Here is a 55613-nt window from a genome sequence, read left to right as displayed (position 1 = left end):
TCGCCGGCGGCATGGCGGGCGTGGCCCCCGGCGCGTACGCCGACAGCTTCCCCGGGGCCGCACGGCCGGCCTGGTGGATCATCGCGGGCTGCGGCCTGAGCGTGCTGTGCGTGGGCCTCGCCACCAGCGGGCGCCGGGCGCGCGAGTCGGCGCGGCGTACCGCTGAACGCCTGGAGGCACCCGCCGCTCAGACCCCGGCGGACGCCAACGCCTGATCGGACTCCACGAGCGCCCGCAACCGCTCAAGGCGCTCGCGGGTCTCCTCGTCCGCCGGCACGTACATGACCAGGCGCGGCCCCGCCGAGGGGCCGAGCCACAGGTTGGTGTGCTCGACGCGCAGCAGGCCGACCCGGGCGTTGCTCAGGTACTTCGTCTTGCCGCCCTGGTTGACCACCTCGTGCCGGGCCCACACCTCGCGGAACTCCTGCGAGGCGCCCTCCAGGCGGGCGAGCAGCGCTTTCCAGGCCGGCTCGGCCAGATGCTCGGCCATCGAGGCGCGGAACTTGGCGGCCATCACCCGGTTCATCTCGGCGACGTCCACCACCGAGGCCCGCCACTGGGGGTTGGTGAAGGCCAGCCACAGGCAGTTGCGGTCCTCCGGCGCGAGGGCGTCGAGGTCGCAGAGCAGCTGCCCGTACGTGGGGTTGTAGGCGAGGATGTCGTACCGGCTGTTCTGGATGCAGGCCGGGATCGGCCCGAGCTGGTCCAGCATCGCGCGCAGCGCCGGGGTCACGCTGGGGCAGGCCGCGTTCGGCGCCGGGTCGAGGGCGCCGGCCAGCGCGAAGAGGTGGCTGCGCTCGCTGGGGTCGAGCAGCAGGGCGCGCGCCAGGGCGTCCAGGACCTGCGGGGAGACCTGGATGTCGCGGGCCTGCTCCAGCCACGTGTACCAGGTGACGCCGACGGCGGAGAGCTGCGCCACCTCCTCGCGGCGCAGCCCCGGGGTGCGCCGGCGCCGGCCCGGGGGCAGCCCGACCTGTTCGGGGGTGATGCGTTCGCGGCGGCTGCGCAGGAATTCGGCCAGCTCATGACGGCGGACGTCGCTCGCCGGTGCCACAGTGCTCATGGCTTCAGGGTGCCGTACCGGCCGACGGTTGTCAGCCGGTTGCCGGGTAGTGCTTGTACCAGGATAAGAAGACTCTGGTACCAGGCTAAAAAGGGGAGGATCGTCGTCTCCGTGAGCGAAACAACGGTACGGACGACCTCCAACCCCTCCACCACTTCCCCCACTGTCCCGGTGACCCACCACGGGGCGGTGATCGGGCCGCTCGGGCTGTTCACGGTACTGCTCGGCGCGGCACTCCCCCTGATCGACTTCTTCATCGTCAACGTCGCCCTGCCGTCCATGGACAGCGACCTCGCGGCGGGCCCGGCCCTGCTCGAACTCGTGGTCGCCGGATACGGCGTCGCCTACGCCGTGCTGCTCGTGCTCGGCGGACGCCTCGGCGACATGGCCGGGCGGCGCAGGCTCTTCCTGATCGGCATGGCGGCCTTCGGCCTGACCTCGCTCGCCTGCGGCCTCGCCCCCACCGCGTGGACCCTGGTCGGCGCGCGGGTGGCACAGGGTGCCGCGGCCGCGCTGATGATGCCTCAGGTCCTGGCCACCATCCAGGCCACCACCCAGGGCCCGCGCCGCGCCAAGGCGATGAGCCTGTACGGGGCGACCGCCGGCCTGTCCATGGTCGCCGGGCAGATCCTCGGCGGCGTTCTGGTCGCGGCCGACGTGGCCGGGTCCGGCTGGCGCTCGGTGTTCCTGGTGAACGTGCCGGTCGCCGTCGTCGGTCTGCTCCTCGCGGTCCGTACGGTGCCGGAGACCCGCTCGGACCGGCCGGCCACCATCGACGTGGCGGGCACTCTCCTCCTGGCGCTCTCCCTGATCTCGCTGCTGCTTCCGCTGACCGAGGGACGGGCGGCCGGCTGGCCGCTGTGGACCTGGGTCTCGCTCGGTGTCTTCCCGTTCGCCGCCGTCGCGTTCTTCCTCGTGGAGCGGCGCGAGGACCGGCTCGGCCGGACCCCGCTGGTGCCGCCGAGCCTGCTCGACACGGACTCGCTGCGGCGCGGCCTGGTGATGGTGGTGCCGTTCTCGATCGGCTTCAGCGGCTTCATGTTCGTGGTCGCCGTGGTGCTTCAGCAGGGGCTGCGGATGGGTCCGGTCGCGGCCGGCCTCGCCCTGGTGCCGATGGCGCTCGCCTTCTTCGCCGCATCGCTCGCCGGGCCCCGGCTCATCGGCCGGTTCGGCACCCGTGTGGTGACGGCGGGCGGAGTGATCCAGGCGGTGGGCATCACCCTGCTCACCCTGACCGTGTGGCACGGCTGGTCCGGGCTCACCGTCGCCGAACTCGCCCCGGGCGTGGCCGTCGCCGGTCTCGGCCAGGGCCTCCAACTCCCGGTCCTCATCCGCCTGATGCTCTCCGACATACCGGCCGACCGGGCCGGGGTGGGCGGCGGCGTGGTGGTCACCACCCAGCAGTCGGCGCTCGCCCTCGGCGTCGCGACCCTGGGCACGCTCTTCCTGGCACTGGCCCCGTCGGCGGGCATGCGCGACGCGCTCGTCGTCACGCTGCTCGTCCAGCTCGGCCTGATCGTGGTGACGGCGCTGCTGAGTCTGCGGCTGCCGCGTGTCATGCGGTGAGCCGGCGAGCCCGCCGAACGGCGAGGGGCCCGGAACGTGTCTCACGTTCCGGGCCCCTCGCCGTTCGCCCCTTCCGGGACGCTCCGGATCAGCTCTCGCTCGACTCCGTCACCACGGGGTTGGCGCGCTCACGCATCTTGCGCAGCAGCTCCTCCTTCTTGTCCACGGCCGCCTTCCGGTCGACCGCACTCCCCTGGACCGAGCCCTGGGCTCCGTTGCCGGACACCTTCTTGCGCTGTCCACCGACACCGAGCAGGTTGTTACGACTCTTAGCCATGAGGGCGAACTTACCCGGCCGGAGGGGGTGGGTCGTACCAGTTTCCGGGCGGGGGGAGGCGAGGCTGGGCTGGGCTGGGCTGGGCTGGGCTGGGCTGGGCGAGGTGAGGGGGCGGGGCTGCTGGCGAGGTGGGCCGGGCGGGGCGGGGGCGTGACGGGTGACGACCAGTGGGTGACAGCTGACAGATATTGAAATCTGTCAGCTGTCATGCCATGGTGGAGAGGCACCCGATCGCACCCGATCGCACCCATTCCCACCCCCACCCCCACCCCCAAGCACCAACGGAGCCCCCTCATGCGAACCCTCACCCTCGGCACCAACGGCCCCCGGACCGCCGCGCTCGGCCTCGGCTGCATGGGCATGTCGGCGCTGTACGGCGAAGCCGACCGGGACGAGTCGATCGCCACCATCCACGCCGCGCTCGACGCCGGCGTCACCCTGCTCGACACGGGCGACTTCTACGCGATGGGCCACAACGAGATGCTGATCGGCGAGGCGCTGCGTTCCGCGCCCGCCGCGGCCCGCGAGCGGGCGCTGACCAGCGTCAAGTTCGGCGCGCTGCGCGACCCGGACGGCGGCTGGTCCGGGTACGACGGGCGGCCCGGCGCGGTCAAGAACTTCGCGGCGTACTCGCTCCAGCGCCTCGGCGTCGACCACATCGACATCTACCGGATCGCGCGGATCGACCCGGACGTGCCCGTCGAGGAGACCGTCGGCGCCATCGCCGAGCTGGTCCAGGCCGGACACGTACGGCACATCGGATTGTCCGAGGTGGGTGCGGCCACGCTGCGCCGGGCGGCCGCGGTGGCCCCGATCTCGGACCTCCAGATCGAGTACTCGTTGATCTCGCGCGGCATCGAGGACGAGATCCTGCCGACGGCGAGCGAGCTGGGCATCGGCATCACCGCGTACGGGGTGCTCTCGCGCGGTCTGATCAGCGGGCACTTCACTCGGGACCGGCAGCTGGCCGCGGGCGACTTCCGGGGGATGAGCCCGCGCTTCCAGGGCGAGAACCTCCAGCACAACCTGGACCTGGTCGACGCGCTGCGGAAGATCGCCGAGCAGAAGGGCGTCTCGGTCGCGCAGACCGCGATCGCCTGGGTGCTGGCGCAGGGTCCCCGGCACGGCGCGGACATCGTGCCGCTGGTCGGCGCGCGGCGCCGGGACCGGCTGACCGAGGCGCTGGGCGCGCTCGACGTGGAGCTGACGGCGGCCGACCTCGCCGCGATCGAGGCGGCGGTGCCGGCCGGCGCGGCGGCGGGCGACCGCTACCCGCAGGCGCAGATGGCCCACCTGGACAGCGAGCACTGAGCCACGGCGGACCGGACCCTTCACCCGGTGCGTGGCCTGTGGACAAGTCCGTCACCGGGGTTGTCCACAGGCCTGCCGGGCCGTTTCGAGCGGCAGGTAACGTCATGGCCATGAGTACGGAACCCCTGACCGCCGAGCGCATCCTCGTGGCGACCGAGGAGGTGCTGCGCCGCCACGGCCCGGCGAAGGCCACGGTCGTCGACGTGGCGCGTCAGCTCGGGGTGAGCCATGGCAGCGTCTATCGCCACTTCCGTACGAAGGCCGCGCTGCGCGAGGCGGTGACGGAGCGGTGGCTGAACCGGTCGACGGATCTGTTGCGGGACATCGCGGGCCGCCGGGATCTTGAGTCGGGCGTGGTGTTGCGGCTGTGGCTGAGCGAGCTGTTCCTGGCCAAGATGGCGAAGGCGGGCGACGATCCGGAGCTGTTCCAGACGTATGAGGTGCTGCTGCGGGAGAACAGCCGGGTGGTGGAGGAGCACATCGGTGAGCTGGTGGGCCAGCTGACGGCGATCATTCAACTGGGCGTGGAGCGGGGCGAGTTCGGGATTCCGGACACGCCGGGGTCCGCGGCGCGTGCGGTGTTCGACGCGACGGGCCGGTTCCACGATCCGGTGTACGCGGCGGAGTGGTCGCGGCCGTCGATCCGGGACGATTTCAACGCGGTGGCGGATCTGCTCCTGAACGGGTTGCGGCGCTAGGGCCCGCAGGGTGAGCCCGGCCCCCCGGCCTCCCAGCCTCGGTCTCCGGCCCCCCGACCTCCCAGTCCCGGGCCCTCGATCCCCCGACCCCCGGTCGCGCCCGGCGTTCGGCCGCCGGGGGGCCAAAAGCCCAAGCCGGAAGCCCGGGTCAGAATCCCGAGCCCGAAGCCCGGGTCAGAATCCCGAGGCGGAATCCCGGGTCAGAACCCGGGGTGGCCGACGGTCACCGAGCCGGAGCCGCTGGACACGTCGATCACGCGGTCGGACGTGTTGTCGAGCAGGTCGCTCTGGATGGTGCGGCCGCCCGATCCGGAGGATCCGGTCACGCGGTAGTGGGCGCCCTGGGGCACGGTGACGTCGACGCTGCCGGAGCCGGCGCGTGCCTTGACGTGCTGGGGCGGGGCGGCGAAGTCGGCGCTCACGGCGCCGGAGCCGGTGTCCAACGAGACGTCCGGGGAGGCGAGTTGGGCGGCCTGGAGTTCGCCGGAGCCGACGCTCGCCTTGACCGGGCCTTTGAGTGCGTACAGCTTGATGCCGCCGGAGCCGCCCCGCAGGTCGACCGGGCCGGTCAGGTCGCGGACCTTGATGTCGCCGGATCCGCTGTGCACCTTGAGGCTGATCCCGGCGGGTACGGCGAGGGCGAGGTCGACCTGGCAGTTCTGGAGGTACTGGTCCACGAAGCCGGCGCAGCGGGTCTTGACCTTGAGGGTGTCGCCGTCCCAGGTCTGTTCGACCTTGGGCCGTTTCATCGACCAGGTGAGCGTGCCGTTCGTGGTGACGTGGTCGGCGGGGCCGCTCGTGATGGTGATCTGGGCGACTCCGGCGTCCACTTCGACGGCTTTGACGGTGTGGGCGCGGCCGTTGTCGGGGCCGGTGTAGGAGGCCGTCTGACTGATGGCGTCGGACACGGACCAGAAGGCGCAGGGCACGACGATGAACAGGGCGCCGATGAGCGCGGCGGCGATCCACGCGGTGCGGTGCCGCGGCCGCTCCCCCATGTCGTGCCGGGCGGTGGCGTTCTGCCCGGTGTCGTTCTGCCCGGTGGTGTTCTGCTCGGTGGCGTTCACGCGGGGCCGCCGTCGAGGAAGCGCAGGACGGCGAGGACCCTGCGGTGGTCGCCGTCGGCGACGGGCAGGTCGAGTTTGGCGAAGATGTTGTTGATGTGTTTGGCCACCGCGCTTTCGCTGACGACGAGTTCGGCGGCGATCCCGGCGTTGGAACGGCCTTCCGCCATGAGGGCGAGGACTTCGCGTTCGCGCGGGGTGAGGCGTTCCAGCGGGTCGGGTCCGCCGCCCCGGCGCAGCAGCAGCTGGGCGACGACCTGGGGGTCGAGGGCGGTGCCGCCGGCCGCGACGCGTCTGAGGGCGTCGACGAACTCCTCGACGTCGGCGACCCGTTGTTTGAGGAGGTAGCCGATGCCGCCGGTCTGGGTGGCGAGCAGGTCGGCGGCGTAGCGCTCCTCGACGTACTGGGAGAGGAGCAACACGGAGGTGTCCGGCCATTGCTGACGGATCATCAGGGCGGCGCGCACGCCTTCGTCGGTGAATCCGGGGGGCATCCGGACGTCGACGAGGGCGAGTTGTGGCCGGTGTTCCTCCACGGCCCGCAGCAGGCCTTCGGCGTCCTCGGTCTCGGCGGCGACGTCGAAGCCGGCCATTTCGAGGACTTTGACGAGTCCTATCCGCAGCAGTACCGAATCCTCGGCGATCACAGCCCGCACGGCAGCTCCACAGTGATGACGGTTGGGCCCCCGTGGGGGCTGTTGATCCTGATGGTTCCGTCGACCGACCCTACGCGCTTGCGCAGGCCCAGCAGTCCGGTGCCGCCGGCCGGGTCGGCGCCGCCCACGCCGTTGTCGCTGACGGTGATCGTCAGGAGTTGGGCGCGGCGGCGGACCTGGACGGAACAGCGGGTGGCGCGGGCGTGTTTGGCGACGTTGGCGAGGGCTTCGGAGACGACGAAGTAGGCGACGGCCTCAACGGTAGGCGCGGGGCGTTGGGCCAGGTCCACGGTGAGTTCGACGGGGAAGGGGGCGCGGGCGGCGATGCCGGAGATCGCGGCGTCGAGGCCGCGGTCCTCCAGGACGGCGGGGTGCAGTCCGCGTACGAGGCTGCTGAGTTCCTCGATGGCTTCCTTGGCCTCGCGGTGGGCCTCGTCGATGACGGCCCGGGCTTCGGGGGGCAGGTCGGTGAGCGTGGCGCGGGCGATGCCGAGGTTCATGGCGAGGGAGACGAGGCGTTGTTGGGCGCCGTCGTGGAGGTCGCGTTCGATGCGGCGGCGTTCGAGGTCGGCGGCGTCGAGGATGTCGGCGCGGCTCTCGGCGAGGTCTTCGACGCGGCGTTCGAGTTCCTTGGCCCGGTTGGGGCCGAGCAGGACGGTGGCGGCCCGGTTGTCGAAGTGGGCGATGAGGGCGGCGAGCCAGGGGGTGGCGATCAGGAGGAGGACGCCGAGGACGGTGAGGCCGACGTATCTCTCGGTCCAGCCCGGGTGCCGGTAGCCGAGGGGCAGCGCCCATACCCAGGAGAAGACGAAGGCGCAGCCGGCGCCGGCGGCCCAGGCGAGGACGACGAGGGCTGCGCCGAGGGCGGTGAGCGGGGAGACGACCAGGTGGTAGCCGTACTGGCGCCAGGTCGATTCGGCGCGCAGCCTGGGGAGGAGTCCCTGGGGGTGGTACCAGCGGTGGGCCCATTGGATCTTCGGGATGTCGAGTCCGGTGAGTGACCACAGGCGGCTGCGCTGGAGGGTGGTGAGCAGGGGGCGCAGCAGGAGGACGAATCCGAGGGTCTTGAGGAGGTGCCCGGGGTTGGAGAACGTGTAGGCGAGGGCGAGCGTCGCGGGGACCGCGACGGGTATGGACGCCACGACGAGGGTGGTGTTGCGCCAGGCCCACGCCGACCACGGCGCGTGCGCGGCGGTCCAGTGGTACGCGCGCCGCAGCGGGCCGGGAGTTGCCATGGGCACAGGGTAGTTGGGCTGGTCAGGGCGTTGCCATCATGGTGGTGCCCGGTCGGGGGTGGAGCTGGCACCACCCCCGGTTCGGACAGCCGCGTTACTGACCCGGGCGGGTCGGCGGGCGAGTGTTGTCCCTGTGCTCGGCGGGAGGTCCGCCGGGCCGGAAGGAGCCCGTCGCCATGACTCTCGTCGCCCCTCAGGCCCGTGCGAGCCGTTCGCCCCGTGCTGTCGTGGGCGCCGTGGGAGGGTTGCGGCGTCCGCGTCTGGCGACGGTGCTGACGGGGGCCGGGCTGGCGCTGGTGCCGTGGATGGTGGTGCTGGCCAGGACGCTGCCGCGCACGACGGAGGTGTCGAACTGGTCGACGGCGTGGGTGGGTCTGGACGCGTTGTTGGCGGTGGGTCTGACGGGTACGGGTGTGCTGCTGCGGCGGAATGATCCGCGGGCCGCGCAGGTCGCCGCGGCGACGGCGGCGGTGCTGTTGGTCGACGCGTGGTTCGATGTGACAACTGCCGCGCCGGGTGCGGAACTTGCCACCGCCTTGACGCTGGCGCTGACGGCGGAGCTGCCGATGGCGGTGACGTGCGCGGTGGTCGCGCTGCGGCGGCCTTGAACGCGAGAGCGCCGGACGGGCCGGGAGTTGCCGCTGGGCGGCGCCTCCCGGCCCGTCCGGCGCTTGGTGACGAGCGCGGACGGGGTCCGGGGGCGGCGCCCCCGGACCCCGACTCGCTTCAGCAGCCGAACAGTCGGCTGCCGAGGTACTGCTGGATCTGGTCCAGGGAGACTCGCTCCTGGGCCATGGTGTCCCGCTCGCGGACGGTCACCGCGTTGTCGTCGAGGGTGTCGAAGTCGACGGTGACGCAGAACGGCGTGCCGATCTCGTCCTGGCGGCGGTAGCGGCGTCCGATGGCACCGGCGTCGTCGAACTCGATGTTCCAGTTCTGCCGCAGGTCGGCCGCGAGGCCCTTGGCCTTCGGGGAGAGCTGGGGGTTGCGGGAGAGCGGCAGGACGGCGACCTTGACGGGCGCGAGGCGCGGGTCGAGGCGCATCACGGCGCGCTTCTCCATGACGCCCTTGGCGTTGGGTGCCTCGTCCTCGCTGTAGGCGTCGAGGAGGAACGCCAGCATCGCGCGGCCGACACCGGCTGCGGGCTCGATGACGTAGGGCGTCCAGCGCTCGCCGGCCTCCTGGTCGAAGTAGACCAGGTCGTGGCCGGAGGCCTTGGAGTGTGCGGTGAGGTCGTAGTCGGTGCGGTTGGCGACGCCTTCGAGCTCGCCCCATTCGCTGCCGCCGAAGCTGAAGCGGTACTCGATGTCGGCGGTGCGCTTGGAGTAGTGGGAGAGCTTCTCCGCCGGGTGCTCGAACCAGCGCATGTTCTCTTCACGCATGCCGAGGCCGGTGTACCAGTTCCAGCGCTGCTCCATCCAGTATTCCTGCCACTGCTCGTCCTCGCCGGGCTTGACGAAGAACTCCATCTCCATCTGCTCGAACTCGCGGGTGCGGAAGATGAAGTTGCCGGGCGTGATCTCGTTGCGGAAGGACTTGCCCATCTGCGCGATGCCGAACGGCGGCTTCTTGCGGGAAGTCTGCAGGACCTGGCCGAAGTTGGTGAAGATGCCCTGGGCGGTCTCGGGGCGCAGGTAGGCGACGGAGCCGGTGTCCTGGGTGGGGCCGAGGTGGGTGGAGAGCAGGCCGGAGAAGCTCTTGGGCTCGGTGAAGGTGCCCTTGTTGCCGCAGTTGGGGCAGTTGAGGTCGGCGAGGCCGTTCGCGGGGGCCTTGCCGTGCTTCTCCTCGTAGGCCTCTTCGAGGTGGTCCGCGCGGAAGCGCTTGTGGCAGGAGGTGCACTCGGTGAGCGGGTCGGTGAAGGTCGCGACGTGGCCGGAGGCCTCCCAGACCTCGGAGGCCAGGATCACCGACGAGTCGATGCCGACGACGTCCTCGCGCGAGGTGACCATGTAGCGCCACCACTGGCGCTTCAGGTTCTCCTTCAGCTCGACACCCAGCGGCCCGTAGTCCCAGGCGGCCTTCTGGCCTCCGTAGATCTCGCTGCACGGGTAGACGAAGCCACGGCGCTTGCTCAGGTTGACGATGGTGTCGATCTTGTCGGCGGCCACGGTGCTCTCTTCATTAACGACGACGTGAACGGGGGAACGGCGAAGCCTTCAGATTACCGGCGGCCGCACCCCCTGTATCAAATCGGTTCCCGCCCGGGGTCGTGCGCACGGGTCCACCCGTACTGATTATTGACAATCGTTTCCATCTTTGTTGAAAATGGATGTCATGAACGTACGACGCCTCATACCCGCGGCCGCCCTGTCCTGCGCCGCCCTGCTCGGCCTCACGGCCCTCACCGCCTGCGGTTCGGGCTCGGCCGCGGAGCGGAAGGACGGGAAACTGGACGTGGTGGCGTCGTTCTATCCCCTGCAGTTCCTGACCGAGCAGATCGGCGGCGACCACGTCGCGGTCACCGGCCTCACCAAGCCGGGCGTCGAGCCGCACGACCTGGAGATCAGCGCCCGCCAGACGGCGAAGCTCAACGACGCGGACGCGGTCGTCTACCTCAAGGGCCTCCAGCCCGCCGTCGACGCGGCCGTCCAGCAGGCCGACGTCAGGACGAAGGTCGACGCCTCGACGCTCACCACGATGGAGAAGCACGGCAACGAGGTGGGCGGGCACGCGGCCGCCCACGACGACACGGCCGGCGAGGAGGACCACGCCGACCACGGCCACAGCCACTCCGAGGGCGGCGACGACCCGCACATCTGGCTGGACCCGGTGAAGTACGCCGAGGTCGCCAAGGGCGTCGGCGCGGCCCTCGCGAAGGCCGACCCGGCCCACGCGGCGGACTACGCCAAGAACACCGACACCCTGGTGGGCAGGCTCGGCGGCCTCGACAAGGAGTACGCGGCCGCCCTCAAGAACACCAAGGCCAAGGTCTTCATCACCACCCACGCCGCCTTCGGCTACCTCGCCGAGCGCTACGGGCTGACCGAGGAGGCCATCAACGGCCTCGACCCCGACTCCGAGCCGAGCCCGGCGCGGATCAAGGACCTCCAGAAGATGGCGAAGGCCGACGGCGTCACGACCGTCTTCTACGAGACGCTGGTCAGCGACAAGACCGCCAAGACCCTGGCGTCGGACGCCTCGCTCAAGACCGATGTACTCGACCCCCTCGAAGGGATCACCGACCGGTCGAAGGGCACCGACTACTTCTCGGTGATGCGGTCCAACCTGACCGCCCTGACCACCGCGCTCGGCACCAAGTGACCACCGGGGCAACCGACTTGGGCGCTCAGCGCCGGGCGACCCCCCGTCCACCCGCTTTGGAGGCACCCGCCATGGAGCCCGTCATAACGCTCACCAAGGTGACGGCCGAGCTCGGCTCGCGCCCCGTCCTGCGCGGCATCGACCTGGCCGTGGGGCGCGGCGAGGTCGTCGCGCTGCTCGGCGCGAACGGCTCGGGCAAGTCCACCGCGATCCGCACGATCATCGGGCAGGTGCCGCTCAGCGGCGGCACGGTCGAGATCTTCGGCACCCCCCGGCGCCGCTTCCGCGCCTGGGGCCGGGTCGGCTACGTGCCGCAGCGCACCACCGCCGCCGGCGGTGTGCCCGCCACGATCCGCGAGGTGGTCTCCTCCGGGCGCCTGTCGCGCACCCGCTTCGGGATCCTGCGCAAGGCCGACCGCGAGGCCGTCGACCGGGCGATCGCCGCGGTGGGCCTGGCCGACCGGGCCAAGGACTCCGTGGACGCGCTCTCGGGCGGCCAGCACCAACGCGTCCTGATCGCACGGGCGTTGGCGGCCGAACCCGAACTCCTGATCATGGACGAGCCCATGGCGGGCGTCGACATCGAGAGCCAGGAGATCCTCGCGGAGACCCTGCGCGAGCAGGTCGCGGCCGGCGCCTCGGTGCTGCTCGTCCTGCACGAGCTCGGCCCCCTGGAGCCGTTGATCGACCGGGCGGTGGTGCTGCGCGACGGCTGCGTCGTGCACGACGGGCCGCCGCCCAGGGCCGTCGGCCAGCACGCGCTGCCCGGCCACGACCACGTACATCCGCACACGGCCGCCGAGCCGGTACGCACGGGACTGCTGACCTGATCATGATGGAAATCCTGAACTCCCCCTTCATGCAACGGGCGTTGATCGCCGCGGTGCTCGTCGGGATCACCGCGCCCGCCGTCGGCATCTACCTCGTCCAGCGCCGCCAGGCCCTGATGGGCGACGGCATCGGCCATGTGGCGATGACCGGCGTCGGCCTCGGCTTCCTGCTCTCGACCTCGCCGGTGTGGATGGCGACGCTCGTCTCCGTGCTCGGCGCGGTCACGATGGAACTCATCCGCTGGTACGGCAAGACGCGCGGCGACATCGCGCTGGCCATGCTCTTCTACGGCGGCATGGCGGGCGGCGTGCTCTTCATCAACCTCGCGCCGGGCGGCTCCACCGCCAACCTCAACTCCTACCTCTTCGGCTCCCTCTCCACGGTCTCGCAGTCCGACGTCTGGGCCATCGGCTTCCTCGCGGCGTTCGTCCTCCTCGTGACCGTCGGCCTGCGCCGCCAGCTGTTCGCGGTGAGCCAGGACGAGGAATTCGCACGGGTGACGGGCCTGCCGGTGCGCGCCCTGAACCTCCTGACGGCGGTCACGGCCGCGGTCACCGTCACGGTCGCCATGCGCGTGGTCGGCCTGCTCCTGGTCTCCGCGCTGATGGTGGTGCCGGTCGCGGCCGCCCAGCAGCTGTCCCGCAGCTTCGCCCTCACCTTCGCGATCGCGGTGGCGATCGGCGTGACGGTGACGCTGAGCGGAACGGTCGTCACGTACTACGAGGACGTGCCGCCCGGCGCCGTCATCGTGCTGTTCACGATCGCGATCTTCATCGTCCTGACCGCGCTCGCGACGCCGCTGGCCAAACGACGGGCCCGGGCGAGGGCGGCCGCGCCGGCCGAGGGCGAGTGCGGGCTCGACGTGCCCGCCGGCGTCCCCGCGCCGGCAAAGCCTCAGGCCGGCGAGGTCACGGCCTGAGCGGGAGCTGGCACAATGGCCCGAGGAAGGTTTGTACGGGTCAAGGCTTGGAGGCACCTGTGACGACAGCGCCACTCGGCGGGTCGAATACCGCCCCCGTACGAGGCCGGTCGACCCGGCAGCGTGCCGCGGTGGCGGCTGCCCTTGACGAGGTGGACGAGTTCCGCAGCGCGCAGGAGTTGCACGACATGCTCAAGCACCGGGGCGACTCGGTGGGCCTGACCACCGTCTACCGCACGCTGCAGTCCCTCGCGGACGCGGGCGAGGTGGATGTGCTGCGCACCAGCGACGGGGAGTCGGTGTACCGGCGCTGCTCCTCGGGCGACCACCACCATCATCTGGTGTGCCGGGTGTGTGGCAAGGCGGTCGAGGTGGAGGGGCCGGCGGTCGAGAAGTGGGCGGAGTCGATCGCGTCGCAGCACGGGTATGTGAACGTGGCGCACACGGTGGAGATCTTCGGCACGTGCGAGTCCTGCGCTGCCTCTCCAGCGTCCTAGCCCCCAACGCGGGCCCCTCGTTCCCTGGGCTCCGCCCCACACTCCCCCGGGGCAAGCCCACCCCCCTTGAGGCCCGGCGCTGCGCGCACGGGCCTCTTCCCTTCGGCAGCGACACGGCCTCGCACCGTGCGTGGCTGGTCGCGCAGTTCCCCGCGCCCCCAAAACCCGTTCTCGTCCGCGGACCGTGGCCGCTTCTCGCGCAGTTCCCCGCGCCCCTGAAGGCCTTGGTGCCGGCCAGTACGGGCGACCTCAGCCCGTCCGGCGATTGAGGACGAGCGCCGTTCAGGCGCGAACGGGGGGCTGGGGGCGGAGCCCCCGGAAGGGCTCACGGGCGAGGGAGGTCGCCGCTCTTGTCCAGCGCGGCCAGCGCCTCGTTCGGGATGGCGCCGCCGAACCGCCGGTCGCGGGAGGCGAATTCGAGGCAGGCCCGCCACAGGTCGCGGCGGTCGAAGTCGGGCCACAGGACGTCCTGGAAGACCATCTCGGCGTAACTGGACTGCCAGATCAGGTAGTTGGAGGTGCGCTGCTCACCGCTGGGGCGCAGGAACAGGTCGACGTCCGGCATGTCCGGGTAGTACAGGTACTTCGCGAAGGTCTTCTCGTTGACCTTCGACGGGTCGAGCTTGCCGGCGGCGACATCGCGCGCGATGCCCTGCGCCGCGTCGGCGAGTTCGGCGCGGCCGCCGTAGTTGACGCAGAAGTACAGCGTCATCGCGTCGTTGTCGACGGTCTGCTCCTGGGCGACCTGGAGCTCCTGGACGACCGACTTCCACATCTTGGGCATGCGGCCCACCCAGCGGATGCGGATGCCCAGTTCGTTCATCTCGTCGCGGCGGCGGCGGATGACGTCACGGTTGAAGTTCATCAGGAAGCGGACCTCTTCGGGCGAGCGCTTCCAGTTCTCGGTGGAGAAGGCGTACAGGGAGAGATTCTTGACGCCCATCTCCAGGCAGCCCTTGAGCACGTCGAGGACGACGCCCTCGCCGACCTTGTGGCCCTCGGTGCGGGGCAGCCCGCGCTCCTTGGCCCAGCGGCCGTTGCCGTCCATGACGCAGGCGACATGGTTCGGCACCAGCTCGGCCGGGATCTTCGGCGGCACCGCGCCCGAGGGGTGCGGCTCGGGGGTCTTGTAGTCGCGCCTCGACCGCCCGCCCAGGATTCCGCGTACTGCCATGTGGAGCTCTCTCCCTAGATGCTCTGGTGCTCAGTTCTTCTCTACGTAGCGCAGGGAGCGCAGGCCGCGCTCCAAGTGCCAGTGCAGATAGGCCGATACGAGCCCGCTGCCCTCCCGCACGTGCCTCGGCTCGCTCGCGTCCGCGGTCTCCCAGTCCCCCGTGAGCAGCGCGCTGAGCAGGCCGATGGCCTCCGCAGAGGGTACGACGCTGCCGGGTACGCGGCAGTCACCGCATATGACTCCGCCGCCCGCGACGGAGAAGAACCGGTTGGGGCCGTGAATGCCGCATTTCGCGCAATCCTCGAAACTCGGGGCGTATCCGTTCACGGCGAGCGAGCGGAGCAGGAAGGCGTCGAGGATGAGGTGGGGGGCGTGCTCGGCGCGGGCGAGGGTGCGCAGGCCGCCGACCAGGAGGAGGTACTGCTGGACGGCCGGTTCGCCCTCGTTGTCGGTGAACCGTTCGGCCGTCTCCAGCATGGCGGTGCCGGCGGTGTAGCGGGCGTAGTCGCTGACGATGCCGCCACCGTACGGAGCGATGGTTTCACTCTGGGTGCACAACGGGAGCCCGCGGCCGACCAGTTCGCTGCCGCGCGCGAAGAACTGCACGTCGACGTGGCTGAACGGTTCGAGCCGGGCCCCGAACTTGGACTTGGTGCGTCGTACGCCTCGGGCCACGGCCCGTACGCGGCCGTGGTTGCGGGTGAGCAGCGTGATGATGCGGTCCGCCTCACCCAGCTTCTGGGTGCGCAGCACGATGCCGTCGTCACGGAACAGGCTCATGCGCCCATTGTCCTGCACGCCGGGCGGGGCCCGGCCCCACCCCACAGAGTGGCAGGGATCACGTCCGCCCGGCCCGGCCTTGTGGGGCGGGCGGGTTGGGGTGGGGGGCGGCGCGGGCGGGGTGGATTCCCAGGGAGTGCATAGGGGGATAGGGCACCATTGCGGCAGCAGGACCCTCTTGTTCTGTGGCAGGACTCCGCTTGCCGATGACTTCACCCCCTGGACGGACCGGAATGCCGCTGCCCACGCCCGGCCGCCGCGCTCGCGGCGCGGCAGGCTGCGTGCTTGCCGTGCTGGCGCTGGCGGGGTGCTCGGCGGGCGAGGGGGTCCGGGACGACGGGCCCGCGCCCTCGCCCTCCGCTTCGGCGACCGCGTCGCCGCTGTGGCCCGACCACACCGCCACCGTCACGCCCGCCAAGCCCGGCCAGGGTTTCCGCGCGCGCGGCCCGGTGCCGGGGGTGACCGTGCCGGACGGGGATCTGACGCGGGTCGAGGGGGTGCGGCTGCTGGCCGCGGACCCGGCCACCGACCGTGCGGTGCAGAGCGGTCTGAAGGGGTGCCCGGACGGCTCGTCGTGCCGGCTGCGGCCGCCCGCGTACGCCGATCTCACCGGTGACGGAAGGCGTGAACTGGTGCTCGCCTACGACGACTTGGGCCGCACCATCCTGTGGGTGTACACCGCCGTGGGCGAGCGGGCGCACGCCGTTCTCGAGTATGCGGGGCGGCCCGGGACGAGCGCCGCGACGCTCGGCACCGATCTCGTGATCACCGAGCCCGCGGGCGGCCGCAACCGCGAGTCCGCGACCACCCTGCGCTGGAACGGCACCGAGCTGGCCCCGCTGCCCGCCGCCTCGGACCCGGCCAGGGGTGCCGCCAAGACGCGGCCCTCGGACGACTCCCTGATCCAGCCCGCCGGCACGGACGCCCCGGGCCGCGACTGATCCCCGGACGCCCGGCACGGCGGGCCCGGACCGGCCCTCAGGCGCCCGCGCCCGGCACCACGAGCCCCGATTCGTACGCCAGGATCACCAGCTGGGCCCGGTCGCGCACCCCGGACTTGCCCATGATCCGGCTGACGTGGGTCTTCGCGGTGAGCGGGCTCAGGGCGAGCGCGTCGGCGATCTCGGTGTTGTTGAGGCCCCGGGCGACCAGGGTGAGGACTTCGCGTTCCCGGGAGGAGAGGGCGGCGAGTGCGGGCCGGGCGTCGGGGGCGTCGCCCGGTGTCGGCCAGGAGGCGCGCAGCACGCGCGCGATCAGGCTCGCCGTCGGGCCCGGCGACAGGAGTGCCTCGCCGCCCGCCACCGTGCGGATGGCGTCGAGGAGTTCGGCGGGGCGGGTGTCCTTGACCAGGAATCCGGAGGCTCCGGCGCGCAGTGCCGCGAGCACGTTCTCGTCGGTGTCGTACGTTGTCAGGACGAGCACCCTGACCCCGGCGAGGTCCTCGTCGGCGGCGATCAGGCGGGTCGCCTCGATGCCGTCGGTGCCCGGCATCCGCAGGTCCATGACAACGACGTCGGCGCGTGCCGCGTGGGCGAGCTCGACGGCCTCGGCGCCGGTGCCCGCCTCGCCGACGACGGCCATGTCGGGGGCCGACTCGACGAGCATCGCGAAGGCGGACCGCACCAGGGTCTGGTCGTCGGCGAGCAGCACCCGGATGGCCCGGCCGGCCGGGGCGGAGGCCTCCGCCGGCCGGGCTGTCACGCGGCCGTCGGGTTCGGCGGTCTCCCGGTCGGCCGGCGCGGCACCGGCCCGTTCGTCCGGCTCGGCGGTCATGGGGTCCTCTCCTCAAAATGGTTCTCCCCCGCGTGATCCTCCACGGGGCGGTCCGGATCCTCCACGGGGTGGTCCTGATCCTTCACAGGGCGGTCCTGGGGCGCGCCCGGTACGAGCGGCAGGTCGGCCGTGACCCGGAAGCCGCCGCCGGGGTGCGGTCCCGCCGCCAGGGTGCCGCCGACGCTGCGGGCCCGCTCGCGCATCCCGAGGATGCCGAAGCCGGTGCCCCCGGTGGCCGGGCCGGCGCCCCGGCCGTCGTCGGTGACGGTGACCCGCAGTGCCGGGCCGGCCGTCTCCACGCGTACCCGGACGGTGGCGTCGGGGCCCGCGTGGCGGACCGCGTTGGTCAGCGACTCCTGGACGATGCGGTAGGCGGCGGCCCCGACGGCGGGCGGCACGTGCGTGCCCTCGGTGGCCACCGTCAGCTCGGCCTTCGCGCTGCGGGCCAGGTCGGGCAGCGCCCCGAGGTCCGGCAGCGGGCCGTGTTCGTCGGACAGGGGGCCGTGGTCGCCGGCGCGCAGCACGGTCAGGGTCGTCCGCAGTTCGGCGCGGGCCTCGCGGCAGGTGTCGGCGATGGAGTCGAGGGCGGCCGCGAGGCCGGCCCGGTCGAGCCGGTCGGGGGACGCGGTCAGGACGTGGGCGGCGACCGAGGTGCGCACCCCGATGAGGGTGATGCTGTGGGCGAGGAGGTCGTGCAGGTCGCGGGCGATGCGCAGGCGTTCCTCGGTGAGTTCGCGTTCGGTCTCGCGGGCGGCGACGGCCCGCTGTTCGGCGACGTAGGCGCGGGAGTTGCGTACGGCGACGCCGAGGACGAGCGCGGCCACCAGCCAGCCGGAGGTGCGGAACACGCCGAAGGCGCCGTGGACGCCGTTGAGGGACATGCCGGCGATCGCGATGGCCACGACACACGCCCCGACGGTCGCGCTCCTGCGGACCGTGCCGGTCGCGGCGACCGTGTACAGGGCGGTCATGGCGATCGGCATGGTCCCCATGTGGGCGTTGTTGAGCAGCTGGTACGGGGCGACGCAGGCCACGATCACGGCGAGCACGGCCATCGGGTGGCGGCGGCGCGCGACGAGGGCGAGCGCGGACGCGGCGAACAGCGCCCAGCCGAGCGCGTCGGGCCGCAGGGCGGTGTCGGCGTAGGCGATGGCCGCGCCGAGCAGCCCGGCCCCGGCGGCGAGGGCCGCGTCCGCGCGCAGCGGGTGCGGGCTGTCCCCGGGGTCGCGGTGCAGCAGCGCCGCGGCCCGCGCCCCCGGGGAGGGGCCGGTCGGTCGGTTCACGTCTGCCACCTTGCCATCCTCGCCCTCACCGGCCGGTGCCGACCAGTTCCGGCGGCGGTTCGGCGGCCGTCGACGGCCTGCGCGAGAGGCTTCCCGGCCACCACACCAGGCGGCCGAGCAGCAGGTTGGCGCTGGTCACGAGGTAGGTGCGGACGAGGAAGGTGTCCAGGAGCACTCCGACGGCGATGATCGTGCCGAGTTCGACGAACATGACGAGCGGCAGCGAGGCGAGCACCGCGAAGGTCGCGGCGAGCACGATGCCCGCGGAGGCGATCACGCCGCCGGTGGTGCGCAGCGCGGTCAGCGCCGCCTCGCGCGGACCGGCCCCGCGCAGGGTCTCCTCGCGGGTGCGGTGCATCAGGAAGATGCCGTAGTCCACGCCGAGCGCGACGAGGAAGACGAAGGTCAGCAGGGGAAGCCCCGGGTCGAGGCCGGCGAAGCCGAGGACCGGGCCGAAGACGAGGCCGCCGATGCCCATGGCCGCGCCCCACACCAGCACGACGGCGGCCACGAGGAGCAGCGGGGCGACGAGGCTGCGCAGCAGCAGGGCGAGGACCAGCAGGACGCAGCCGAGGACGAGCGGGATGACGACGAGCCGGTCGTGGGTGTTGGTGTCGGCGAGGTCGAGGGCCTGGGCGCTGGCGCCGCCGACGTGGGCGCCGGGCAGCCGGTCGCGCAGCCGGTGGATGGTGGCGCTCTCGGCGGCCGATTCGGGGGCGGCCTTCGCGGTGACGGCGATCTCGGTCCAGCCGCCGCCGCTGCGGCCGCGTTGGGCGCTCGCGACGCCGTCGACGGCGCGGGCGTCGGCGAGCGCCCGGTCGGCGCGGCCGGTCGGGGTCATCACCTCGATGGGCCGGCTGCTGCGGTCGGGGAAGGCGGTGGCGAGGGTGGTCATGGCGACGGTCGAGTCGGGCCTGGTGGTGTAGCTGTCCTCCTGCTTGAGCGCGCCGGGCAGGTTGAACGCGCCGAGCGCGAGGGCGCCGAGCAGCACAACTCCCGTGAGCAGCACGGCCGTTGGGCGTTTGGCGGCCGAGCCGCCCATGGTGGCGAACAGGTCGCGGCGGCGCCGCTTCGGTTCGCTTCCGTACGCCGGGATCAGCGGCCAGAACACGCGTCGGCCGAGCAGGACGAGGATCGCGGGCAGCAGGGTCAGCATGGCGACGAGTGCGCAGAGCACCCCGACCGCGCCGACCGGGCCGAGCCCTCTGATGTTGTTGAGGTCGGCGGCGAGCAGGCACACCAGTCCGGCCACGACGGTGCCGGACGAGGCGAGCAGGGCGGGCGCGCAGCCGCGCAGCGCGGCGCGCATCGCGTCGTACGGGAGCGGGGTGCGGCGCAGTTCGTCGCGGTAGCGGGCGACAAGGAGGAGCGCGTAGTCGGTGCCCGCGCCGAAGACGAGCACGGTCATGATGCCGGCGCTCTGGCTGGTGACGGTGATCCCGGTCCAGGAGGCGAGCCCGTAGACGGCGGCCCGCGCGCAGATGGCGCCCGCGCCGACGGTGAGCAGCGGTACCAGCCACAGCACGGGGCTGCGGTAGGTGAGGATCAGGAGGAGTGCGACGACGAGGCCGGTGGCCAGCATCAGCGTCCCGTCGAGGGAGCCGAACACTCCGCGCGCGTCGACGGCGAGCGCGCCGTCCCCGCCGACCTTCACGCTCATGCCGTCCGTGTCGGCGGCCCGGTCGCGCACGGCCTCGACGAAGGCCTTCTTCGCGTCGTCGTCCTTGCCGGGCGCGGCCGTGGAGACCGCGTACATGAGGGTGGCGCCGTCCTGGGAGGTGACGGCGGGCCCGTTGCGTACGGCGGCGAAGGCCTTGGGGTCCGTGGCCGCGCCGAGGCCGGCCACCGGCTCGGCGGCCGGGGTGCCGGGCGGGACGGTGACCGCGTCCACCTGCCGGGCGGCGGTGGCCCGGTCGGCGGCGCTCAGGCCGCCGTCGCGGTGGTAGACGAGGACGAGCCCGGTGATCTCGCCGCCGGGCAGCTTGTCCTGGAGCTTGGCCACTTGGGTGGAGTCGGCTCCGGCCGGCAGATAGTCGGCGGTCTGGTCGCGCTGTACGTCACCGAGCCTGCCCGCGAACGACCCGGCGACGGCGAGCACGATGATCCAGAGCGCGAGCACGCCCCACGGAACTGCCCTGCGGCGCACGGCAGTTGGCGTACGGGTCGCTCCTGGTGTCCCTGACCCCATGGCGGGCCCCCTCCGGCCGGACGTCTCGGAAGGGCCCCTGCGGCCTGCCCGGCTGCGTCCAGCGTCCCGCCGGGCGGGGCGGGATCCGTCCCGCCCACGACCGAGATCGCCCGTACGCCCCCGGGTGTCCCGGCCACCCCCGCTACTCCCCCGGGAGTAACGCGCCCCCGGCCCGGGAGACGCGGCTCACAGCACCTCGCCCCGGCTGCGCGCGTTCGCGTACGCCGTCGCCGCCGTCAGCCACTCCACGGTGGTGGCCGCCCGCACCGCCTCCGGCAGACACTCCCACTCCCGGCCCCCGCCGTACGGCCGCAGCAACAGGTACGGGCCCGCGCGGCCCATCACCCGGCCCACCTTGCCGCTGCCCGTGTCGACGGCGTACGCACCCACGGGCAGGGAAAGGCTCACGGCCTTTCCCCCGCAGGGCCGGGCAGAACGGAAGCGAGCAGACGGGCGGTGTCGGGGGTGCAGCGGCCCAGGTCGACCAATGGCCCGAGTTTCTCGTTGGCACAGGTAAGGGGATCCAGGCCGAGCGAAGGCAAAGTAATTCCGGACCGCCCGAGCGCGGCTCGCAATTCCCTCACGGCCGACTCCGCTTCCGCGATTCTCCCGGGTACACCCATGGCCAAAGCCTCCCATTCCCTTTCCGTTCCGACGCCTCTACATTGACCTTTCGGACGGGGAACGGACAGAGCGTGCCGACTACAACGGCAGCGCTGCGCAAGGGAGTTGAATGGTGGGCGATACAGGCAGAAGGCGGCGACCCGGATCCCGGCAGGCCGCCTGGGAGTTCTTCGGGGCGGAACTGAAAAACCGCCGCGAGGAGGCGGATCTGACGCAGGCCGAGCTGGGCATGCGGGTCTTCGTGTCCGGCGGATACATCGGCCAGTTCGAACAGGCGATTCGCAAGCCGCAGTTGGACGTGGCGCAGCGGATCGATCAAATACTGCAAACCGATGGCTTTTTCGAGCGGATGTGGCGCAAGCTCATCAAGGACTCGCCGTATGCGGATTACTTCGCTGCGGCGGCCGAGCTTGAAGCGCTGGCGACCCAGATCTGCGAGTTCGCCCCGACGGTCGTTCCGGGCCTGCTCCAGACGGCCCCGTACGCCCGGGCCGTCACCATCGCGACGAACCCGCTCGCGACGGACGAGTACGTGGAGGAAAAGGTCGCGGCTCGGCTGGAACGGGCGCGCATCCTCAAGGACGCTACACGGCCCGTGTATTGGGCCATCCTGCACGAGGGAGTGCTGCGCCTGCCGGTGGGCGGGCGAGCCACCATGGCCGGGCAGCTGGACCACATCGCGAACCTCATGCGCACGCGAACGGTGCTGATCCAGGTGCTGCCGTACGAGGAGGGGGCGCATGCGGCGCTGGGCGGGATGATGTCGCTCATGGAGTTCGAGGACGCGCCGCCAACTGCCTATACAGAGACGCAGTTCGCGGGGAATCTGGTCGACGACCGGGCAGTGGTGAAGCGGGCAGAGCGCGCCTACGATCTGATCAGGGCCGCCGCGTTGTCGCCGGAGGCGTCCCTCGCCCTGGTGGAATCGGCGGCTGAGGACTACAGACGATGCGCGAGTACGACCTGAGTTCGGTTCAGTGGCGCAAGAGCAGCTACAGCAACGGCGAAGGCGGCAGTTGCGTCGAGGTCTGCGACGACTTCCCCGGCATCGTCCCCGTGCGGGACAGCAAGAACCCCGCCGGGCCCGCTCTCGTCGTCGAGGGCGGGGCCTGGCAGGGGTTCGTGAACGGGGTCAGGAGCGGCGCGCTCTAGAAGGCGTACGGGAGCCGGGCCGGCGGGGTCGTCGGCTCAACTCCCTTGATCTGTTGGCTGGTTCAGGACGGTGTGCGGGCGGCTGCCGCGAGGAGTCGGGCGGTGTCGTCCGCGCAGAGCGAGAGCGCGCCGCCGACCGTGCTGAGCACTTCGCGTTCGGCGGGGCTGTACGGGCCGTCCGCGAGGGCGATCCGTGCGCCCTGGAGCAGGATGGACTCGCGTCCGGCGGGGGCGAGGTGCGGGGCGAGCGGTTCGAGGGCCTCGTGGAGTTCGATGGCCAGGGCCGCGCCGCAGGGGTCGGTGTCGTCGACGGGGTCGGTGAGGAAGCGGCCGGTGTCGGCGGCGAGGGCCTCGATGAGGGCGACGAGCTGGTCTTCGGTGCAGTCCTCGAACCCGGCGGCCCGGACGGTGGCGACGGCGGTGCCGGTGACCGTACGGGACGAGGTGCCGCCCGCGGCGAGGACGGCGAGGGCGACGGTGTGGACGGCGTCGCGCAGCATCGCGGAGAAGCGGGTGGTGGTGGGGTGGTCCAGGGTCTCGGTGCCGAAGTGGCCGAGACAGGCGGCGCATTCGACGACGGGGCCGGTGTCGCCACGGGCGACCAGGGGGACGCCGAGGACGGTGAGGCGCCTGCGGCCGGTGCGGCGCTGGTAGTTGCGGTCGCCTCCGCAGTCGGGGCAGAAGAACTCGCCGTCTCCTACGGTGTGCCACAGGGTTCGGGTGGACCACAGGCGGGGGCGGAAGCCGGGCTGCGGCCCGGTGCTGAGGTTTGTGCCGTTCTGTCCCCGTGCTGGCCGCACCGCGCACCTCCGTAACGCTCCGGCAACGTTGCCGTGTTGACGTGATGTTAGCCACATCGACGCAGTGGCGTCAGCACCCCGGAAGGAGTAGGTGCCCCGCCTGGCGAAATCCGGCCCCTGGGGCTCCGCCCCAGACCCCTGCGGGGGCTCCGCCCCCTGCACCCCCGTTGGATAACCATGTGCGGACCGCGCTGGGGGTGACGTACCGTGGAGACGGCGCGGCTCCGGACAGCTCCGGCAGCCGCACCACGCACGGCCCCCTGTTCCATCTGTGGCGACTTCGAGGTGTTTTTATCCCCCAGGCCCGGTAGCGGTCCGCAGCCCCCACGTGCCCAGCATGCGCACGTGTCCGGGGGCGGACCCGCATTGGCTTGAGTCGCGTCGCCCACCGTTGTCCGCCGGGTGCAGCTCTGCCGTCCGCCGCTCCGGGTCCGATGTGTGTCGATGTCGATCCCTGCGCGGCCGAGGGCAGGACTGACTCCCCGGTTCCTTGGAGCAGGAGCCCCCTCGTGTCTTCCCATGCGCTCGGCAACGAGCCGCAGCACATCACCGAAACCCCGTCCCGCACTCCATCGGGCCCACCGCCCAAGATGGCCCTGGCCGCCCGGATCGCCCTGGTGGTGCTCCTGGTCGCCGAGCTCATGGACATCCTCGACCAGTCGGTCGTCCTCACCGCCCTGCCCGCGATCCAGTCGTCGACCGGGGCCGGTCCGGCGGCGGTGCAGTGGCTGACCGCCGGCTACTCGCTGACGGTCGCCGTCGGTCTGATCACCGGGGGGCGTCTCGGTGACATCCACGGCCGGCGCAGGATCCTGCTCATCGGCACCGCCGTGTTCATCACGGCCTCGCTGCTGTGCGGCCTCGCCACCGGCCCCGGGATGCTGATCGGCGCCCGTGTGCTCCAGGGCGTCGGTGTGGCGCTGATGATCCCGCAGGTCCTGGCCACCCTCCACGTCACCTTCGACGGCGAGAACCGCAGCAAGGCCTTCGGTCTCTACGGGGCCGTCCTTTCGCTGGCGAACGTTCTGGGACCGGTTCTGGGGGGTCTGCTCACCGAGGCCGACCTGTTCGGGCTGTCGTGGCGGCCGATCTTCCTGATCAACGTGCCCGTCGGCATCGCCGTGATCCTCCTGGGACGCAGGGTGATCCCCGAGTCGACCGTGGAGCGGGCCGACCGGCTGGATCTCGCCGGCGTGCTGCTGTCCACTTCGGCCATCGTCCTCATCCTCTTCCCGCTCACCGAGGGCCACACCCACCACTGGCCCCTGTGGTGCTTCGCCATGCTCGGCGCCGGCTTCCTCGTCCTCGGTGTCTTCGTGAGCCACCAGCGCCGCAGGCAGAACCGTGCCCCGCTGGTGGCGCTGTCCGTCTTCCGGGGCAGGCAGTTCTCCGGCGGACTGTCCGCGCAGCTGACGCTCGGCCTGCTGTGCGGCCTGTTCTTCATGACCTGGACCCTCTACCTCCAGCGCGGTCTGGGCATGAGCCCCTTCCACGCGGCGCTGGCCTTCGTGCTGCTGTCCCTGGGAGAGCTGGCGGGTGCGACGGTCGCGGCGAAGAGCGCCGGGCGGTTCGCCCGTCGGCTGCCCCAGGCCGGAGCCCTGGTGGCGCTCGCCTCGATGGCCGTCTACGGTCTTCAAATCGGCAGTGTCCAGGCCGAGTTGACCCTGTTCGGGATGACCGCCCCGGTGGTGCTGATCGGCTTCGGTCTCGGCATGGTCGGCGGCCCGCTCGCCGACATGGCGCTCGCCGGCGTCCCGCACGAGAACGCGGGCTCGGCCTCGGGCCTCTTCAACACCGCGATGCACCTGGGCATCGCCCTGGGGACCGCGCTGACCGCCGTCGTGTTCTTCGCCGCCACCGGCGGCGCACCGGACGGCGCGGTCAACCGGGACGCGTTCACCGGTGTGCTGTGGTGGGTCGGCGGCGCCCTCGCCCTGATGTGGGCGTTGATGTTCTGTCTGCCCCGGCGCGGGAGCGGCCAGGGCGGCTGAAGCGGCCTCCGTCGGCGGCGGCTCTCGCACGCCGGGCCGCCCCCGTCCCCGGCGAGGGGACGGGGGCGGCCCGGTGACGAGAGGGCCAGCGGGACGGCCCGGTGACGAGCGAGCTAGCGGGCCGCGCGGTTCACCGCGGAGATGACCGCCTTCAGCGACGCCCGCGTCGTGTTCGCGTCGATGCCGATGCCCCACAGCACGACGCCGTCGATGGCGCACTCGATGTAGGACGCGGCCTGCGCGGAGGCGCCCTCGCTCATCGTGTGCTCCTGGTAGTCCAGCAGCCGCGCGTCCACGCCCGTCGCGGCCAGCGCCTCGAAGAAGGCGGAGATCGGGCCGTTGCCGGTGCCGGTCAGGACCGTGTCCGTACCGTCGACGACCGCCTCGACGGTCAGGGTGTCGCGGCCGTCCTTGTCCGTCGTCGTCTGGCCGGAGCGCAGCTGGATGCGGCCCCACGGGTTCTCGGGGTTGGGCAGGTACTCGTCCTGGAAGACCGACCAGATCGCGGTGGGGGTGACCTCGCCGCCCTCCGAGTCCGTCTTCTGCTGGATGATCTTCGAGAACTCGATCTGCATCCGGCGCGGCAGGTCCAGCTTGTGGTCGTTCTTCAGGACGTAGGCGATACCGCCCTTGCCGGACTGCGAGTTGACCCGGATGACGGCCTCGTAGGAGCGGCCGACGTCCTTGGGGTCGATGGGCAGGTAGGGGACGGCCCACTCGATGTCGTCGACGGTCTTGCCCTGGGCGGCCGCGTCGGCCTCCATCGCGTCGAAGCCCTTCTTGATGGCGTCCTGGTGGGAGCCGGAGAAGGCGGTGTAGACCAGGTCGCCCGCGTAGGGGTGGCGCGGGTGGACCTCCATCTGGTTGCAGTACTCGGAGGTGCGGCGGATCTCGTCGATCTGGGAGAAGTCGATCTGCGGGTCCACGCCCTGCGAGAACAGGTTCATGCCCAGGGTCACCAGGTCGACGTTGCCGGTGCGCTCGCCCTGGCCGAACAGGCAGCCCTCGATGCGGTCCGCGCCGGCCATGATCGCCAGCTCGGCCGCCGCCACGGCGGTGCCGCGGTCGTTGTGGGGGTGCACGGACAGGCACACGTGCTCGCGCCGGGTCAGGTGGCGGCTCATCCACTCGAAGCGGTCCGCGTGCGTGGACGGGGTCGAACGCTCCACCGTGGCGGGCAGGTTGAGGATGATCTCGCGGCCCTCCTCGGGCTGCCAGACGTCACACACCGCCTCGCAGACCTCCAGGGCGAAGTCCAGCTCGGTGTCGGTGAAGATCTCCGGCGAGTACTGGTAGCCGAAGATCGTCTCGTCGCCCAGGATCTTGTCCGCGTACTCCATGACCAGCCGGGTGCCGTCCACGGCGATCTGCTTGACCTGCTCCTTGGTGCCGCGGAAGACCACGCGGCGGAAGGTCGGGGCGGTCGCGTTGTACAGGTGGACGGTGGCGCGGTGGGCGCCGCGCAGGGACTCCACGGTGCGTTCGATCAGCTCTTCGCGGGCCTGGGTCAGGACGGAGATCGTCACGTCCTCGGGGATCGCGCCCTCTTCGATGATGGACCGTACGAAGTTGAAGTCGGTCTCGCCGGAGGAGGGGAAGCCGACCTCGATCTCCTTGTAGCCCATGCGCACCAGCAGGTCGAACATCTCGCGCTTGCGGGCCGGGCTCATCGGGTCGATCAGCGCCTGGTTGCCGTCGCGCAGGTCGGTCGACAGCCAGCGGGGGGCCTTGGTGATGCGGCCGTCGGGCCAGGTGCGGTCGGGGATGTCCACGGCGTCGTACTGGCCGTACTTGTGGACCGGCATCCCGGACGGCTTCTGCATCCGGGTGGCGTTGGTGACGGGGGTGGGGCGGCCAACGGGCTGGGACATGGCGTGCGGCTCCTCGGTTGCTGAGAGGGACGGCCGACAGTCGAGCGCAACACCAGATCCCGCGGGGAGGGGGTCGGCCTACGACTACAGGCCCTCGCCGCGGCAGCTAAGAAGAAGCAGCCCGATACGCATGATGCCGCAGCCTAGCCGAGGGTCCGGATGAGCGCCGGACCCGTATCAGTATGCGGGATGCCACGCCATACCCGGACAAAAAGTGACGTACACCTCGCTCCCGGCGGTCGGTGGTATTGGCCGGGAACAGTCGTAGAGAAAGCACGCTTCACAATCATGGTGGCGACTAGTGACAGCCTCATGACCCAGTGCCACATTTCCGCCATGGACGCCACCACCAACCCGGTCTTCTGCACCATCGTCCCGCCCCATGTCTTCGACCGCCTCATCGAGGCCGAGGACCCCGCGCTCGCCCGGATCGCCCGCCAGACCTTCGTCGCGGACGCCGCGCGGCGCACCGAACGCCGGCTGACCACCGTCCTCGGCGCCGAGCCGCTCCCCGCGCCCGCGGACGCGGCCGCCGACCAGCCGCGGCGCACCGTGTACGACGCCCAGCACTCCACCACGCTGCCCGGCCGCGAAGTGCGCGGCGAGGGCGAGCCGCCGGTCCAGGACGCCACCGTGAACCGTGCCTACGCGGGGCTGGGCGCGACGTTCGAGCTGTATCTCAAGGCGTACCGGCGGCACTCGATCGACGGCAACGGCATGCCGCTCGACGCGACGGTCCACTTCGACCACGGATACAACAACGCCTTCTGGAACGGCACCCAGATGGTGTTCGGCGACGGGGACGGCCAGGTCTTCCTGGACTTCACGCTGCCGCTGGACGTCATCGGCCACGAGCTGACCCACGGCGTCACCCAGCACTCCGCGAACCTGACGTACTTCGGCCAGCCGGGCGCCCTGAACGAGTCCATGTCGGACGTCTTCGGCTCCCTGGTCAAGCAGTACGCCCTCGACCAGGACGCCCACCAGGCGGACTGGCTGATCGGCGCGGGCCTGCTGGCGCCGGGCGTGCACGGCGAGGCGCTGCGCTCGATGAAGGCGCCGGGCACCGCCTACGACGACGCCGTGCTCGGCAAGGACCCGCAGCCCGCCACGATGGACCAGTACGTCACGACGGGCCGCGACAACGGCGGTGTGCACCTCAACTCCGGCATCCCCAACCACGCCTTCTACCTGGTCGCCGACGCGCTCGGCGGCAAGGCCTGGGAGCGGGCCGGCCAGATCTGGTACGACGTGCTCACCGGCGGCCGCCTCGGCACCCAGGCGATGTTCAAGGACTTCGCCAAGCTGACGGTGACCGCGGCCAAGGACCGCTACGGCGACGGCGCCGAGACCCAGGCGGTCCTGAAGGCGTGGTCGCAAGTGGGGGTTCCGGCCTCCTGAGGCGTACGCGCAGACGGACCGGACCGGGACTGCTAGACAGAGGCCATGCGTATTGAGGTTTCCCGCTCAGGAGGATTCGCCGGCATCGAGCGCCGGGCCGAGATCGACACCTCGGGCCGGCCCGATGCCGCCGAATGGCACGCACTGGTCGAGGCGGCCCTCGCCGAGGGCCATGCCGAACCGCCCCTCGGCGTGCCGGACGGCTTCCACTACACGATCACCGTGGACGGCCGGCCGGTCCACTGCGCCGACCCGCAGCTGACGGATGCTCAACGCGAGCTGATCTCAAGGGTGTTGAAGGAGGGGGCGTAGGCGGAGGGGAAAGGCATGTGCGGGCGGGGCGGGGCCCTGCTTGGATGCGCGTCATGAGCATTCCTCCCCGCGCCACCCTGGACGATCTCGAGCACTACTACGACGCGGTTCCCCGGAGTTCGGCGCGGGCCGAGGACTTCGAGCCGCTGACCCTCTTCGTCCGCGAGGGCGAGGGGTGGCCGTTCTACGCCCGGCCCACGCTCGGTCATGTGGGGCCGGTCACCGCCGCCGACGTGGACGCGGTGCGGGCCCGCCAGCGGGCGCTCGGGGCGCCGGAGGCCTTCGAGTGGGTGGCCGAGGTGAGCCCGGGGCTGCGGGCGGCGGTCGAGAAGTCGGGCCTCGCGGTGCACGAGCACCCGCTGATGGTGCTCGCCGCCGGGGCGCCCGCCGCCGATCCGCATCCCCTGGTACGGGTCCTCGGCGCGGCCGATCCGCTGCTGCACGCGGCGCTCGTCGTGCCGCACCTCGCGTTCGCCGCGCCCGGTACGGGAGTCGGGGAGGCGGGCCCGGCCGAACTGGCCGCCGAGATCACCGCCCGCGCCGGTGACAGCCGCGCCGAGCAGGTCGCCGAGCGCATCCGCGCGGGCCGCACCGCGGTCGCGGCCGCCTTCGAGGACGGGCTTCCGCTCTGCTCCGGAATGCACAACCCGGTGGGCACGGTGACCGAGATCGTGGGGGTGGGCACCCTGCCTTCCGCGCGGCGCGGGGGACTTGGGCGCGCGGTCACCGCGGCCCTGATCGCCGACGCGCGGGCCGCCGGGGCGACGACGGTGTTCCTGTCGGCGGGCGACACCGATGTGGCCCGGATGTACGCGACGCTGGGATTCCGCCCGGCGGGCACGGCCCTGATCGCCGAACTCCCGGACGCATAAGGCCCGTTGGGCCCGTGCGCGGGCGCGGGCGTGAGGTCTTGTGCTCCCGCGATCTTCCTGCGTACAGTGTGCGCAACGGGAGAACGTTGTACGCACGGAGGGGGAGCGGACGATGGCGGAGAACGTGAGCTGGGACGAGCGGGGGAACTGGCGGGCCGAGGGTGCGTGGGGAACCGGTGACTCCAGCGGCCGGCGGTTCGATCTCGACCGGTGGCAGGCCCGGCTCGACACGCTGCGCCGGACGCATCACGTGCCGGGTGCCGCCCTCGCCGTGCTCACCCACGACACGGTCCACGAGCTGGCGAGCGGGGTGCTGCACACCCGCACCGGTGTGACGGCCACCACCGACTCGGTCTTCCAGCTCGGCTCCCTCGCCAAGACGTACACCGCGACCCTGATCATGCGGCTGGTCGACGCCGGCAAGCTGGACCTGGACGCACCCGTGCGCGAGGTGCTGCCCGACTTCACCGTCGCCGACGAGGAGGCGAGCCGCACCATCACGCCCCGGCAGCTGCTCTCCCACACCAGCGGCCTCACCTGTGACTTCACCTATGACTCGGGCCGGGGCGACGACTGCATCGAGCTCTACGTCGACGCCGCCAAGGGCGTCGCGCTCGACTGTCCCTCCGGCAGCGCCTGCTCGTACAGCAGCCTCGGCTTCAACGTGCTGGGCCGGATCATCGAGGTTCTGCACGGCACGACGTGGGACCAGGCCCTCAAGGACCTGCTGCTGACCCCGCTCGGCCTGACCCGGACGATGACGCTGCCCGAGGAGGCCCTCGCGTTCCGGGCCGCGATGGGACACCTCGGCGAGTACGGCGAGGACCCCGCGCCGGCCCCGGCCTGGGACCTCATGCCGCGCTCCGCGGGCCCGTACGGCCGCGTCATCGCCAGCGCCGGGGACGTCGCCCGGTTCGCGCGGATGCACCTCGCGGGCGGCACCGCCCCCGACGGGACGCGGCTGCTCACGCCCGGCAGTGCCGTCGCGATGCGGACCCGCGAGGTCGACTCCCCCGACAAGTGGACCGTCCACGCGGACGGCTGGGGCCTCGGCTGGACGCTGTACGACTGGAACGGCGTCCAGGGCTTCGGCCACGACGGCGCCTCGATCGGCCAGTACGGGTTCCTGCGGGTGGTGCCGGGCGCGGGACTCGCGCTCGTGCTGCTCACCAACGGGGGCGACGCCCGGCGCCTCTACGAGGACCTCTTCGCCGAGCTGCTCGGCGACCTCGCGGCGGTCACCATGCCCGCACCCTTCGAGCCGCCCGCCGAGCCGGTCGCGGTGGACTTCGCGCCGCTGACCGGCACCTACGAGCGCGAGGGCGTCCGCATCACCGTCTCCGAGCGGGCGGACGCCGGGCCGCACCTGGTGTACGAGTTCGTCGGCGGCATGAAGGACTTCTCGCCGCCGCTGGAGATGGACCTGGTGGCGGTGACGGACACGGTGTTCGCGGGGGCGGGCTCCGGTGCGTACAGCGCCGACTGGATGCCGGTCGTGTTCGCCACCCTTCAGGACGGCACGCCGTGCTGCTACATCGGCATGCGCTGCGCCCCGAAGGTCTCCTGACCCGGCCCCGCGTCGCGGGCCCTCAGAAGCCGAGCTTGCGGAGCTGCTTGGGGTCTCGCTGCCAGTCCTTGGCGACCTTGACGTGCAGGTCGAGGAAGACCGGCGTGCCGAGCAGCGCCTCGATGTGCTTGCGCGACTTCATGCCGACCTCCTTCAGGCGCTTGCCCTTGGGGCCGATGATGATGCCCTTCTGGCTGGGGCGCTCGATGTAGACGTTGGCGTGGATGTCCAGGAGCGGCTTGTCGGCGGGCCGGTCCTCGCGCGGGATCATCTCCTCCACGACGACGGCGATGGAGTGCGGCAGCTCGTCGCGCACGCCTTCCAGGGCGGCCTCGCGGATCAGCTCGGCGACCATGACCTGCTCGGGCTCGTCGGTGAGGTCGCCCTCGGGGTAGAGCGGGGGGCTCTCGGGCAGCAGCGGGATGATCAGGTCCGCGACGAGCTGGACCTGCTGGTCGCCGACCGCCGAGACGGGCACGATCTGCGCCCACTCGAAGCCGAGCTCCTTGGAGAGCTGGTCGACGGCGATGAGCTGTTCGGCCAGGGTCTTGGAGTCGACCAGGTCCGTCTTGGTGACGATCGCGATCTTGGGGGTCTTCTTGATCCCGGCGAGTTCCTTGGCGATGAACTTGTCACCGGGTCCGAGCTTCTGGTCGGCGGGCAGGCAGAAGCCGATCACGTCGACCTCGGCCCACGTGGTGCGGACCACGTCGTTGAGGCGCTCGCCGAGCAGGGTGCGCGGCTTGTGGAGGCCCGGGGTGTCGACCAGGATCAGCTGGGCGTCCGGGCGGTGCACGATGCCCCGCACGGTGTGCCGGGTGGTCTGCGGGCGGTTGGAGGTGATGGCCACCTTCTGCCCGACCAGAGCGTTCGTGAGGGTGGACTTGCCCGCGTTGGGGCGGCCGACGAAGCAGGCGAAGCCGGCCCGGTGGGTGGGGTCGGCGGCGGTGTCAGCGGCAGGGGTACGAGCGCTCATACCGCCATTCTCCCCGATCCCGGGCCCCGCGCCGCCCACGCCCCCTGAGGCTCCGCCCCAGACCCCTGCGGGGGCCGGGCTGAAGATGCTCGTGCCGGGTCACCTACAGGGGCGCGGGGAACTGCGCGACCAGCCACGCACGGCCCGAGGCCGACGACGGGTTTTAGGGGCGCGGGGAACTGCGCGAACGGGCCCCGGTCCGAGGTGGGCCGGGACTAGGCGCGGGCGGCGGCGCGGCGGCGCAGGACGCGGTGGCCCGCGAAGGCCGCGGCCGCGGCCAGCAGGATCGCCAGGGGCAGCCAGGGCAGAGCCAGGAACGACGCCCCGCCCGAGCCCGACACCCCCTTCGCCGTCGCGGTCAACTCGACGTCGCCCCAGTCGAGTTGAGGCGACCCGTGCCACGCCTCGGTCAGCGTGACCCGCTCCCCCGGCAACAACTCCGACGGCACCTTCGTCAGCCCCCGGCCGAGCAGCGTACGGCCGAAGAGCCCCGTCGCGCTCAGCCGGACCGCGGGGTTCAGCGTCACGTTGCCCCGGTTGTGCAGCGTGTACGTGATGTCCGTGCGGCTCTCCCCCGCGCCCGGCAGCACCGGCCGGTGCTGGGAGAGCGTGACGTGCTCGACGGCGAGCGCGGGCACGGTGGGCCCGCCGACCCGCAGGTAGATCCGCGCCCCCACGGCCTGCTGGATGCCGACGGCGACCTTCCCGTCGGCGGCGGGCCCGGGCGCGACCCGGTCGTCGAGGGCGACGAGCGCGCCCACGTGGTCGCCGGGCTCGGCGTCCGGCGGCACGGCGAGCGTGAAGGGCACGGTGACCGAGGACCGGGCCGGGACGGTCACCGACGACCGGGCCGGCTTCGCCCAGGCGCCCACCCCCGTCTGCTTCTCCTTCTCGGTGCGCACGGCGAACCCCCCGTCGCGCTCGGTGTTGTACGCGTCGGCCCCGTACAGCCGGAAGGTCAGCGGCGCCGACGTCTTGTTGGCGACGGTGACCTTGTCGTCGAGGGTGGTCCCGGGGTTGGCGGAGAGGTAGAAGTACGGGCGCTGGGCCGTGCCCGAACTCGCGGGAAAAACGGACCAGTTGCCGTTGTCGGCGGCGTGCGCGGCGGGTGCGGTGAGCAGGGCGAGCACGACGGCCAGGAGGAGTGCGGACAGCTTGCGCACGGTGCGGGACCCCCGGGGACGGGTGGGCCGGCCGGGTGCGCGCCCGGCCCACGGGTGGACATCAGGTGAGGGTGAGGGTCAGTACGCCGCTGTAGGCGCCGGGCGCGGTGAACGCCGGCACGTCGAGCGAGAGCTTGGCGTCGACGGTGAACTCGCCGCCGGTGAGCGCCGCGTTCGGGGTGGAGGCGAGGGTCGCGCCCGCGCTGCCCACGCTGCCGGCCGAGCCCGCCGCGCAGACCGACGGGGAGCCCGCCTTGGCGGAGCAGGCCGGGGTCCAGCTGAGTCTGCCCGCGTCGATGGATCCGGCGGGTCCGGTGAAGTCGGTGACCTTGCCGGTCAGGGACCAGCCGGCGGGGCCGCCGCGGAAGTCCTGGACCGTCACCGTTTGGAGGTCGCCGGTGGAGGCGCCGCCCTTGCCGAAGTCGACGGCCTGGAGGTCGACGCTGTCACCGGCCTGGGTCATCGCCAACGTGCCCGCGTTCACCGAGGTGTTGAGCTTCTGGCTCGGTCCGGTGGGCGGTGGTCCGCTGCTGACCGTGTACGCCACCGGGCCCGCGCCGTTCGCCGGGTCCCAGGCCGCGCCTTCGTAGGCCACGATCCCGGTGGTCGCCGGGTCCGTGATCTTCGGCCGGGCGGTGAAGTCTCCGTTGGCGTCCGCCTTGAAGGTGATCTTGTCGGCGGTGGTGGCGGTGCCGTTCCAGCCCGCGACGGTGACGTCCGCGTTCGGGGTGAACTTGGACCCGCTGACCGTCGTGCGGTCACCGGCTTGGCCGGAGGCCGGGTCGGCCGTGATGGCACGCTGGTTGACCTGTCCGCCGCCGTCCGTGGCGTTGACCGTCTCGGAGACGGGCGCGGGCGGATTGGTGACGGTGCAGGGGGTGTCCAGTTCCATGATGTAGCTGGTGTGGATGTTGTAGTCGCCGGGCGAGAGGGTGATCGCGCCGGCCTTGGTGGCGGTGAAGCTGCCGCTCATGGAGAACGCCGGGAACGCGCCTTTGCCGGGCACCGGGGCGTTCTTCTTGGGGCCCGTCACGTCCACGCTGCCGGTCTGGGCGCCCGCGAGGACGACCTTTCCGGTCGGGGTCATGATGTCGGCGGGCAGGGCGATGTCGACGGGGTTGCTGGCGGCGGGCTTGTTCACCGTGTAGGTGACGGTGACCTTGTCGCCCACCTTGGGTGCCGCGTTGTCGACGGTGACGGTCGCGTTCGTGGTGCCGTCGATGGGCGGGATTCCGGCGATGGCCGGCGGGATGCAGTGCGTGGCGAAATCGACGGGCGTCGCGGCCAGTGCGCTCGCGGGTGCGGCGAGCGCGCCGGTCCCGGCGGCGAGTGCGACCGCCCCCAATACGGCGGCCAGACGCCGTCTTCGACGTTCCGACATGGGCTTGCCCCCCTTCCTGAAGTGGCACAGCGCGGCTCGGCTGCGCCGACAGGGGGCCATTGACGGCTCGGGGCGAAAAGAAGTCAATGGAATCCCGCCGCACCAACTGATGACCCATCAGATACTGTCAAGATCCCGGCGGATTCCGGCATTTCACGCCGCGCGCGGAGGTGCCGGGGCACACCAAAAGCCGGCGCCGCCCGGGACGGCACCGGCTCGTTCTGCGCGGTTGTGCGTCGGCGCTGTGCGTCGGCGTTCTGTGCGTTGGCGCTCCGCGCGTCGGCGTTCCGCGCGTCAGCCGTGGGTCAGAAGACGAACGGGCCCGGCGACTGGGAGGTCGTCGCGTCGCAGTTCACCGTGATCCCGAAGATCACCATCTTCAGGGCGGTGCCGGCGAAGTACGAGTTGAGGCTGTCGCCGGCGGCGACCGTGCCGTTCAGCGGGCCGATCTTGACCGAACTGCCCGCCGGGAGCGCGGGGTTGGCCTTGCCGCTGAACACCCTGGTGCCGCCGCCGCCCTTGGCGAGGGTCAGGGTCGCGCTGATCTGGTTGGCGCCGACGGCGACCGGGGTGGTGACGGCCGAGGTCAGCGTGATGGTCGCGGCGGTGCCACTCTGGGTGGCGGTGAGCGTGGCGCCGCCCCCGCCCCAGCTCCCGCAGTCGTACGTGGCGGTCGCCGTGGTGGGAGTGACGGCGGCGGCACTCGGCGCGAAGGCGAGGCCCGCCACGGCCACCGCCCCCACCGCGAGTGCGGCCCGCGCGACCGGCCTGCTGCTGCTCTTACGCATGGTTCCCCTTCCCATTACAGGGAGTTGATCGTCTGCCGCGTCCATCGACACACGACCGCGCAGCGGCCCCCGCGTGGCCCACGCGCACGGGTGCGCGGGCGTGCGGGCATGGCTCTGCGGGGGCGGGGGTGCGTTGTGCTTTCGCTTGCGCGGAGGGAGTGCGGCCGACTCCGGTGCGGGGTTGCGGCTCTGCACCCCGTGCCGGTCCGCCCCGTGGATCTGACGGATCGTCGGCTCGACTGCCGTCCATTGATGCGCGGGAGGCTGTGGATTACAAGGGCCACCGCGTTGATTCTTAACGGCCGCCCCGCCGGCGCCGCCGTTGGCTCCGGCGAGGTTCCGCGCAGTTCCCCGCGCGCCTGACCCCGTTCTCGTCCGTCCACCGCGCATGGTTGCTCGCGCAGTTCCCCGCGCCCCTTGGCGGCACTGGGTACGGCGGCATCTTCAGGTGCGAACGGGGTCCGGGGCGGAGCCCCGGGGGCCCGGGGTCAGGGGGTTCGCAGGGCGCCGTCCGGGGAGGCCAGGAGGATGGGGGTGGCGGGGCCACCCAGATCGCGTACCGCCGCCACATCCGCCTCCGCGAGCACCGCCGACTCCGTCACCACCGCCGCCGCCTCCAGCGACTCCGCCCCGCTGGCCACCGCCATCGCGACCGCGGTCTGGAGCGCGGAGAGCTTCAGGGAGGGAAGCTCGACCGTGCCGGCCACGTACGTGCGGCCCGTCTCGTCGCGTACGGCCGCGCCCTCGGGCACCCCGTTGCGGGCCCGGGCGCTGCGCGCGAGCGTGATGATCTTGCGGTCCTCGGGGTCGAGTGCGGTGCTCTCAGTCATGCCCCGAGCATAAGGAGTGCCCGGGGCCGACGGATGCGCGGGCTCAGGCCTTGACCGCCTGGTCCAGCTTCTTGGCGACGGTGGCCGTGAGGGCCTTGTAGTCCGCCTCCGGGATGCCGACCGCCTGCTTGCCCTTCGTCGAGAGCGTGCTCAGCGCGGCGCCCTTGCGCACCACGTAGTTGTGGAAGCCCATCTTCCCCGCCCCCAGGTCCAGGAGCAGCTCGTACCCGTAGGACGCGTCGCCCGCCTTGTCCACGGGCAGCGGCCTGACGGTGGCGGCGTACTTCTCGCCCTCCAGGGCGACGGAGAAGGAGGCGCACCGCGAGAGGGTCGCGTCGAAGTCCTTGAGGTAGCCGGCGGCCTTGTCGCCGTCGAAGCCGAAGACCTGCTGGCCACCGTATTCGAAGTTGCTGGTCTGCCGGGCGGCGGCGCCCATCGGTGCGGGCTCGCTCTGCATCAGGTCCAGGAGCTTCTGGCACTCGGGCTTTTCGGTCTTGCCCACGACGGGGCCGCCGTCGGGATCGGCCTTCCAGCCCGCCGGTACGTCCTGTGCGGTCAGCAGGGCCGCCTTCAGCTGGGCCGCGGTCACGGGCGTACCGGCACCGGAGGCGGCGGACGGCGAGGCCTTGGCGGCGTCCTTCGCGGCGGGCTTGTCGCCCTTGCCGTCCGAGTTCCCGCACGCGGCGGCCAACAGCAGGGTGGCGGCGGCCAGCGCGACGGAGGCGGTGCGTCTGGCGGCCGGGGAAGCGAAAATGGACATGGGCATGCTTGATCCCCCCACAGGAACAAAAGGTGTAAGTGGGCCCGATCCTAGAGGAGGGACCGTCCTGCGCGCCGCCGGGTTTTCACCCGGCGATCGGATACATCGACCCGCGCCGGCCCTCCGGCGATGTCAGCCACTCCAGCTTCTGGGCCGTGTCCGTGTTCGGCAGCGGGGTGTGCAGGACGATCACCAGGTCCGGCCGGGCCGGGACGCGCAGTTGGGTCGACTCGACGTACAGGGCGCCGACGAGCGGGTGCTCCATCTCCTTGCGGAGCTGGCCGCCGGGCTGGACGTCGCGGCGCTCCCACAGCTCCACGAACTCGGGGCTGAGTTCCTTGGCCTGCTCGACCACCGCCTGGAAGCCCTCGTCGTCGGGGTGCTCCGAGCAGGCCGCCCGGAACTGCGCGACGACGTTGCAGGCGATCTCGTCCCAACGCTGGGCGCGGGCACGGTAGATGGGGTCGGTGAAGAACGCGATCAGGCAGTTCTGCACGATCTCGGGGCGCATCCCGAGGACGAGCGCGGCCGACTCGTTGTACATGACCGTGTTCCAGTACGCGTCCATGATGTGCGCGGGGAACGGCATCCACGCGTCGATCAGGCGCTGCAGCCCCTGGCACATGCCCGTGTTGGCCGGATCGACCTCCAGGGCCGGCGGGTTGAGCCCGGCGAGGACGTACAGGTGGCGGCGCTCGGCGCTGGTCAGCTGGAGCACCCGGCCGACCGAGTCCAGGACCTGCGGGGAGACCGTGATGTCGCGGCCCTGCTCCAGCCACTGGTACCAGGAGACGCCCACCCCCGCGAGCACCGCGACCTCCTCGCGGCGCAGGCCGGGCGTGCGGCGGCGGGCCCCGCCGTCGGGCAGTCCGGCCTGCGTGGGGGTGATCCGCGCGCGCCTGCTCATCAGGAACTCGCGCAGCTCGCTGCGCCGGTGCCGGTCGATCGGTATCGCCACGAAGTTCCCCCTGTCGGCTGCCTGGTGGTGCCACCAACAGGATAAGTTCCCACTCTCCACGGGCATTCCCGGGCCGCGAGGGTAGGGCCATGGCGATCGACACACCTACGACAGTCACCGGGCCCGAAACGCCGGCCCCCACCCCCACCCCCTCCGCGCCCGAATCCCCCGCGCGGGCCCGGCTCAGCGGCCGGGCGAAGCTGGTCCTCTTCGTGCTCTGCGCCGCCCAGTTCATGGTGGCGCTCGACTTCTCCGTACTGAACGTGGCGCTGCCCGCGCTCGGCGAGGACCTCGGTCTGAGCCGGTCCGCACTGCAGTGGGCGGTCACCGCGTTCGCGCTGCCCTCGGGCGGCTTCCTGCTCCTGTTCGGCCGCGTCGCCGACCTGTTCGGCCGCAAGAAGCTGTTCCTGACCGGCCTCGCCCTCTTCGGCACCGCGTCCCTGCTCGCCACCCTCGCCTGGGACCCGGCGTCCTTCCTGACCGGGCGCGCGCTGCAGGGCCTGGGCGCGGCCGTCATCGTGCCGACCGGCATGTCCCTGCTGACCACGACGTTCCCCGAGGGCCCGTTGCGCGACAAGGCGCTGGGGATCTCCGGCACGCTCCTCTCGCTCGGCTTCACCGTCGGCATGGTGCTGGGCGGTGTCATGACCGACACGCTCGGCTGGCGCTCCACCATGGGCCTGCTCGTGGCCTTCGCGGTGGTCGTCCTGGCCCTGGCCCCCGGGCTGCTGCCGGAGTCCCGCACCCCCGAGCGGCCGCGTCTGGACATACCCGGCGCCGTCACCGTCACCGGTGGTCTGCTCGCGGTGATCTACGCCCTGTCGACGGCGGCCCAGCGCGGCTTCGGCGGCGTGGACGTGTGGGGCACCCTGCTCGTCGGCATCGCCCTGCTCGCCGCGTTCGTGGTCGTCGAGTCGAAGGCCTCGGCGCCACTGGTCTCGCTGCCGATGCTGAGGCGCCGCACGGTGGCCTGGGGCAACCTGGGCGGTCTGGTGACCTTCTCGATGATGTCGACGGTCGTCTTCGTGCTGACCCTCTACCTCCAGGAGACCCTGGGGCTCTCGTCCTTCGAGACGGGCCTGATCTTCGGCATCCAGGGCGTCGCGTCGGCCGTCGCCGGTACGTACGCGGCCCGGCTGATCGGCCGCTTCGGCTCCCGGCGCGTGCTGGCCGCCTCACTGCTCGGCCAAGGCGCCTTCGTAGCAGCCCTGTTGGGGCTGGGCACCCACTCGGGCGCCCTGCTCGCCACCGTCGCCGTCTCGCTGGCCAGCATGTGCCACCTCGGCGCGATCATCTCGTACGGCGTGACCGTGACCAGCGGGGTGCCCGACGAGGAGCAGGGGCTTGCGACCGGCCTCGTCACCACCACCCAGCAGGTCGGCCTCACCGTCGGCATCCCGCTGCTCGGCGTGCTCGCCACCACCCGGGCCTCGCTGTTCGAGGGGGTGCGCACCGTGCTCGCGATCGACGCGGCGATCGTGATCGCGGCGGCCGCCCTGGTGGCGGTCGGCCTCGGTCGCGGCTCCGGTCGCGGGAAGGCCTAGTGCCCCCGGCGGCCGGACCGCGCCCGCTTCCGGTGCCGCCCGGGCCCGAGCGGATCGGGCCCGGGCGGGTCAGGCCCGGTCGAGCCGGAGCCGCTCGGCCTTCGGCAGGCCGGCGACCACCAGGTCGTACGAGTCCTCGATGAGCTCCCGGACCAGCCGGTCCGGGAGCTCGGCCACGTTCACGGTGTTCCAGTGCCGCTTGTTCATGTGGTAGCCGGGCACGATCGCGGGGTGCTCCTCGCGGAGCCTGACCGCCTCGTCCGGGTCGCACTTGAGGTTGACCGTGAGCGGCTTCCCGTCGAGGGAGGTGAGCGCGAAGATCTTGCCGAGCACCTTGAAGACGGAGGTCTCCGGGTTGAACGGGAACTCCTCCGTCACGGCGTTGAACTCCAGGCAGAAAGCCCGCAGTTGCTTCGGTGTCACGCCACGTCCTCCTGGTCGTCCTCGTCCTTGGTCGGCTCCACGAGCACGGTGACGATCTTGTTGCGGCGGCCGGCCGGGGACTCCGCGGTCAGCCGCAGCCTTCGCCCGTCGGGCAGTTCGACCACGGCGGTGGCACCGGCGATCGGCACCCGGCCGAGCGATTTGGCGAGCAGCCCGCCGACGGTCTCCACGTCCTCGTCGTCGAACTCGTCGAAGCCGAACAGCTCGCCCAGGTCGCCGATGTCGAGCCGGGCGGTGACCCGGAAGCAGCCGTCCGCGAGCTCGGTGACGGGCGGCAGTTCGCGGTCGTACTCGTCGGTGATCTCACCGACGATCTCCTCCAGGATGTCCTCGATGGTGACGATGCCCGCGGTGCCGCCGTACTCGTCGATGACGACCGCGACGTGGCTGCGCTGCTGCTGCATCTCGCGCAGCAGGTCGCCCGCGTTCTTGGTGTCGGGCACGAAGGCGGCGGGCCGCATCGCGGTGGAGACGAGGTCGGCCTCGGAGTCCCGGTTGATGTGGGTCTTGCGGACCAGGTCCTTCAGATAGACGATCCCGACGATGTCGTCCTCGTTCTCGCCGGTCACCGGGATGCGCGAGAAGCCCGAGCGCAGCGCGAGGGTGAGGGCCTGGCGGATCGTCTTGTAGCGCTCGATGCAGACGAGGTCGGTGCGCGGCACCATGACCTCGCGCACCAGGGTGTCGCCCAGCTCGAACACCGAGTGCACCATCCGGCGCTCGTCGTCCTCGATCAGCGACTCGGCCTCGGCGAGGTCGACCATCGCCCGCAGCTCGGCCTCGGAGGCGAACGGCCCCTTGCGGAAGCCCTTTCCGGGGGTGAGCGCGTTGCCGAGGAGGATCAGGAGCTGCGGGATCGGCCCCATGATCCTGGCCAGCGGCAGCAGCACGTACGCGGCGGCCGTCGCGGTGTTCAGGGGGTGCTGGCGGCCGATGGTGCGGGGCGAGACGCCGACGGCGACGTACGACACGAGGACCATCACGGCGATGGCCACGAGCAGCGCGGCCCACGTCTCGCCGAACTCCTCCAGGCACACGTACGTGACGAGGACGCCCGCCGCCATCTCACAGGCGACCCGCACGAGCAGGGCGACGTTGAGGTAGCGCGTGGGGTCGGAGGCGATCTGGGCGAGTTTGGCGCTGCCGCGCCGGCCGGTGCGTACCGCCTCGGCCGCGCGGAAGGAGGAGATGCGGGCGAGGCCGGCCTCGGCGCAGGCCGCGAGCCAGGCCACGACGACCAGGGCGACGGCGCCCGCGATCAGTTGGCCGGTCATGAGACGGTCGGCGCCGGGGAGGGGCCGGTCAGGCCCTTCTCCGCACGCCAGCCGTCGACGATGGCCGCCTGGAGGCCGAACATCTCGGCCTTCTCGTCCGGCTCCTCGTGGTCGTAGCCGAGCAGGTGCAGCACGCCGTGGACGGTGAGGAGCTGGAGCTCCTCGTCCATGGAGTGCTGCGTCTCGGCGTCCTCGCCCTGCTTCTTGGCGACCTCGGGGCACAGCACGATGTCACCGAGGAGCCCCTGCGGGGGCTCCTCGTCGTCCTTCGACGGCGGACGCAGCTCGTCCATCGGGAAGGACATGACATCGGTCGGGCCCGGCAGGTCCATCCACTGGATGTGCAGCTGCTCCATGGCCTCGGCGTCCACGACGATCACCGAGAGTTCGGAGAGCGGGTGGATCCGCATCCGCGTGAGCGCGTAGCGGGCGATGTCGAGGATCGCCTGCTCGTCGACCTCGGTTCCGGACTCGTTGTTGACGTCGATCGACATGGTGCGCTCTGCTCTACTTCCCGTTTCGGCCGCCGCGACCTTCCTGGTCCTGGCGGCTGTCGTACTGCTCGTACGCGTCGACGATACGGCCGACGAGCTTGTGCCGTACGACATCCTGCGAGGTGAGCCGGGAGAAGTGCACGTCGTCGACGCCGTCCAGGATGTCCTGGACCTGGCGCAGACCGCTCTTCGTGCCGTTCGGCAGGTCGACCTGGGTGACGTCACCGGTGATGACGATCTTCGAGTCGAAGCCGAGCCTGGTCAGGAACATCTTCATCTGCTCGGCGCTGGTGTTCTGCGCCTCGTCGAGGATGATGAACGCGTCGTTGAGCGTGCGGCCGCGCATGTACGCCAGCGGGGCGACCTCGATCGTGCCGGCCGCCATCAGGCGCGGGATCGAGTCCGGGTCGAGCATGTCGTGCAGGGCGTCGTACAGCGGGCGCAGATACGGGTCGATCTTCTCGTAGAGCGTGCCGGGCAGGAAGCCGAGGCGCTCGCCGGCCTCCACCGCGGGCCGGGTCAGGATGATCCGGGTGACCTGCTTGGACTGCAGGGCCTGGACCGCCTTGGCCATGGCGAGATACGTCTTTCCGGTGCCGGCGGGGCCGATGCCGAAGACGATCGTGTGCTTGTCGATCGCGTCGACGTACCGCTTCTGGTTGAGGGTCTTGGGGCGGATGGTGCGGCCGCGGCTGGAGAGGATGTTCTGCGTGAGCACCTCGGCCGGGGTCTCGCCGTGGCCGTTCCCGTTGGCCTGGCCGGCGTTCCCGTTGCCGCTCGCCCGGAGCATGGCGATCGAGCGTTCCACTGCGTCCTCCGTCATCGACTGTCCGGTGCGGAGCACCAGCATCATCTCGTCGAACAGCCGCTGAATGAGGGCGACTTCCGTCGCGTCCCCCACGGCGCTGATCACATTGCCCCGTACGTGGATGTCGGCCGACGGGAAGGCCTTCTCGATCACGCGCAGCAGGGAGTCGCTCGAACCCAGGACGGTCACCATGGGGTGCTTGGCCGGAATGGTGATCTGGGCGTGCGCCTGCGGGTGTGTGGGTGTCTGCGTCATGGGCCGGCTCTGGGGCCTGCACATACCTCCCGTTGCAGGGTTCTCGCTGCTCGAGAGCCTCTGGAACACCAAGCCTACGACTTGCCGTGCGGCGCGCCGAGAGGTTTTCCACCCCGCGTGCCCCCGGGCCGCCTCCCGGAGCCCCGGGGGCGGACCCCTGGGCCCCGGCTACGGCTCTGCCTGCCGTCGGCACCGCCGTACCACCCCGCGCCGCAGGCGTTACGCGGGGTGGCGGAAGCCCAGGGTGGGGACGGCGCGGCGCAGGGGCCAGGTGCGGGCGGCGCCGGGGAGCAGGTCGGAGAGGAAGGCGTAGCGGCGCAGGGCCGCCGGGTCCTGGTCGGGCAGGGTCCGGACGCGCTCCCACCAGCTGGCGACCTCCGCCCAGCCCGGTGCCGAGAGCGACCCCCCGAACTCCTGGACCGAGAGGGCCGCCGTGAGCCCCGCGAAGGCGAGCCGGTCGGCGAGCGGCCAGCCCGCCAGGGTGCCGGTGACGAAACCGGCCACGAAGACGTCGCCCGCCCCGGTCGGATCGAGGGCCTCGACCTCGATGGCGGGGACGTCCGCCGTCTCCCCGGTCGCGCCGTCCACGGCGTACGCGCCCTCCGACCCCAGGGTCACCACCGCGAGCGGCACCTTCTCGGCGAGCGCGCGGGCCGCCGCCCGCGGGCAGTCGGTCCCCGTGTAGCGCATCGCCTCCGCCGCGTTGGGCAGGAACGCCTCGCAGTGTTCGAGCTCGGGCAGCCCCGCGAGGTCCCAGCGGCCGGTGTCGTCCCAGCCGACGTCCGCGAAGATCCGCGCGCCGGAGCGCGCCGCGTCCTCGATCCAGCCCTCGCGCCGCCCCGGCACCAGGGACGCGACGGCGGCACGGGCCCTGGGCGGGCAGTTGGGCGCGGACAGTTCGTGGGGTGCCTCGTGGCCGTGGGTGACCATCGTGCGTTCGCCCTCGTACGCCATCGAGACGGTGACCGGGGAGTGCCAGCCGGGCACGGTCCGTGACAGCGACAGGTCGATGCCCTCGCCCTGTTCGAGCGCGTCCCAGCAGTACTCGCCGTAGTGGTCGTCGCCGAAGGCCGCGGCCAGGGAGGTGCGCAGGCCGAGGCGCGCCAGCGCGGTGGCCATGTTGGCGACGCCGCCCGGGCTCGAACCCATGCCGCGCGCCCAGGACTCGGTGCCGCGCACCGGCGCCGAGTCGAGCCCGGTGAAGACGATGTCGAGGAACACCGTGCCGGTGAGGAAGACGTCGCAGGGCGGATCGCGCGGATCGCGCAGCCCGTCGAGCGGGTCGACCCGTGAGGACCGGCGCGGCTCGGCGCCCGAGGCGCGACGGTGCGGGTTCCACTCGGCGGGCTCGGGCTCGGGCGAGTGGCCGGGGCCGGGGCCGGGCAGCCGGGGCTCGTGGTGCGGGTGGGGCGGCTGCTCTCTGCTGGCTTGTGTCGTCACGGCGGGCTCTCCGTTCGCGTACAGATCTGGCAAGTCTGCCCGATGCGCGCCGGAGAGGGGCCGCTACCAGCGCGGCAGTGCCGGAGTCGTCCAGTCCGCGTGCTCCGGCGCCCGCCGCATCGCGGCCGCGTCGTCGCGGTCGCGCAGGATGCCGTCGTCGTCGAGCCAGCGGCGGTGCAGCCGGGCCAGTTCGGTGCGGTCGAGCTCGACGCCGAGGCCCGGGGCGTCGGACACCGTCAGGCGTCCTTCGCGGAACTCGTGCCGGACGGTGATCACGTCCTCCGTCTGCCACGGGTAGTGGCTGTCGCAGGCGTAGTCGAGGTTGGGGACGGTGGCCGCGACGTGGGTCATCGCGGCGAGGCTGATCCCCAGGTGCGTATTGGAGTGCATGGACAGACCCACCCCGAACACCCGGCAGATCGCGGCGAGTTCACGCGTGTTGCGCAGCCCGCCCCAGTAGTGGTGGTCGGACAGGACGACCTGCACGGCGTCACTCAGGAAGGCCTCGCGGATCTCGGGGAAGGTCGTCACGCACATGTTGGTGGCGAGCGGCACGCCCGTGCCCCGGGACACCTCGGCCATCGCGGCCGTGCCCGGCGCCGGGTCCTCCAGGTACTCCAGTACGTCCGCGAGTTCGGCGGCCACCCGCAGCGAGGTCTCCGGGGTCCAGCCGCCGTTGGGGTCGAGCCGGAGCGGGTGGCCGGGAAAGGCCGCGGCGAGGGCGCGGATCGCGGCGACCTCCCGCTCGGGCGGGAGGACACCGCCCTTGAGTTTGAAGGAACGGAAGCCGTGCTCGCGCACGAAACGGCGGGCCTGCGCGACGATCCCCGCCGGGTCGAGGGCCGCGCCCCAGGTGTCCTTCTCGCCCGCGCCGCCCGGGTGTTCGGCCCAGCGGTAGAAGAGGTAGGCGCTGTACTCCACGGTGTCGCGGACCTTGCCGCCCAGCAGGGTGTGGACGGGTACGCCCCCGGCCTTGCCGAGCGCGTCCAGGCAGGCCACCTCGAAGGCGGAGACGACGGACAGGCGCAGCTTGTCGGCGGTCTGGACGCCGCGCAGCCCGCCGACGTCCACCGAGTCGTCGATCCGGGAGTCGTCGACCTCGATCCCGTCCATGCATGTGAACAGGCCGTTGAGGTCGGCGAGGTCGTGGCCGAGCAGCGCCCCGGCGTACGGGCGGGCCAGTTCGAGGTACTTGGTGTCGCCGTACGTCTCGCCGATCCCGGTCACCCCCTCGTCCGTGACGACCTCGACGATCAGGCGGGGCGTATAGGGCTGGTGCACTCCTTGGACATTGAGGAGCGGGGGGTCGCAGATCAGCACGGGGGTGAGCCGCACCTCGGCGATCCGCCGTGCGCGCGCGGGGGCAACTCGACTCATGCGATCCCGTCCGTCCATCCGCCCGTCCAGCCGTCCGTCAGCCGTCCAGATCCACCAGCCATCCACCAATGGAAACCGAGACTAGATATGTGAACGATCACCGTCAAGGGTCACGGGTCTCGACGGGCCCCCTCAACTCCCCTCCCCCGCCGCGAAATTCGCGCTTTTACCCGACGAATCCAAGGCCAAACGAAACGTGACCCAGATCACTCCATCCTGGCTTTTCGCGCACTCCGGACGCTTGATACAAATTGGCCTCGCGATCCCGTACAACACCGGGCGCATCCCCCCTCTTTGACCTCACTGCCCCACGGGCACTGTTCCTTGGAACGCCCATGTCCGCACGCCCTCGTGCCGCCTGGCCCCTGGTCGCCGTCTTCACCGCCGGTTACCTCGCCGCCTATCTCCTCCCCACCGTCGTCGGCCGGCTCTCGGCCGGCCTCGGACTCTCCCCCGCAGAAGCCGGACTGGTCGGCTCCGCCCTGCTGTTGAGCTCGGCGACGGCCGGCTTCACGCTCGCCTCCAGAGTGGAACAGCACGGCCCGCGCCGCCTCGCCCGGTACGGGCTGCTCCTCGCCGTCACCGGGTACGGCGCCGCCGCGCTCACCACCCTGGTCCCGCTCGTCGTGGCGGGCGCCATGGTCGGCGGGCTCGGCTCCGGTACCGCCACGGCGGTCGCAGCGGCCGGAATCGCCGCCCAGCGAGACCCCCACCGGGCCTCCACGCTCGGCCTGCTCTCGGTGTCCGCGACGGCGGGCGTGCTCTATCTGACGATCCCTCACCTCGGCGGCGGGCATGCGACCCCGCTCGCCTCGATCGCCGCCGTGGCGGCGCTGGTGTGGCCCGCCACGCGATGGCTCCCGGACGCCGACGGTACGGCCCCGGCGGTGGAGACCGTCCAGGTCACGGGGGTACGCCTCCCCCACCGCCGCTCGGGTACGGTCCTGGCCGCGACGATGCTCTGCTGGTCCCTCGCGCAGAACGCGCTGTGGGGCGTGAGCGGGCGGATCGGCCTCACCCAGGCCGGGCTGACCGAGGTCACCGTCGGCATGGTGTTCGCGGCCGGGCTCGGCGCGGGACTGCTCGGGGTGCTCGGCGCCGGTGCGCTCGGCGCGCGGCTCGGGCGGGCGGTGCCGATCGGGGCGGGCACGGCGGTCATCGCCTGCTGCATCGTGGCGAGTTCGTCCGCGCGGGGTCTGGTGTCCTTCGCGACCGGCGAGATCCTCTGGAACGTCTTCTACCCGGTCGTCCTGTCCTACCTGATCGGCCTGTCCGCCTCCCTCGACCCGCGCGGGCGCTGGGCGGTGCTCGCCGGTTCCGCGTCCTCGCTCGGGGTGGCCTGCGGGCCGCTCACCGGGAGTCTGCTCTCGGAGTACGCCGGGTACCGGGGCATGGGGCTCGTGCTGTGCGCGCTGCTGCTGCTCATCGCGGCGCCGATGACGGCGGTGGCGCTGCACACGTCCGGGCGGCCGCTGGTGCCGGGGTCCATCCGGCGGCGGGGCGGTATGCCCGCGGCGGTCGTGGCGGGGCGGGGCGGGGCCTCGGCCGCGCTGCTCCCCCAGGTCGGCGCGCCCGAGCAGGAGGTGGCCGAAATCCCGATCCGCTCCCGCGCGAGGCGCCGCCGCAAGGTGCTGGCGTCCTGAGCTCCGCCCCGGCCCCCGGGGGATTTGCCCACCCGCCCGCCCGTGGTCCGGGGTTGGTTGGATCCGGCCCCTGGGGGCTCCGCCCCCAGACCCCCGTTCGCGCCTGAACGGCGCTCGTCCTCAATCGCCGGACGGGCTGAGGATGCCCATGCCACCGGCGCTGCCAGGGGCGCGGGGAACTGCGCGAACGGCCCCCACGATCCGCAGCCGAAAGCCAGGGGCCGGGGGCGCAGCCCCGGGGATGCGGGGCCCGGGATGCGGGGCCCGGGGTTACGGCTTCGGGAAGTCGTAGGCGTCCACCTCCGCGAGGTAGGCCGCCCGACGCGGCTCGTCGTCGTCGAGGAACGCCGCCTCGAAGGAGTTCCGGGCCAGCTCCCGGAGCCGGTCCGCAGAGAGCCCCAACGCCTCCCGCACCGCGAGGAAGTTGTCCTCCACGTACCCCCCGAAGTACGCGGGATCATCGGAGTTGACCGTGCACAACAGCCCCGCGTCCATCATCGCCGGCAGCGGATGCCGCGAAAGCTCGTCGACCGCCCGCAGCCGCACGTTGGACAGCGGGCACAGCGTCAGCGGGACACGGTCCCGGACCAGGCGGGCCACCAGGTCGGGGTCCTCCAAGGCGCGCAGGCCGTGGTCGATCCGCTCCACGCCCAGCACGTCGAGCGCCTCGGTGATGTACGCGGGCGGCCCCTCCTCGCCCGCGTGCGCGACCCGCCGCAGGCCGAGCGCGGCGGCCGCCTCGTACACCTCGCGGAACTTGGCCGGCGGATGGCCGACCTCCGCCGAGTCGAGGCCGATGCCGGTGATCCGGTCCAGATACGGCCGCGCCGCCTCAAGGGTGAGCAGCGCGGACTCGGCCGGCTCGTCCCGCAGGAAGCACATGATGAGCCGGGTCGAGACGCCGTGGCGTTCCTCGCTCGTGGCCAGGGACCGCCACAGGCCCTCCACGACCGTGCCGATCGGGATGCCGCGGGCCGTGTGCGCCTGCGGGTCGAAGAAGATCTCGGCGTGCCGCACGCCCTGGGCCGCGGCCCGGGCCAGATAGGCGTCGGCGAGCGACGCGAAGTCGTCCTCGGTCCGCAGCACCGTCATCAGCGAGTAGTAGAGGTTCAGGAAGGACTGGAGGTCGTCGAAGAGGTACGCCTTGCGGAGTGCCTCGGTGTCGGCGTACGGCAGCTCGACACCGTTGCGCGCGGCGAGTTCGAAGGCCAGCTCGGGTTCGAGGGTGCCTTCGATGTGGAGGTGGAGTTCGGCCTTGGGGAGGGGCATGGGGGGACTTCCTAGGGGTGGTGCCTCAGACGGTGTCTCAGGTGGTGCGTTTGGGGACCGGGACCCTGACCAGGTCGGCGGCCACGGTCAGCTCGCCCTCGAATCCGGCGGCCCTGGCCTGCCGCTCGAACTCCTCGGGGTCGGAGTACCGCTGCGAGAAGTGGGTGAGCACCAGATGGCGTACGCCCGCGTCCCGGGCCACCGCCGCCGCCTGACCGGCCGTCAAGTGGCCGTGGTCGACGGCCAGTTGAATGTCTCCGTCCAGGAACGTCGACTCGATGACCAGCATGTCGCAGCCCTGCGCGAGCGCGTGGACGCCCTCGCACAGACGGGTGTCCATGACGAAGGCGAACCGCTGGCCGCGCCGGACCTCGCTGACGTCGTCGAGGGTGACTCCGTTCAGCTCGCCCATGCGCTGGAGGCGGCCGACGTTGGGGCCCTTGATGCCGCGCTCGGCGAGCAGCTCGGGCAGCATCCGCCGCCCGTCGGGCTCGACGAGCCGGTAGCCGTACGACTCGACGGGGTGCGAGAGCCGGCGGGCCTCTAGGACGTACGCGTCCGTCGTGGCCAGGACCGCGCCCTCCCCCGCGACCGGTTCCTGGCCGAGCTGGACGGACTCCCGGTAGGCCGTGGCGTACCGCAGCCGGTCGAAGAAGTGCTCGCCGCTGAGCGGGTAGTGCGCGGTGACGGGGTGCGGGACCCGGTCGAGGTTGATCCGCTGGATCACCCCGGCCAGGCCGAGCGAGTGGTCGCCGTGGAAGTGCGTGACGCAGATCCGGTTGATGTCGTGCGCGGCGACCCCGGCCCGCAGCATCTGCCGCTGGGTGCCCTCGCCCGGGTCGAAGAGGATGCCCTCGCCGTCCCAGCGCAGCAGATAGCCGTTGTGGTTCCGGTGGCGGGTGGGGACCTGGCTGGCGGTGCCGAGCACCACCAATTCACGTACGGACACGGTGAGTTGCCTTGCTGTGCGGGCTGTTCTGGGCGGTTATCCGGGTGGCCACTGGAGGCCGCGGCCGCCCAGGACGTGGGCGTGCGCGTGGAAGACGGTCTGGCCGGCGCCGCTGCCGGTGTTGAACACGATCCGGTACCCGGTGGTGTCGATCTTCTCCTCGCGCGCGACCTCCCCGGCCTCGCGCAGCACGTCCGCGGCGATGGCCGGCTCGGCGGCCGCGAGCGAGGCGCCGTCGGGGTGGTGCACCTTCGGGATGACCAGGACGTGGGTGGGCGCCTGGGGGTTGATGTCGCGGAAGGCCACGGTCGTGTCGGTCTCCCGCACGACGGTCGCCGGGACATCGCCCGAGACGATTTTGCAGAACAGGCAGTCGGCCTGCGGCTCTCCGGCCACGGTCCGGTCCTCCTTGGTCGCGTTGATCAGGTAACCGCATGCTACTCAACGCGTTCGGACGGAGCGGGGCTACTTGCCCTGGAAGGACTGGGTGACGGTCACGGTGACCGTGACGGTGGGACGGCCGCCGGGCGCGGGGGTCGCCGGGCCCGTCGTCGGGGCGGTCGTGGGGGCTGGCGCGGTGCAGTTGCCCAGGACACTGGCGCGGAACACCGTCCGGCCGGCCACCTTGGCGGTCAGGTCGCCCTTCACACAGCGGCCCCCGATCTCCTGGGTGACCTTGCCCTTGACGGTGATCGCCCGGCCGTCCTTGGTCTCGCCCTGGCAGTTCACGTCCGCGACCTGATGTGTGGTCGCTCCCGCCGAAGGGGTCGCGCTGGGGCCGGAGTTGAGGCTGGCGTTGCAGGTGAGCCACTTGACGTCGACGTGCTCGTGCACGAGGGCGGCCGTGGCGGTCTGCTCCGTGGTGACGGCGACGGCGGCGGAGTTGAGCCCGCCGACGGGGTCGCAGGCGGTGACGCCGCCGATCGCCGACGCGGCGAGGAGTAGGGCGGGGAGTGTGCGGTATGCCGTGCGGCGCGGGTGGTGGTTCGAGTGGTTCGACCTCTGGGCCCCCATGGGCGCCAGGGTGCCACCGCGGCCCCGCGCGCGATAGCCCCCTTGCAGCCATATCGCCCTCCCGGGGCAAGCCCCGGCCCCCTCCGGCTCCTCGTACGTCGACTGCGGCCCGTGCGTGGCCCGTTCGCGCAGTTCCCCGCGCCCCTAGAAACCTGTTCTCGACTGCGGACCGTAGGGGCCGTTCGCGCAGTTCCCCGCGCCCCTGTAGGTGACCCGGAGCCCGTTGGTCGCGCCCACCGCGGCTCAGCCGCGCAAATGGCGGTGCGGGCCAGTGCAGGCATCTTCAGCCCGTCCGGCGTTTGAGGACGAGCGCCCTTTAGGCGCGAACGGGGTCTGGGGCGGAGCCCCAGGGTCTCTTCAACCCCCGGAGGCCACGCGGCGGAGCCGCAGAGTGTCACAGCGGGAAGGGGCGGGGTGGGGGCGATCCCGGGGTCTGGGGCGGAGCCCAGGCGCTCAGGACCAGCGGCCCGTTCGGGCCATCAGGACCGCCGCCGCCACCGTCCCCGCCGTCGACGTGCGCAGCACACTCGCCCCCAGCCGGTACGGCCGCGCCCCCGCCTCGGCGAACGCGGCCAGTTCCTCCGGGGAGACCCCGCCCTCGGGGCCGACGACCAGGACGATCTCCCCGCGCTCGGGCAGCTCCGCCGTGGCGAGGGCGCCGGAGGGGTGGTCGCGGTCCTCGTGCAGGACCACCGCGAGGTCGGCCCCGGCGAGGAGCGGCGCGAGCTGCCTGGTGGTCAGCGCCTCCCGCACCTCGGGGAAGCGCACCCGGCGGGACTGCTTGCCCGCCTCGCGGGCCGTACCGCGCCATTTGGCAAGGGACTTGGCGCCGCGCTCGCCCTTCCACTGGGTGATGCAGCGCGCGGCCTGCCACGGCACGATCGCGTCCACGCCGGTCTCGGTCATCGTCTCCACGGCGACCTCGCCCCGGTCGCCCTTGGGCAGCGCCTGCACCACGGTGATCCGTACCGCGGGCTCGGCCTCGGCGGAGACGGAAGTGACCCGTACGACCAGGCGGTCCTTGCCCTCGGCCGCCGTGACCACGGCCTCGGCCCAGTTGCCGGCGCCGTCGGTGAGGGTCACCCGCTCCTCGGCGCGCAGCCGCTTGACGGAGACCGCGTGCCGGCCCTCCGCCCCGTCCAGGACGAACTCGCCGCCGCCCGGCACCTTGTCGACAACGAAGACCGGGGCGGTCATGACGCACTCCTCTGGTTCTTCAGGTTCTGCAGCGTGGCGGTCAACTCGGCCGCCGCGTCGTCGAGTTCGGCCGCCAGGACTTCGACGAGCCGGCCCGCCGGGAGCTCCCGGGCCAGCCGGTGGCCCTGGCCCGCCCAGAGCGCCATGCCCTGGGGGTCACCGGCCTCGGCCGCCGCCTTGCGCAGGCCGGCGGTGAGCTGGTGCACCTGCGGGTAGCCCGCCGGGGCGTACGGTCCGTGCTCGCGCATGAAACGGTTCATCAGGCCCCGCGCGGGCCGCCCGGAGAACGCCCGCGTCAACTCCGTACGCACGAAGAGGGGGTTGGTGAGGGCCTGCTTGTGCAGCACGTTGGCACCGGACTCCGGGCACACCAGGAACGCCGTGCCCAGCTGGGCCGCGGACGCGCCCGCCGCGAGCACCGCCGCGATCCCCGCGCCGCGCATCAGGCCGCCCGTCGCCACGATCGGCAGCTGCACCGCCTCGCGGACGAGTCCGATCAGGGTGAGCAGGCCGATGCCGGAGCCGCCGGCCTCCGGGTCGTCCCGGTGGGTGCCCTGGTGGCCGCCCGCCTCGACGCCCTGCACACACACCGCGTCCGCCCCCGACCACTGCGCGACCTGAGCCTCCTGGGGCGTGGTCACGGTGACGATCGTGTACGTGCCGGCCTTCGCGAAGGCGTCGAGGGTGGCCCGCTGGGGGCAGCCGAAGGTGAACGAGACGACCGGGACCGGGTCTTCGCGCAGGATGGCCAGCTTGGCCTCGTAGTTGTCGTCGCCGCCGGAGTCCGCGTCGCCCAGCGGGGTCTCGTACCAGGAGGCCTCGCCCGCCAGCTGGTGGCGGTAGACCTCGATGGCGGCGGGGTCGGTGTGCGGCTCCTGCGGCATGAACAGGTTGACGCCGAAGGGCTGGCCGGTCAGCCCGCGCACCTGCTTGATCTCCTGGTACATGCCGTCGGCGGTCTTGTATCCGGCGGCCAGGAAGCCGAGCCCCCCGGCCTCGGAGACGGCCGCGGCCAGCGCCGGACCGGAGGCGCCGCCCGCCATCGGCGCCTGCACGATCGGATACCGGCAGAGATCGGTCAAAGCCATGCCCGCATCGTGCCACGGCGTAGCTCCCGTACCGAATCGCCTCTTCCGTCCGGGGTGGTGAGGCCCGTCACGTGTCCGGTACACGGACACCGCGGAGAACGCGGAAGGGGCCACGGGGAGAATCCCGTGGCCCCTTCCGCACGGCCCGGAGGCCGTTCACGGCTCGGCCTAGCGGCCGTTGAAAGCGTCCTTCAGGCGGGAGAACAGGCCCTGCTGGCCGGGCTGGAACTGGCCCGTGGGCCGCTCCTCGCCACGGAGCTTGGCCAGCTGGCGCAGCAGGTCCTCCTGCTGGGGGTCCAGCTTGCTCGGGGTCAGGACCTCGACGTGCACGATGAGGTCGCCCCGGCCGCCGCCGCGCAGATGCGTGATGCCGCGGGTGTGCAGCGGGATGGACTGGCCGGACTGGGTGCCCGGGCGGATGTCCACCTCCTCCATGCCGTCCAGCGTCTGGAGCGGCACCTTGGTGCCGAGCGAGGCGGCCGTCATCGGGATGGTGACCGTGCAGTGCAGGTCGTCGCCACGGCGCTGGAACACGTCGTGCGGCAGCTCGTGGATCTCCACGTACAGGTCGCCGGCGGGGCCGCCGCCGGGGCCGACCTCGCCCTCGCCCGCGAGCTGGATCCGGGTGCCGTTGTCGACACCGGCCGGGATCTTCACGGTGAGGGTGCGCCGCGAGCGGATGCGGCCGTCGCCCGCGCACTCCGGGCACGGGGTGGGGACGACGGTGCCGAAGCCCTGGCACTGGGGACAGGGCCGGGAGGTCATGACCTGGCCCAGGAAGGACCGGGTGACCTGGGACACCTCGCCGCGACCGCGACACATGTCACAGGTCTGCGCGGAGGTGCCGGGGGCCGCGCCCTCGCCCGAACAGGTCGTGCACACCACGGCGGTGTCGACCTGGATCTCCTTGGTGGTGCCGAAGGCCGCCTCGTTGAGGTCGATCTCCAGGCGGATCATGGCGTCCTGGCCACGGCGGGTGCGCGAGCGCGGGCCGCGCTGCGATGCCGTGCCGAAGAAGGCGTCCATGATGTCCGAGAAGTTGCCGAATCCGCCCGCGCCGAAGCCGCCGGCTCCGCCGCCGCCCGACGACGACAGCGGGTCCCCGCCGAGGTCGTAGACCTGCTTCTTCTGCGGGTCCGACAGGACCTCGTACGCGGCGTTGATCTCCTTGAAGCGCTCCTGCGTCTTCGGGTCCGGATTCACATCCGGGTGGAGTTCGCGTGCGAGGCGCCGGAACGCCTTCTTGATCTCGTCCTGTGATGCGTCGCGGCGCACGCCGAGTACGGCGTAGTAGTCCGTGGCCACTTACGACTCCGCCAGGATCTGTCCGACGTAACGTGCCACTGCGCGTACCGCTCCCATCGTTCCGGGGTAATCCATGCGGGTCGGTCCGACCACGCCGAGTTTGGCGACCGCCTCGCCGCCGGAACCGTAGCCGACCGAGACGACGGACGTGGAGTTCAGTCCCTCGTGGGCGTTGTTCTCGTGCCCGATGCGTACGGTCATGCCCGATTCCTTGGCCTCGCCGAGCAGCTTGAGGAGCACAACCTGCTCCTCGAGTGCTTCCAGCACCGGCCGGATGGTCAGCGGGAAGTCGTGTCCGAAGCGGGTGAGATTGGCGGTGCCGCCGATCATCAACCGCTCCTCGGTCTCTTCGACCAGGGTTTCGAGGAGGGTGGCGAGGACCGTCGAAACGGTTCCTCGGTCCTCCGGTTCGAAGGACTCCGGCAGGTCCTGCACGAGCTGCGGCACGTCCGCGAAGCGGCGCCCCACGACCCTCGCGTTGAGCCGGGCCCTCAGGTCCGCCAGCGCGGCCTCGCCGAACGGCGCCGGGCAGTCGACCATGCGCTGCTCGACCCGCCCGGTGTCCGTGATCAGCACCAGCATCAGCCGGGCCGCCGCGAGTGAGAGAAGCTCCACATGCCGCACCGTGGACCGCGTCAGCGACGGGTACTGGACGACCGCCACCTGCCGGGTCAGCTGCGCGAGCAGCCGCACCGTACGGGCCACGACGTCGTCCAGGTCGACCGCGCTGTCCAGGAAGTTCTGGATCGCGCGGCGCTCCGGCGAGGACAGGGGCTTGACGCCCGCGAGCCGGTCGACGAAGAGGCGGTAGCCCTTGTCCGTCGGGATCCGGCCGGCGCTGGTGTGGGGCTGGGCGATGAAGCCCTCCTCCTCCAGGACGGCCATGTCATTGCGCACGGTCGCCGGGGAGACGCCGAGCGCGTGGCGCTCGGTGAGGGCCTTGGAGCCCACCGGTTCCTCGGTGCCGACGTAGTCCTGGACGATGGCGCGCAGCACCTCGAGCCTGCGTTCACTGAGCATCGCGCACACCTCCAGTTGCCGTCCGTTTGGCACTCACTGTGTTCGAGTGCCAGCAATCCCCCGGCCAGTGTACGGCCGACCGGTACGCCCCTAGCAAGGGCGGCCGACCACGCTACCGTGCGACGTCCCCCGTCGAATGCGGATAGCGTCGCGGCATGGACGTCAGTTGGGAAGAGTTCGGCTGGGAGCGGCTGGGTGACGGGGTCGGGCGCAGACGCCTGCCCGGCTGGGACGCCACGGCCGCGCTGGTCGCCGGCGAGAGCGCGCTCCTGCTGTGCGACACCGGCGCGACGCTGCGCGAGGGCGCCGGACTCCGGGCCCAGGCGGAGGCCCTCTTCGGCCGCCGTGTGACCCACATCGCGCTCAGCCATCCGCACTTCGACCACGTCCTGGGCACCGCGGCCTTCGCCGGGGCCGAGGTGTACGCGGCGGTCGGCATCGAGCGGGCCCTGGCCGGCGACGAGCTGCG

At 72.0% G+C, this 55613-nt stretch carries 55 protein-coding genes (2 of these 55 cut by a window edge); 20 read left to right on the top strand and 35 right to left on the bottom strand.

Features of this window, described 5'->3' with window-relative positions:
* On the top strand, positions 1-215 hold the end of the coding sequence (locus ACFYZA_RS08960) for an MFS transporter (protein ID WP_388488634.1). It extends 1246 nt beyond the left edge of the window; only the last 215 of its 1461 coding nucleotides appear in the window; the start codon falls outside the window, past its left edge; it ends in the stop codon at positions 213-215.
* On the opposite strand, the gene ACFYZA_RS08955 is transcribed toward ACFYZA_RS08960, so the two are convergent.
* Positions 188-1063 carry a helix-turn-helix domain-containing protein gene (locus ACFYZA_RS08955; protein WP_382597695.1) on the bottom strand — a complete coding sequence of 292 codons (876 nt, stop codon included), beginning with the start codon at positions 1061-1063 and terminating at the stop codon, positions 188-190. The two genes, ACFYZA_RS08960 and ACFYZA_RS08955, sit on opposite strands and share 28 nt — an antisense overlap.
* A 111-nt stretch (positions 1064-1174) precedes the next feature.
* Between ACFYZA_RS08955 and ACFYZA_RS08950 the strand changes: the two genes are divergently transcribed.
* Positions 1175-2629 (top strand): MFS transporter, encoded by a 1455-nt coding sequence (locus ACFYZA_RS08950; protein ID WP_382597692.1) that lies wholly within the window; start codon positions 1175-1177, stop codon positions 2627-2629.
* 88 nt (positions 2630-2717) lie between these two features.
* Here the strand turns inward: ACFYZA_RS08950 and ACFYZA_RS08945 are convergent, their stop codons facing one another.
* The gene (locus ACFYZA_RS08945; RefSeq protein WP_382593701.1) at positions 2718-2906 is read right to left on the bottom strand and encodes a DUF6243 family protein; all 189 of its coding nucleotides are present in this window, start codon (positions 2904-2906) and stop codon (positions 2718-2720) included.
* A 294-nt stretch (positions 2907-3200) separates the two neighbouring features.
* On the opposite strand from ACFYZA_RS08945, the gene ACFYZA_RS08940 reads away from it, so the two are divergent.
* Both ACFYZA_RS08940 and ACFYZA_RS08935 read left to right on the top strand, forming a co-directional pair.
* Entirely contained in the window at positions 3201-4217 is a 1017-nt protein-coding gene (locus tag ACFYZA_RS08940) for an aldo/keto reductase (RefSeq protein WP_382593698.1), read from the top strand.
* 104 nt (positions 4218-4321) lie between these two features.
* Positions 4322-4915: a TetR/AcrR family transcriptional regulator gene (locus tag ACFYZA_RS08935; protein WP_382593695.1), complete on the top strand. Its 594-nt coding sequence runs from the start codon at positions 4322-4324 to the stop codon at positions 4913-4915.
* A gap of 200 nt (positions 4916-5115) precedes the next feature.
* On the opposite strand, the gene ACFYZA_RS08930 is transcribed toward ACFYZA_RS08935, so the two are convergent.
* Genes ACFYZA_RS08930 through ACFYZA_RS08920 form a run of 3 tightly spaced genes read right to left on the bottom strand, consistent with a single transcriptional unit; the run spans position 5116 to position 7870 of the window.
* Complete coding sequence (locus ACFYZA_RS08930) at positions 5116-5982, bottom strand: DUF4097 domain-containing protein (RefSeq protein WP_388488631.1); 867 nt, start codon at positions 5980-5982, stop codon at positions 5116-5118.
* Complete coding sequence (locus ACFYZA_RS08925; RefSeq protein WP_382593689.1) at positions 5979-6635, bottom strand: response regulator; 657 nt, start codon at positions 6633-6635, stop codon at positions 5979-5981. Before ACFYZA_RS08925 ends, ACFYZA_RS08930 begins: the two co-directional genes overlap by 4 nt.
* The gene (locus tag ACFYZA_RS08920; protein ID WP_382593686.1) at positions 6623-7870 is read right to left on the bottom strand and encodes a sensor histidine kinase; all 1248 of its coding nucleotides are present in this window, start codon (positions 7868-7870) and stop codon (positions 6623-6625) included. Before ACFYZA_RS08920 ends, ACFYZA_RS08925 begins: the two co-directional genes overlap by 13 nt.
* A 176-nt stretch (positions 7871-8046) precedes the next feature.
* Between ACFYZA_RS08920 and ACFYZA_RS08915 the strand changes: the two genes are divergently transcribed.
* Positions 8047-8478, top strand: a complete 432-nt coding sequence (locus ACFYZA_RS08915; protein ID WP_382593683.1) for a hypothetical protein — start codon at positions 8047-8049, stop codon at positions 8476-8478.
* Between the two features lie 118 nt (positions 8479-8596).
* Here the strand turns inward: ACFYZA_RS08915 and ACFYZA_RS08910 are convergent, their stop codons facing one another.
* A complete protein-coding gene (locus tag ACFYZA_RS08910) occupies positions 8597-9979 on the bottom strand; it encodes a glycine--tRNA ligase (protein ID WP_388488628.1) in 1383 nt (460 codons plus the stop codon).
* A gap of 166 nt (positions 9980-10145) precedes the next feature.
* Between ACFYZA_RS08910 and ACFYZA_RS08905 the strand changes: the two genes are divergently transcribed.
* The 4 genes from ACFYZA_RS08905 to ACFYZA_RS08890 all read left to right on the top strand — a co-directional run bounded on the left by ACFYZA_RS08905 (position 10146) and on the right by ACFYZA_RS08890 (position 13379).
* Positions 10146-11132, top strand: coding sequence for a zinc ABC transporter substrate-binding protein (locus ACFYZA_RS08905; RefSeq protein WP_382593677.1), 987 nt, complete (start codon positions 10146-10148; stop codon positions 11130-11132).
* A gap of 71 nt (positions 11133-11203) precedes the next feature.
* Complete coding sequence (locus ACFYZA_RS08900) at positions 11204-11962, top strand: metal ABC transporter ATP-binding protein (RefSeq protein WP_382593674.1); 759 nt, start codon at positions 11204-11206, stop codon at positions 11960-11962.
* Between the two features lie 5 nt (positions 11963-11967).
* Complete coding sequence (locus tag ACFYZA_RS08895) at positions 11968-12882, top strand: metal ABC transporter permease (RefSeq protein ID WP_388489405.1); 915 nt, start codon at positions 11968-11970, stop codon at positions 12880-12882.
* Positions 12883-12941: 59 nt separating this feature from the next.
* Positions 12942-13379 carry a Fur family transcriptional regulator gene (locus ACFYZA_RS08890; protein ID WP_114035399.1) on the top strand — a complete coding sequence of 146 codons (438 nt, stop codon included), beginning with the start codon at positions 12942-12944 and terminating at the stop codon, positions 13377-13379.
* A 325-nt stretch (positions 13380-13704) separates the two neighbouring features.
* Here ACFYZA_RS08890 and ACFYZA_RS08885 read toward each other — a convergent pair whose 3' ends face one another.
* Positions 13705-14553 (bottom strand): isoprenyl transferase, encoded by an 849-nt coding sequence (locus tag ACFYZA_RS08885; protein WP_167153369.1) that lies wholly within the window; start codon positions 14551-14553, stop codon positions 13705-13707.
* 30 nt (positions 14554-14583) lie between these two features.
* Positions 14584-15333, bottom strand: a complete 750-nt coding sequence (recO, locus tag ACFYZA_RS08880; protein ID WP_382593669.1) for a DNA repair protein RecO — start codon at positions 15331-15333, stop codon at positions 14584-14586.
* Positions 15334-15539: 206 nt separating this feature from the next.
* Here recO and ACFYZA_RS08875 point away from each other — a divergent pair, with 206 nt between their 5' ends.
* Positions 15540-16274 (top strand): hypothetical protein, encoded by a 735-nt coding sequence (locus ACFYZA_RS08875; protein WP_382593666.1) that lies wholly within the window; start codon positions 15540-15542, stop codon positions 16272-16274.
* A 37-nt stretch (positions 16275-16311) separates the two neighbouring features.
* Here the strand turns inward: ACFYZA_RS08875 and ACFYZA_RS08870 are convergent, their stop codons facing one another.
* The 4 genes from ACFYZA_RS08870 to ACFYZA_RS08855 all read right to left on the bottom strand — a co-directional run bounded on the left by ACFYZA_RS08870 (position 16312) and on the right by ACFYZA_RS08855 (position 20985).
* Positions 16312-17106, bottom strand: a complete 795-nt coding sequence (locus tag ACFYZA_RS08870; RefSeq protein ID WP_382593663.1) for a response regulator — start codon at positions 17104-17106, stop codon at positions 16312-16314.
* The gene (locus ACFYZA_RS08865; RefSeq protein WP_388488623.1) at positions 17103-18389 is read right to left on the bottom strand and encodes a sensor histidine kinase; all 1287 of its coding nucleotides are present in this window, start codon (positions 18387-18389) and stop codon (positions 17103-17105) included. Before ACFYZA_RS08865 ends, ACFYZA_RS08870 begins: the two co-directional genes overlap by 4 nt.
* Before the next feature lie 25 nt (positions 18390-18414).
* Entirely contained in the window at positions 18415-20577 is a 2163-nt protein-coding gene (locus ACFYZA_RS08860) for an MMPL family transporter (RefSeq protein ID WP_388488622.1), read from the bottom strand.
* Between the two features lie 186 nt (positions 20578-20763).
* Positions 20764-20985: a hypothetical protein gene (locus ACFYZA_RS08855; RefSeq protein ID WP_351689329.1), complete on the bottom strand. Its 222-nt coding sequence runs from the start codon at positions 20983-20985 to the stop codon at positions 20764-20766.
* 325 nt (positions 20986-21310) lie between these two features.
* Between ACFYZA_RS08855 and ACFYZA_RS08850 the strand changes: the two genes are divergently transcribed.
* Both ACFYZA_RS08850 and ACFYZA_RS08845 read left to right on the top strand, forming a co-directional pair.
* Complete coding sequence (locus tag ACFYZA_RS08850) at positions 21311-22168, top strand: helix-turn-helix transcriptional regulator (protein WP_351689317.1); 858 nt, start codon at positions 21311-21313, stop codon at positions 22166-22168.
* Positions 22150-22353 carry a DUF397 domain-containing protein gene (locus tag ACFYZA_RS08845; RefSeq protein WP_388488619.1) on the top strand — a complete coding sequence of 68 codons (204 nt, stop codon included), beginning with the start codon at positions 22150-22152 and terminating at the stop codon, positions 22351-22353. Before ACFYZA_RS08850 ends, ACFYZA_RS08845 begins: the two co-directional genes overlap by 19 nt.
* A 62-nt stretch (positions 22354-22415) precedes the next feature.
* On the opposite strand, the gene ACFYZA_RS08840 is transcribed toward ACFYZA_RS08845, so the two are convergent.
* Positions 22416-23153, bottom strand: a complete 738-nt coding sequence (locus tag ACFYZA_RS08840; RefSeq protein ID WP_382593648.1) for a TerB family tellurite resistance protein — start codon at positions 23151-23153, stop codon at positions 22416-22418.
* 509 nt (positions 23154-23662) lie between these two features.
* On the opposite strand from ACFYZA_RS08840, the gene ACFYZA_RS08835 reads away from it, so the two are divergent.
* A complete protein-coding gene (locus ACFYZA_RS08835) occupies positions 23663-25144 on the top strand; it encodes an MFS transporter (RefSeq protein ID WP_388488616.1) in 1482 nt (493 codons plus the stop codon).
* 113 nt (positions 25145-25257) lie between these two features.
* Here the strand turns inward: ACFYZA_RS08835 and leuA are convergent, their stop codons facing one another.
* Positions 25258-27015: a 2-isopropylmalate synthase gene (leuA, locus tag ACFYZA_RS08830; protein ID WP_382593642.1), complete on the bottom strand. Its 1758-nt coding sequence runs from the start codon at positions 27013-27015 to the stop codon at positions 25258-25260.
* 336 nt (positions 27016-27351) lie between these two features.
* On the opposite strand from leuA, the gene ACFYZA_RS08825 reads away from it, so the two are divergent.
* From ACFYZA_RS08825 to ACFYZA_RS08810, 4 genes are all read left to right on the top strand, one after another.
* Positions 27352-28416, top strand: a complete 1065-nt coding sequence (locus ACFYZA_RS08825; RefSeq protein ID WP_382593639.1) for a M4 family metallopeptidase — start codon at positions 27352-27354, stop codon at positions 28414-28416.
* Between the two features lie 45 nt (positions 28417-28461).
* Positions 28462-28728, top strand: a complete 267-nt coding sequence (locus tag ACFYZA_RS08820) for a protealysin inhibitor emfourin (protein WP_388488613.1) — start codon at positions 28462-28464, stop codon at positions 28726-28728.
* A gap of 53 nt (positions 28729-28781) precedes the next feature.
* Positions 28782-29600 carry a GNAT family N-acetyltransferase gene (locus tag ACFYZA_RS08815; protein WP_388488612.1) on the top strand — a complete coding sequence of 273 codons (819 nt, stop codon included), beginning with the start codon at positions 28782-28784 and terminating at the stop codon, positions 29598-29600.
* A gap of 112 nt (positions 29601-29712) precedes the next feature.
* Positions 29713-31167 (top strand): serine hydrolase domain-containing protein, encoded by a 1455-nt coding sequence (locus ACFYZA_RS08810; RefSeq protein ID WP_382593630.1) that lies wholly within the window; start codon positions 29713-29715, stop codon positions 31165-31167.
* A 22-nt stretch (positions 31168-31189) separates the two neighbouring features.
* On the opposite strand, the gene era is transcribed toward ACFYZA_RS08810, so the two are convergent.
* From era to ACFYZA_RS08775, 7 genes are all read right to left on the bottom strand, one after another.
* Positions 31190-32143, bottom strand: a complete 954-nt coding sequence (gene era / locus ACFYZA_RS08805; RefSeq protein ID WP_382593628.1) for a GTPase Era — start codon at positions 32141-32143, stop codon at positions 31190-31192.
* Positions 32144-32358: 215 nt separating this feature from the next.
* Positions 32359-33306: a WxL protein peptidoglycan domain-containing protein gene (locus ACFYZA_RS08800; RefSeq protein WP_388488609.1), complete on the bottom strand. Its 948-nt coding sequence runs from the start codon at positions 33304-33306 to the stop codon at positions 32359-32361.
* A gap of 61 nt (positions 33307-33367) precedes the next feature.
* Positions 33368-34687: a beta-xylosidase gene (locus tag ACFYZA_RS08795; RefSeq protein ID WP_388488607.1), complete on the bottom strand. Its 1320-nt coding sequence runs from the start codon at positions 34685-34687 to the stop codon at positions 33368-33370.
* Between the two features lie 305 nt (positions 34688-34992).
* Entirely contained in the window at positions 34993-35475 is a 483-nt protein-coding gene (locus ACFYZA_RS08790) for a hypothetical protein (protein ID WP_382593619.1), read from the bottom strand.
* 488 nt (positions 35476-35963) lie between these two features.
* Positions 35964-36305, bottom strand: a complete 342-nt coding sequence (locus ACFYZA_RS08785; protein ID WP_388488604.1) for a cytidine deaminase — start codon at positions 36303-36305, stop codon at positions 35964-35966.
* 43 nt (positions 36306-36348) lie between these two features.
* On the bottom strand, positions 36349-37065 hold the full coding sequence (locus ACFYZA_RS08780) for a hypothetical protein (protein ID WP_388488602.1): 717 nt from the start codon (positions 37063-37065) through the stop codon (positions 36349-36351).
* 85 nt (positions 37066-37150) lie between these two features.
* Positions 37151-37972, bottom strand: coding sequence for a helix-turn-helix transcriptional regulator (locus tag ACFYZA_RS08775; RefSeq protein ID WP_382593710.1), 822 nt, complete (start codon positions 37970-37972; stop codon positions 37151-37153).
* 140 nt (positions 37973-38112) lie between these two features.
* On the opposite strand from ACFYZA_RS08775, the gene ACFYZA_RS08770 reads away from it, so the two are divergent.
* Positions 38113-39567: an MFS transporter gene (locus ACFYZA_RS08770; RefSeq protein WP_388488599.1), complete on the top strand. Its 1455-nt coding sequence runs from the start codon at positions 38113-38115 to the stop codon at positions 39565-39567.
* A 69-nt stretch (positions 39568-39636) separates the two neighbouring features.
* On the opposite strand, the gene ACFYZA_RS08765 is transcribed toward ACFYZA_RS08770, so the two are convergent.
* The 6 genes from ACFYZA_RS08765 to ACFYZA_RS08740 form a co-directional block, all read right to left on the bottom strand.
* Complete coding sequence (locus ACFYZA_RS08765; protein ID WP_382593606.1) at positions 39637-39990, bottom strand: MmcQ/YjbR family DNA-binding protein; 354 nt, start codon at positions 39988-39990, stop codon at positions 39637-39639.
* Complete coding sequence (locus ACFYZA_RS08760) at positions 39987-41285, bottom strand: hemolysin family protein (RefSeq protein ID WP_382593603.1); 1299 nt, start codon at positions 41283-41285, stop codon at positions 39987-39989. Before ACFYZA_RS08760 ends, ACFYZA_RS08765 begins: the two co-directional genes overlap by 4 nt.
* Positions 41282-41779: an rRNA maturation RNase YbeY gene (ybeY, locus tag ACFYZA_RS08755; RefSeq protein WP_100578292.1), complete on the bottom strand. Its 498-nt coding sequence runs from the start codon at positions 41777-41779 to the stop codon at positions 41282-41284. Before ybeY ends, ACFYZA_RS08760 begins: the two co-directional genes overlap by 4 nt.
* 13 nt (positions 41780-41792) lie before the next feature.
* Positions 41793-42842 (bottom strand): PhoH family protein, encoded by a 1050-nt coding sequence (locus tag ACFYZA_RS08750; protein ID WP_382593598.1) that lies wholly within the window; start codon positions 42840-42842, stop codon positions 41793-41795.
* A gap of 219 nt (positions 42843-43061) precedes the next feature.
* Positions 43062-44111, bottom strand: a complete 1050-nt coding sequence (locus tag ACFYZA_RS08745; RefSeq protein ID WP_382593707.1) for a carbohydrate kinase family protein — start codon at positions 44109-44111, stop codon at positions 43062-43064.
* 234 nt (positions 44112-44345) lie between these two features.
* Positions 44346-45659 carry a glucarate dehydratase family protein gene (locus ACFYZA_RS08740; protein WP_388488595.1) on the bottom strand — a complete coding sequence of 438 codons (1314 nt, stop codon included), beginning with the start codon at positions 45657-45659 and terminating at the stop codon, positions 44346-44348.
* 335 nt (positions 45660-45994) lie between these two features.
* Between ACFYZA_RS08740 and ACFYZA_RS08735 the strand changes: the two genes are divergently transcribed.
* Positions 45995-47302 (top strand): MFS transporter, encoded by a 1308-nt coding sequence (locus ACFYZA_RS08735; RefSeq protein ID WP_382593592.1) that lies wholly within the window; start codon positions 45995-45997, stop codon positions 47300-47302.
* 270 nt (positions 47303-47572) lie between these two features.
* Here ACFYZA_RS08735 and ACFYZA_RS08730 read toward each other — a convergent pair whose 3' ends face one another.
* The 8 genes from ACFYZA_RS08730 to hrcA all read right to left on the bottom strand — a co-directional run bounded on the left by ACFYZA_RS08730 (position 47573) and on the right by hrcA (position 55144).
* Complete coding sequence (locus ACFYZA_RS08730; RefSeq protein WP_388488593.1) at positions 47573-48571, bottom strand: adenosine deaminase; 999 nt, start codon at positions 48569-48571, stop codon at positions 47573-47575.
* Positions 48572-48608: 37 nt separating this feature from the next.
* Positions 48609-49520, bottom strand: coding sequence for a ribonuclease Z (locus ACFYZA_RS08725; protein WP_388488591.1), 912 nt, complete (start codon positions 49518-49520; stop codon positions 48609-48611).
* Positions 49521-49556: 36 nt separating this feature from the next.
* Positions 49557-49916, bottom strand: a complete 360-nt coding sequence (locus tag ACFYZA_RS08720) for a histidine triad nucleotide-binding protein (RefSeq protein ID WP_382593583.1) — start codon at positions 49914-49916, stop codon at positions 49557-49559.
* Between the two features lie 69 nt (positions 49917-49985).
* Positions 49986-50534, bottom strand: coding sequence for a hypothetical protein (locus ACFYZA_RS08715; RefSeq protein ID WP_388488588.1), 549 nt, complete (start codon positions 50532-50534; stop codon positions 49986-49988).
* A gap of 453 nt (positions 50535-50987) precedes the next feature.
* Positions 50988-51731, bottom strand: coding sequence for a 16S rRNA (uracil(1498)-N(3))-methyltransferase (locus tag ACFYZA_RS08710; protein WP_382593577.1), 744 nt, complete (start codon positions 51729-51731; stop codon positions 50988-50990).
* The gene (locus ACFYZA_RS08705; protein WP_382593574.1) at positions 51728-52819 is read right to left on the bottom strand and encodes a nitronate monooxygenase; all 1092 of its coding nucleotides are present in this window, start codon (positions 52817-52819) and stop codon (positions 51728-51730) included. The genes ACFYZA_RS08710 and ACFYZA_RS08705 overlap by 4 nt, the downstream gene beginning before the upstream one ends.
* Positions 52820-52987: 168 nt before the next feature.
* A complete protein-coding gene (gene dnaJ, locus ACFYZA_RS08700) occupies positions 52988-54124 on the bottom strand; it encodes a molecular chaperone DnaJ (protein ID WP_161245711.1) in 1137 nt (378 codons plus the stop codon).
* Positions 54125-55144, bottom strand: a complete 1020-nt coding sequence (gene hrcA / locus ACFYZA_RS08695) for a heat-inducible transcriptional repressor HrcA (protein WP_100578282.1) — start codon at positions 55142-55144, stop codon at positions 54125-54127.
* 155 nt (positions 55145-55299) lie between these two features.
* On the opposite strand from hrcA, the gene ACFYZA_RS08690 reads away from it, so the two are divergent.
* Positions 55300-55613, top strand: the 5' portion of a protein-coding gene (locus tag ACFYZA_RS08690) for an MBL fold metallo-hydrolase (RefSeq protein WP_388488584.1). The gene runs 409 nt beyond the window's last position; the window shows 314 of its 723 coding nt (coding positions 1-314); the start codon lies at positions 55300-55302; the stop codon falls past the right edge of the window.

The sequence above is a fragment of the Streptomyces sp. NPDC001828 genome, assembly GCF_042892175.1.
Taxonomy (GTDB): Bacteria; Actinomycetota; Actinomycetes; order Streptomycetales; family Streptomycetaceae; genus Streptomyces.
This window is presented reverse-complemented; position numbering and strand designations above follow the sequence as displayed.

Coding starts and splice junctions, on each gene's coding strand:
- ACFYZA_RS08955 (WP_382597695.1), bottom strand. CDS start 1,063: ATGAGCACTGTGGCACCGGCGAGCGACGTCCGCCGTCATGAGCTGGCC.
- ACFYZA_RS08945 (WP_382593701.1), bottom strand. CDS start 2,906: ATGGCTAAGAGTCGTAACAACCTGCTCGGTGTCGGTGGACAGCGCAAG.
- ACFYZA_RS08940 (WP_382593698.1), top strand. CDS start 3,201: ATGCGAACCCTCACCCTCGGCACCAACGGCCCCCGGACCGCCGCGCTC.
- ACFYZA_RS08935 (WP_382593695.1), top strand. CDS start 4,322: ATGGCCATGAGTACGGAACCCCTGACCGCCGAGCGCATCCTCGTGGCG.
- ACFYZA_RS08920 (WP_382593686.1), bottom strand. CDS start 7,870: ATGGCAACTCCCGGCCCGCTGCGGCGCGCGTACCACTGGACCGCCGCG.
- ACFYZA_RS08915 (WP_382593683.1), top strand. CDS start 8,047: ATGACTCTCGTCGCCCCTCAGGCCCGTGCGAGCCGTTCGCCCCGTGCT.
- ACFYZA_RS08905 (WP_382593677.1), top strand. CDS start 10,146: ATGAACGTACGACGCCTCATACCCGCGGCCGCCCTGTCCTGCGCCGCC.
- ACFYZA_RS08900 (WP_382593674.1), top strand. CDS start 11,204: ATGGAGCCCGTCATAACGCTCACCAAGGTGACGGCCGAGCTCGGCTCG.
- ACFYZA_RS08895 (WP_388489405.1), top strand. CDS start 11,968: ATGGAAATCCTGAACTCCCCCTTCATGCAACGGGCGTTGATCGCCGCG.
- ACFYZA_RS08885 (WP_167153369.1), bottom strand. CDS start 14,553: ATGGCAGTACGCGGAATCCTGGGCGGGCGGTCGAGGCGCGACTACAAG.
- recO (WP_382593669.1), bottom strand. CDS start 15,333: ATGAGCCTGTTCCGTGACGACGGCATCGTGCTGCGCACCCAGAAGCTG.
- ACFYZA_RS08875 (WP_382593666.1), top strand. CDS start 15,540: ATGACTTCACCCCCTGGACGGACCGGAATGCCGCTGCCCACGCCCGGC.
- ACFYZA_RS08870 (WP_382593663.1), bottom strand. CDS start 17,106: ATGACCGCCGAGCCGGACGAACGGGCCGGTGCCGCGCCGGCCGACCGG.
- ACFYZA_RS08860 (WP_388488622.1), bottom strand. CDS start 20,577: ATGGGGTCAGGGACACCAGGAGCGACCCGTACGCCAACTGCCGTGCGC.
- ACFYZA_RS08850 (WP_351689317.1), top strand. CDS start 21,311: ATGGTGGGCGATACAGGCAGAAGGCGGCGACCCGGATCCCGGCAGGCC.
- ACFYZA_RS08845 (WP_388488619.1), top strand. CDS start 22,150: ATGCGCGAGTACGACCTGAGTTCGGTTCAGTGGCGCAAGAGCAGCTAC.
- leuA (WP_382593642.1), bottom strand. CDS start 27,015: ATGTCCCAGCCCGTTGGCCGCCCCACCCCCGTCACCAACGCCACCCGG.
- ACFYZA_RS08825 (WP_382593639.1), top strand. CDS start 27,352: ATGGACGCCACCACCAACCCGGTCTTCTGCACCATCGTCCCGCCCCAT.
- ACFYZA_RS08820 (WP_388488613.1), top strand. CDS start 28,462: ATGCGTATTGAGGTTTCCCGCTCAGGAGGATTCGCCGGCATCGAGCGC.
- ACFYZA_RS08815 (WP_388488612.1), top strand. CDS start 28,782: ATGAGCATTCCTCCCCGCGCCACCCTGGACGATCTCGAGCACTACTAC.
- ACFYZA_RS08810 (WP_382593630.1), top strand. CDS start 29,713: ATGGCGGAGAACGTGAGCTGGGACGAGCGGGGGAACTGGCGGGCCGAG.
- era (WP_382593628.1), bottom strand. CDS start 32,143: ATGAGCGCTCGTACCCCTGCCGCTGACACCGCCGCCGACCCCACCCAC.
- ACFYZA_RS08795 (WP_388488607.1), bottom strand. CDS start 34,687: ATGTCGGAACGTCGAAGACGGCGTCTGGCCGCCGTATTGGGGGCGGTC.
- ACFYZA_RS08790 (WP_382593619.1), bottom strand. CDS start 35,475: ATGCGTAAGAGCAGCAGCAGGCCGGTCGCGCGGGCCGCACTCGCGGTG.
- ACFYZA_RS08785 (WP_388488604.1), bottom strand. CDS start 36,305: ATGACTGAGAGCACCGCACTCGACCCCGAGGACCGCAAGATCATCACG.
- ACFYZA_RS08780 (WP_388488602.1), bottom strand. CDS start 37,065: ATGTCCATTTTCGCTTCCCCGGCCGCCAGACGCACCGCCTCCGTCGCG.
- ACFYZA_RS08775 (WP_382593710.1), bottom strand. CDS start 37,972: ATGAGCAGGCGCGCGCGGATCACCCCCACGCAGGCCGGACTGCCCGAC.
- ACFYZA_RS08770 (WP_388488599.1), top strand. CDS start 38,113: ATGGCGATCGACACACCTACGACAGTCACCGGGCCCGAAACGCCGGCC.
- ACFYZA_RS08760 (WP_382593603.1), bottom strand. CDS start 41,285: ATGACCGGCCAACTGATCGCGGGCGCCGTCGCCCTGGTCGTCGTGGCC.
- ybeY (WP_100578292.1), bottom strand. CDS start 41,779: ATGTCGATCGACGTCAACAACGAGTCCGGAACCGAGGTCGACGAGCAG.
- ACFYZA_RS08750 (WP_382593598.1), bottom strand. CDS start 42,842: ATGACGCAGACACCCACACACCCGCAGGCGCACGCCCAGATCACCATT.
- ACFYZA_RS08740 (WP_388488595.1), bottom strand. CDS start 45,659: ATGAGTCGAGTTGCCCCCGCGCGCGCACGGCGGATCGCCGAGGTGCGG.
- ACFYZA_RS08735 (WP_382593592.1), top strand. CDS start 45,995: ATGTCCGCACGCCCTCGTGCCGCCTGGCCCCTGGTCGCCGTCTTCACC.
- ACFYZA_RS08730 (WP_388488593.1), bottom strand. CDS start 48,571: ATGCCCCTCCCCAAGGCCGAACTCCACCTCCACATCGAAGGCACCCTC.
- ACFYZA_RS08715 (WP_388488588.1), bottom strand. CDS start 50,534: ATGGGGGCCCAGAGGTCGAACCACTCGAACCACCACCCGCGCCGCACG.
- ACFYZA_RS08710 (WP_382593577.1), bottom strand. CDS start 51,731: ATGACCGCCCCGGTCTTCGTTGTCGACAAGGTGCCGGGCGGCGGCGAG.
- ACFYZA_RS08705 (WP_382593574.1), bottom strand. CDS start 52,819: ATGGCTTTGACCGATCTCTGCCGGTATCCGATCGTGCAGGCGCCGATG.
- hrcA (WP_100578282.1), bottom strand. CDS start 55,144: ATGCTCAGTGAACGCAGGCTCGAGGTGCTGCGCGCCATCGTCCAGGAC.